At 53.3% G+C, this 56526-nt stretch carries 55 protein-coding genes, 2 tRNA genes and 2 pseudogenes (2 of these 59 only partly in view); 38 read left to right on the top strand and 21 right to left on the bottom strand.

From position 1 onward, the window contains the following. Positions 1-1225, bottom strand: partial view of a beta-Ala-His dipeptidase gene (pepD, locus tag ABIC79_RS06930; RefSeq protein WP_013574287.1) — the 5' portion only. 236 nt of this gene lie to the left of the window's left edge; only the first 1225 of its 1461 coding nucleotides appear in the window; the start codon lies at positions 1223-1225; its stop codon lies beyond the left edge, outside the window. Between the two features lie 293 nt (positions 1226-1518). Between pepD and gpt the strand changes: the two genes are divergently transcribed. The 5 genes from gpt to proA all read left to right on the top strand — a co-directional run bounded on the left by gpt (position 1519) and on the right by proA (position 6369). Further along, positions 1519-1977 (top strand): xanthine phosphoribosyltransferase, encoded by a 459-nt coding sequence (gene gpt, locus ABIC79_RS06925; RefSeq protein ID WP_013574288.1) that lies wholly within the window; start codon positions 1519-1521, stop codon positions 1975-1977. A gap of 186 nt (positions 1978-2163) precedes the next feature. Next, positions 2164-3414 (top strand): esterase FrsA, encoded by a 1251-nt coding sequence (gene frsA, locus ABIC79_RS06920; protein ID WP_013574289.1) that lies wholly within the window; start codon positions 2164-2166, stop codon positions 3412-3414. Positions 3415-3477: 63 nt separating this feature from the next. Continuing rightward, entirely contained in the window at positions 3478-3879 is a 402-nt protein-coding gene (gene crl, locus ABIC79_RS06915) for a sigma factor-binding protein Crl (protein ID WP_013574290.1), read from the top strand. A gap of 122 nt (positions 3880-4001) precedes the next feature. Further along, positions 4002-5105, top strand: coding sequence for a glutamate 5-kinase (gene proB, locus ABIC79_RS06910; RefSeq protein WP_013574291.1), 1104 nt, complete (start codon positions 4002-4004; stop codon positions 5103-5105). Between the two features lie 10 nt (positions 5106-5115). Further along, positions 5116-6369: a glutamate-5-semialdehyde dehydrogenase gene (proA, locus tag ABIC79_RS06905; protein WP_013574292.1), complete on the top strand. Its 1254-nt coding sequence runs from the start codon at positions 5116-5118 to the stop codon at positions 6367-6369. A gap of 65 nt (positions 6370-6434) precedes the next feature. Here the strand turns inward: proA and ABIC79_RS06900 are convergent, their stop codons facing one another. Beyond that, positions 6435-7328 (bottom strand): LysR family transcriptional regulator, encoded by an 894-nt coding sequence (locus ABIC79_RS06900; RefSeq protein ID WP_354566649.1) that lies wholly within the window; start codon positions 7326-7328, stop codon positions 6435-6437. Between the two features lie 130 nt (positions 7329-7458). Here ABIC79_RS06900 and ABIC79_RS06895 point away from each other — a divergent pair, with 130 nt between their 5' ends. The 6 genes from ABIC79_RS06895 to ABIC79_RS06870 all read left to right on the top strand — a co-directional run bounded on the left by ABIC79_RS06895 (position 7459) and on the right by ABIC79_RS06870 (position 10584). Further along, positions 7459-8337: an MBL fold metallo-hydrolase gene (locus ABIC79_RS06895; protein WP_013574294.1), complete on the top strand. Its 879-nt coding sequence runs from the start codon at positions 7459-7461 to the stop codon at positions 8335-8337. Between the two features lie 13 nt (positions 8338-8350). Beyond that, positions 8351-9328, top strand: coding sequence for an alpha/beta hydrolase (locus ABIC79_RS06890; protein WP_166859932.1), 978 nt, complete (start codon positions 8351-8353; stop codon positions 9326-9328). A gap of 123 nt (positions 9329-9451) precedes the next feature. Beyond that, a tRNA-Thr gene (locus ABIC79_RS06885) sits at positions 9452-9527 on the top strand. Between the two features lie 226 nt (positions 9528-9753). Continuing rightward, positions 9754-9829: transfer RNA gene (locus tag ABIC79_RS06880), tRNA-Thr, on the top strand. A gap of 199 nt (positions 9830-10028) precedes the next feature. Continuing rightward, positions 10029-10292 (top strand): colicin immunity domain-containing protein, encoded by a 264-nt coding sequence (locus ABIC79_RS06875; RefSeq protein WP_013574296.1) that lies wholly within the window; start codon positions 10029-10031, stop codon positions 10290-10292. 37 nt (positions 10293-10329) lie between these two features. Continuing rightward, positions 10330-10584, top strand: a complete 255-nt coding sequence (locus tag ABIC79_RS06870) for a bacteriocin immunity protein (protein ID WP_013574297.1) — start codon at positions 10330-10332, stop codon at positions 10582-10584. 43 nt (positions 10585-10627) lie between these two features. On the opposite strand, the gene ABIC79_RS06865 is transcribed toward ABIC79_RS06870, so the two are convergent. Next, a complete protein-coding gene (locus tag ABIC79_RS06865; protein ID WP_240433028.1) occupies positions 10628-10912 on the bottom strand; it encodes a hypothetical protein in 285 nt (94 codons plus the stop codon). 332 nt (positions 10913-11244) lie between these two features. On the opposite strand from ABIC79_RS06865, the gene ABIC79_RS06860 reads away from it, so the two are divergent. From ABIC79_RS06860 to ABIC79_RS06840, 5 genes and pseudogenes are all read left to right on the top strand, one after another. Next, positions 11245-11730, top strand: a complete 486-nt coding sequence (locus ABIC79_RS06860; protein ID WP_013574299.1) for a hypothetical protein — start codon at positions 11245-11247, stop codon at positions 11728-11730. Positions 11731-11733: 3 nt separating this feature from the next. Further along, positions 11734-13263, top strand: coding sequence for a colicin E3/pyocin S6 family cytotoxin (locus ABIC79_RS06855; RefSeq protein WP_112151314.1), 1530 nt, complete (start codon positions 11734-11736; stop codon positions 13261-13263). Next, positions 13263-13520, top strand: coding sequence for a DUF7683 domain-containing protein (locus ABIC79_RS06850; RefSeq protein ID WP_013574301.1), 258 nt, complete (start codon positions 13263-13265; stop codon positions 13518-13520). Before ABIC79_RS06855 ends, ABIC79_RS06850 begins: the two co-directional genes overlap by 1 nt. Further along, entirely contained in the window at positions 13513-13707 is a 195-nt protein-coding gene (locus ABIC79_RS06845; RefSeq protein ID WP_013574302.1) for a CPCC family cysteine-rich protein, read from the top strand. Before ABIC79_RS06850 ends, ABIC79_RS06845 begins: the two co-directional genes overlap by 8 nt. 46 nt (positions 13708-13753) lie before the next feature. Further along, positions 13754-13984: pseudogene (locus tag ABIC79_RS06840) on the top strand (S-type pyocin domain-containing protein); the annotation flags it as partial. A gap of 76 nt (positions 13985-14060) precedes the next feature. Here the strand turns inward: ABIC79_RS06840 and ABIC79_RS06835 are convergent. Further along, positions 14061-14387: an NIPSNAP family protein gene (locus ABIC79_RS06835; protein WP_013574303.1), complete on the bottom strand. Its 327-nt coding sequence runs from the start codon at positions 14385-14387 to the stop codon at positions 14061-14063. Between the two features lie 320 nt (positions 14388-14707). On the opposite strand from ABIC79_RS06835, the gene ABIC79_RS06830 reads away from it, so the two are divergent. Continuing rightward, entirely contained in the window at positions 14708-15601 is an 894-nt protein-coding gene (locus ABIC79_RS06830) for a LysR family transcriptional regulator (protein ID WP_223509691.1), read from the top strand. 34 nt (positions 15602-15635) lie between these two features. Here ABIC79_RS06830 and ABIC79_RS06825 read toward each other — a convergent pair whose 3' ends face one another. The 3 genes from ABIC79_RS06825 to ABIC79_RS06815 all read right to left on the bottom strand — a co-directional run bounded on the left by ABIC79_RS06825 (position 15636) and on the right by ABIC79_RS06815 (position 17349). Continuing rightward, on the bottom strand, positions 15636-15995 hold the full coding sequence (locus tag ABIC79_RS06825) for an aldo/keto reductase (protein ID WP_255563051.1): 360 nt from the start codon (positions 15993-15995) through the stop codon (positions 15636-15638). A gap of 26 nt (positions 15996-16021) precedes the next feature. Further along, positions 16022-16873 (bottom strand): aldo/keto reductase, encoded by an 852-nt coding sequence (locus ABIC79_RS06820; RefSeq protein WP_354566648.1) that lies wholly within the window; start codon positions 16871-16873, stop codon positions 16022-16024. Between the two features lie 206 nt (positions 16874-17079). Further along, a complete protein-coding gene (locus ABIC79_RS06815; protein WP_013574307.1) occupies positions 17080-17349 on the bottom strand; it encodes a hypothetical protein in 270 nt (89 codons plus the stop codon). Between the two features lie 553 nt (positions 17350-17902). Between ABIC79_RS06815 and bhsA the strand changes: the two genes are divergently transcribed. Beyond that, positions 17903-18160, top strand: a complete 258-nt coding sequence (gene bhsA, locus ABIC79_RS06810) for a multiple stress resistance protein BhsA (RefSeq protein WP_112151311.1) — start codon at positions 17903-17905, stop codon at positions 18158-18160. A gap of 62 nt (positions 18161-18222) precedes the next feature. Here the strand turns inward: bhsA and ABIC79_RS06805 are convergent, their stop codons facing one another. Continuing rightward, positions 18223-18450, bottom strand: a complete 228-nt coding sequence (locus tag ABIC79_RS06805; protein WP_013574309.1) for a hypothetical protein — start codon at positions 18448-18450, stop codon at positions 18223-18225. Between the two features lie 265 nt (positions 18451-18715). On the opposite strand from ABIC79_RS06805, the gene ABIC79_RS06800 reads away from it, so the two are divergent. After that, on the top strand, positions 18716-18949 hold the full coding sequence (locus tag ABIC79_RS06800; protein WP_013574310.1) for a putative hemolysin: 234 nt from the start codon (positions 18716-18718) through the stop codon (positions 18947-18949). A 65-nt stretch (positions 18950-19014) separates the two neighbouring features. Here the strand turns inward: ABIC79_RS06800 and ABIC79_RS06795 are convergent, their stop codons facing one another. Further along, complete coding sequence (locus ABIC79_RS06795; protein WP_119261323.1) at positions 19015-20589, bottom strand: methyl-accepting chemotaxis protein; 1575 nt, start codon at positions 20587-20589, stop codon at positions 19015-19017. Positions 20590-21082: 493 nt separating this feature from the next. On the opposite strand from ABIC79_RS06795, the gene ABIC79_RS06790 reads away from it, so the two are divergent. Continuing rightward, complete coding sequence (locus ABIC79_RS06790) at positions 21083-22240, top strand: M20 aminoacylase family protein (protein ID WP_013574311.1); 1158 nt, start codon at positions 21083-21085, stop codon at positions 22238-22240. Positions 22241-22304: 64 nt separating this feature from the next. On the opposite strand, the gene ABIC79_RS06785 is transcribed toward ABIC79_RS06790, so the two are convergent. Then, the gene (locus tag ABIC79_RS06785; RefSeq protein ID WP_041673024.1) at positions 22305-23087 is read right to left on the bottom strand and encodes a CatB-related O-acetyltransferase; all 783 of its coding nucleotides are present in this window, start codon (positions 23085-23087) and stop codon (positions 22305-22307) included. Positions 23088-23268: 181 nt separating this feature from the next. Continuing rightward, positions 23269-25056, bottom strand: coding sequence for a methyl-accepting chemotaxis protein (locus ABIC79_RS06780; RefSeq protein ID WP_015689458.1), 1788 nt, complete (start codon positions 25054-25056; stop codon positions 23269-23271). Positions 25057-25384: 328 nt separating this feature from the next. Here ABIC79_RS06780 and ABIC79_RS06775 point away from each other — a divergent pair, with 328 nt between their 5' ends. From ABIC79_RS06775 to ABIC79_RS06750, 6 genes are all read left to right on the top strand, one after another. Then, entirely contained in the window at positions 25385-26365 is a 981-nt protein-coding gene (locus tag ABIC79_RS06775) for a TIM barrel protein (RefSeq protein WP_013574314.1), read from the top strand. Between the two features lie 61 nt (positions 26366-26426). After that, complete coding sequence (locus ABIC79_RS06770) at positions 26427-27470, top strand: sugar ABC transporter substrate-binding protein (RefSeq protein ID WP_013574315.1); 1044 nt, start codon at positions 26427-26429, stop codon at positions 27468-27470. A gap of 32 nt (positions 27471-27502) precedes the next feature. After that, positions 27503-28996 (top strand): sugar ABC transporter ATP-binding protein, encoded by a 1494-nt coding sequence (locus tag ABIC79_RS06765; protein WP_121019593.1) that lies wholly within the window; start codon positions 27503-27505, stop codon positions 28994-28996. 51 nt (positions 28997-29047) lie between these two features. Next, entirely contained in the window at positions 29048-30019 is a 972-nt protein-coding gene (locus tag ABIC79_RS06760; protein ID WP_013574317.1) for an ABC transporter permease, read from the top strand. Then, positions 30019-30876 carry a MurR/RpiR family transcriptional regulator gene (locus tag ABIC79_RS06755; RefSeq protein ID WP_013574318.1) on the top strand — a complete coding sequence of 286 codons (858 nt, stop codon included), beginning with the start codon at positions 30019-30021 and terminating at the stop codon, positions 30874-30876. Before ABIC79_RS06760 ends, ABIC79_RS06755 begins: the two co-directional genes overlap by 1 nt. 1 nt (position 30877) lies before the next feature. Continuing rightward, positions 30878-31738: a ribokinase gene (locus ABIC79_RS06750; RefSeq protein ID WP_013574319.1), complete on the top strand. Its 861-nt coding sequence runs from the start codon at positions 30878-30880 to the stop codon at positions 31736-31738. Positions 31739-31812: 74 nt separating this feature from the next. On the opposite strand, the gene ABIC79_RS06745 is transcribed toward ABIC79_RS06750, so the two are convergent. Both ABIC79_RS06745 and ABIC79_RS06740 read right to left on the bottom strand, forming a co-directional pair. Further along, positions 31813-32118: an Rdx family protein gene (locus ABIC79_RS06745; protein WP_126124658.1), complete on the bottom strand. Its 306-nt coding sequence runs from the start codon at positions 32116-32118 to the stop codon at positions 31813-31815. Positions 32119-32166: 48 nt separating this feature from the next. Further along, positions 32167-33069: a LysR family transcriptional regulator gene (locus tag ABIC79_RS06740; RefSeq protein WP_354566647.1), complete on the bottom strand. Its 903-nt coding sequence runs from the start codon at positions 33067-33069 to the stop codon at positions 32167-32169. Between the two features lie 122 nt (positions 33070-33191). On the opposite strand from ABIC79_RS06740, the gene ABIC79_RS06735 reads away from it, so the two are divergent. The 5 genes from ABIC79_RS06735 (at position 33192) to recD (ending at position 44320) form a co-directional block, all read left to right on the top strand. After that, positions 33192-34289 (top strand): NADH:flavin oxidoreductase/NADH oxidase, encoded by a 1098-nt coding sequence (locus ABIC79_RS06735; RefSeq protein ID WP_126124660.1) that lies wholly within the window; start codon positions 33192-33194, stop codon positions 34287-34289. Positions 34290-34490: 201 nt separating this feature from the next. Further along, on the top strand, positions 34491-35003 hold the full coding sequence (locus ABIC79_RS06730) for an SRPBCC family protein (protein WP_126124661.1): 513 nt from the start codon (positions 34491-34493) through the stop codon (positions 35001-35003). Between the two features lie 127 nt (positions 35004-35130). Then, positions 35131-38589 carry an exodeoxyribonuclease V subunit gamma gene (gene recC, locus ABIC79_RS06725; RefSeq protein WP_126124662.1) on the top strand — a complete coding sequence of 1153 codons (3459 nt, stop codon included), beginning with the start codon at positions 35131-35133 and terminating at the stop codon, positions 38587-38589. Continuing rightward, positions 38586-42269: an exodeoxyribonuclease V subunit beta gene (recB, locus tag ABIC79_RS06720; RefSeq protein ID WP_354566646.1), complete on the top strand. Its 3684-nt coding sequence runs from the start codon at positions 38586-38588 to the stop codon at positions 42267-42269. The genes recC and recB overlap by 4 nt, the downstream gene beginning before the upstream one ends. Next, entirely contained in the window at positions 42266-44320 is a 2055-nt protein-coding gene (recD, locus tag ABIC79_RS06715) for an exodeoxyribonuclease V subunit alpha (RefSeq protein WP_354566645.1), read from the top strand. The genes recB and recD overlap by 4 nt, the downstream gene beginning before the upstream one ends. 20 nt (positions 44321-44340) lie before the next feature. Here recD and ABIC79_RS06710 read toward each other — a convergent pair whose 3' ends face one another. The 5 genes and pseudogenes from ABIC79_RS06710 to ABIC79_RS06690 form a co-directional block, all read right to left on the bottom strand. Then, entirely contained in the window at positions 44341-44532 is a 192-nt protein-coding gene (locus ABIC79_RS06710; protein ID WP_013574325.1) for a hypothetical protein, read from the bottom strand. 174 nt (positions 44533-44706) lie between these two features. Next, positions 44707-44814 (bottom strand): small membrane protein YniD, encoded by a 108-nt coding sequence (yniD, locus tag ABIC79_RS06705; RefSeq protein WP_013574326.1) that lies wholly within the window; start codon positions 44812-44814, stop codon positions 44707-44709. Beyond that, on the bottom strand, positions 44808-44987 hold the full coding sequence (locus tag ABIC79_RS06700; RefSeq protein ID WP_223509705.1) for a hypothetical protein: 180 nt from the start codon (positions 44985-44987) through the stop codon (positions 44808-44810). Before ABIC79_RS06700 ends, yniD begins: the two co-directional genes overlap by 7 nt. Before the next feature lie 96 nt (positions 44988-45083). Beyond that, the gene (locus tag ABIC79_RS06695) at positions 45084-46328 is read right to left on the bottom strand and encodes an MFS transporter (protein ID WP_112151303.1); all 1245 of its coding nucleotides are present in this window, start codon (positions 46326-46328) and stop codon (positions 45084-45086) included. Further along, positions 46325-47480: pseudogene (locus ABIC79_RS06690) on the bottom strand (serine hydrolase domain-containing protein). The gene ABIC79_RS06695 and the pseudogene ABIC79_RS06690 overlap by 4 nt, the downstream one beginning before the upstream one ends. A gap of 114 nt (positions 47481-47594) precedes the next feature. Here ABIC79_RS06690 and ABIC79_RS06685 point away from each other — a divergent pair. The 4 genes from ABIC79_RS06685 (at position 47595) to ABIC79_RS06670 (ending at position 51312) form a co-directional block, all read left to right on the top strand. Beyond that, positions 47595-48503 (top strand): LysR family transcriptional regulator, encoded by a 909-nt coding sequence (locus tag ABIC79_RS06685; RefSeq protein WP_013574330.1) that lies wholly within the window; start codon positions 47595-47597, stop codon positions 48501-48503. A 27-nt stretch (positions 48504-48530) separates the two neighbouring features. Next, positions 48531-49022 carry a GNAT family N-acetyltransferase gene (locus ABIC79_RS06680; RefSeq protein WP_013574331.1) on the top strand — a complete coding sequence of 164 codons (492 nt, stop codon included), beginning with the start codon at positions 48531-48533 and terminating at the stop codon, positions 49020-49022. Positions 49023-49136: 114 nt separating this feature from the next. Further along, the gene (locus ABIC79_RS06675; RefSeq protein WP_112151302.1) at positions 49137-49616 is read left to right on the top strand and encodes a 2TM domain-containing protein; all 480 of its coding nucleotides are present in this window, start codon (positions 49137-49139) and stop codon (positions 49614-49616) included. A gap of 178 nt (positions 49617-49794) precedes the next feature. Continuing rightward, positions 49795-51312, top strand: a complete 1518-nt coding sequence (locus tag ABIC79_RS06670; RefSeq protein WP_238321186.1) for a sensor domain-containing diguanylate cyclase — start codon at positions 49795-49797, stop codon at positions 51310-51312. A 68-nt stretch (positions 51313-51380) separates the two neighbouring features. Here the strand turns inward: ABIC79_RS06670 and ABIC79_RS06665 are convergent, their stop codons facing one another. After that, positions 51381-51653 (bottom strand): hypothetical protein, encoded by a 273-nt coding sequence (locus ABIC79_RS06665; protein ID WP_015689466.1) that lies wholly within the window; start codon positions 51651-51653, stop codon positions 51381-51383. Between the two features lie 90 nt (positions 51654-51743). After that, positions 51744-52472, bottom strand: coding sequence for a DUF3053 domain-containing protein (locus ABIC79_RS06660; RefSeq protein WP_013574334.1), 729 nt, complete (start codon positions 52470-52472; stop codon positions 51744-51746). Positions 52473-52648: 176 nt separating this feature from the next. Between ABIC79_RS06660 and ABIC79_RS06655 the strand changes: the two genes are divergently transcribed. Together ABIC79_RS06655 and cspE are read left to right on the top strand one after the other, a co-directional pair. Continuing rightward, entirely contained in the window at positions 52649-53707 is a 1059-nt protein-coding gene (locus ABIC79_RS06655) for a DUF1615 domain-containing protein (RefSeq protein WP_052300781.1), read from the top strand. A 352-nt stretch (positions 53708-54059) separates the two neighbouring features. Then, on the top strand, positions 54060-54272 hold the full coding sequence (cspE, locus tag ABIC79_RS06650; protein ID WP_013574336.1) for a transcription antiterminator/RNA stability regulator CspE: 213 nt from the start codon (positions 54060-54062) through the stop codon (positions 54270-54272). Positions 54273-54907: 635 nt separating this feature from the next. Here cspE and ABIC79_RS06645 read toward each other — a convergent pair. Then, positions 54908-55045, bottom strand: a complete 138-nt coding sequence (locus tag ABIC79_RS06645; RefSeq protein ID WP_013574337.1) for a hypothetical protein — start codon at positions 55043-55045, stop codon at positions 54908-54910. Positions 55046-55722: 677 nt separating this feature from the next. Here ABIC79_RS06645 and ABIC79_RS06640 point away from each other — a divergent pair. Beyond that, a protein-coding gene (locus ABIC79_RS06640; protein WP_013574339.1) for an MFS transporter crosses the window boundary here: on the top strand, positions 55723-56526 show its 5' portion. 534 nt of this gene lie beyond the right edge of the window; the window shows 804 of its 1338 coding nt (coding positions 1-804); the start codon lies at positions 55723-55725; its stop codon lies beyond the right edge, outside the window.

Here is a 56526-nt window from a genome sequence, read left to right as displayed (position 1 = left end):
TCATCACTGGTGAATTCGGCTCAGGTTTCCAGCCAGGATAGCTGCCTTTTGCCAGGCTTTTCGCGCCAGCCAGTTCACTCAGTGAATTGAGCATGCTGACCACATATTCTTTACCGCTGTCGATAAGCGAGCGGATCAGGCTGTTGATCGCCACTTCGTCATCTTTCATGGTGACAACACCGACGTTCAGCGAGGTTTCTACCACGCCTTTCACGTCATCACTCATGCGGATCACGCCGTTTGGCGTCGCGTTCAGCAGGGCAAGGAATTTACCCTGAGTTTCTGCGGTCAGCGCTTTAGCGTTGCTTTCAGCCGCTTCCACCACGAAGGCAATTTTCTTCTCTACCGCTGACAGTTCGAACTGAATCGTTGCCAGGAATTCTTGTGCTGCCGCTTTCAGCGCGTCTGCTTTATCAGCAGCAACAGCAAGGGTCACAATCGCTTCACGCGGGATAGCGTTACGCAGTGTGCCGCCGGTGAAGTCGAGCAGGCGCAGACCAAGAGTATCAGCGTTGTCTGCCAGGAAACGTGCCAGCAGTTTGCTGGCGTTGCCCAGACCTAAGTGGATTTCCGCGCCGGAGTGGCCACCTTTCAGGCCTTTCAGGGTCAGTTTCAGCGTGCTGAAACCGGCCGGAACCGCTTCACGGCTCAGCGGCAGTGTGGCGGTAAAATCAATCCCGCCAGCGCAACCCATGTAGATTTCGCCTTCGGTTTCAGAATCGGTGTTGATCAGAATTTCAGACTGTAACCAGTTCGGTTGCAGGCCGAATGCGCCTGCCATGCCGGTTTCTTCGGTCATGGTCAGCAACACTTCCAGCGGGCCGTGTTCTACGCTGTCATCAGCCAGAACCGCCAGCGCGGACGCCATACCGATACCGTTATCAGAACCCAGCGTGGTGCCGCGGGCTTTTACCCAACCGTCTTCGATGAAGGGCTGGATCGGATCTTTAGTGAAATCATGAACAGTATCGTTGTTTTTCTGCGGCACCATATCGAGGTGAGCCTGCAGTGCAACGGCTTTGCGGTTTTCCATGCCTTTGGTGGCGGGTTTGCGCAGCAAAATGTTGCCAACTTCATCACGCTCAGCGTGGATACCTTTTTCCTGTGCCCATTCAACGATGTGTTTTGCCAGCGCTTCTTCATGATAGGAAGGGTGCGGAATTGAACAAATTTTGGCAAAAATATCCCACAACGGTTGTGGCGAAAGCTGAGACAGTTCAGACACTATAAGTCTCCTGTGACAGTCAGCTCATTCAGGCTCCGTTTGCAGGGGAACTGACTGAGATGCTGTAGGTTTAAGGTTAAGTAATCCCCGCCAGACTGTGTGGCGAGTGGCCTGACAGAATATCACTTAATCTTAACCTGTGCGCGGGGACGGGGAGAAATTCCGGGATTTTTGGGCGGCTGAAGCCAGATAATCGCTGGTTTTTGTGAACCGGACTCACTATAATCTCGCGCAACCTTTTTTCCCCCCATTATTTTTTTAGAAGCCGTTAATTCACTGGCTGGGACACCTTTATGAGCGAAAAATACGTTGTAACCTGGGACATGCTGCAAATCCACGCGCGCACTATGGCTAAACGCCTGCTGCCGGCAGAACAATGGAAAGGCATTATTGCAGTCAGCCGTGGTGGCCTGGTTCCGGCAGCGTTGCTGGCTCGCGAGCTGTGCATCCGTCATGTGGATACCGTATGTATCTCCAGCTACGACCATGATAATCAGCGCGAAATGCAGGTGCTGAAACGCGCAGAAGGCGACGGTGAAGGCTTCATCGTGATCGACGATCTGGTGGATACCGGCGGCACCGCGAAAGCCATCCGCGAAATGTACCCGAAAGCGCATTTCATCACGATCTTCGCGAAACCGGCTGGCGCACCGCTGGTTGATGACTATGTGATCGACATCCCGCAGAACACCTGGATCGAACAGCCGTGGGATATGGGCGTGGTATTCGTGCCACCTCTGGTAGGAAAATAATCCTCCACTGTTAATATTCCTCTAATTTAACGCCTGGCTTATTGCCGGGCGTTTTGCTTTTGTTGCCTTGAAATCCTTTCCGCTTGACCTCACCCCTCACTTGTCGCAACGTGGGCGGGTTATAATCCCGTCCAGAAATGATCGCCTGCGGGCGACCTGCTGCTTGCTAACGGAGGATCTTGCATCATGGCTCCAGCCAATCTTACGGAAAAACTGTTTAAACCTTCCTTCAAATACCCGGAAACATCAACGCTGGTTCATCGCGTTCATCACCATAATACGCACCCGCCGATGCATTCTGCGCTGGAAGGCGACACGGTTCATTGCTGGTACCGCACGATTAACCGTCTGATGTGGATGTGGCGCGGGGTTGATCCGCTGGAAGTGGAAGAAGTGCTGTCGCGCATTGCTGTCTCCCAGGCGGAGCACAGCGATCCGTTGCTGCTCGATACCGTGATTGGTTACCGCAATGGCAACTGGATCTACGAATGGTCAAATCAGGCGATGTACTGGCAGCAAAAAGCCGCCGAAGAGAAAGATGCGGATGTGGCGAGCGAATACTGGCTGAAAGCCGCCAACCTTTACAGCATCGCCGGTTATCCGCATCTGAAAGGCGATACGCTGGCGGAACAGGCGCAAGCGCTGGCCAATAAAGCCTTTGAAAAATCCTCGGAACATTCGCCTTACGAACTGAAAGAGCTGGAATTTAAGATCCCCGGCGGTGCCCCTATCACCGGTTTCCTGCACCTGCCAGCCGAAGGGAAAGCACCGTTCCCGACGGTGCTGGTGTGTGGCGGTCTCGACACCTTACAGAGTGACCATCAGCGCCTGTTCCGTTCATATCTCGCGCCGATGGGCATCGCGATGCTGACCATCGACATGCCGTCGATCGGTTTTTCATCGAAGTGGAAACTGACGCAGGACACCAGCTTCCTGCATCAGCAGGTGCTGATGCAGCTTTCGGATGTGCCCTGGGTCGATGCCAGCCGCGTCAGTTTGCTCGGTTACCGTTTTGGTGCGAACGTCGCGGTGCGTCTGGCGTATCTCGAACCGCGCCGCGTGCGGGCAGTGGCCACGCTGGGTGCGCTGGTGCATACGCTGCTGAGCGACCCGAAATGTCAGGAGCAGGTGCCGGACATGTATATAGATGTGCTGGCGAGCCGCATCGGCATGTCGAGCGCGTCCGACTCGGCGCTGAAAACCGAACTTAATCGTTATTCTCTGAAAACGCAGGGATTGCTCGGACGCAGAACGCCGACGCCCATCCTGGCCGCATACTGGGAGAACGATATATTCAGTCCGAAGAGCGAAGCTAAGCTGATTGCGGATTCTTCCGCTGACGGCAAGCTTTTGACCATCCGCAGCGAGCCGCTTTATGCGCATTTTGACAGCGCTTTACATGAGATTTGTGGGTGGTTGCAAAAGCATATGCGTTAACTTAATAGTTGCTAATTCCTAACGTTTTGCTAAAAAGGATCGTCTTTCAATGGAGGTTGTACTATGACGTTACCAAGCGGTCATCCTAAAAGCAGGCTAATGAAACGTTTCGGTACACTGGGACCGTACATCAGAGAAGGGAAATGCGAGAACGACCGCTTTTTCTTTGACTGTTTAGCTGTCTGTGTGAACGTGAAGCCTGCGCCGGAAAAGCGTGAATTCTGGGGCTGGTGGATTGAATTGCAGGCTGAAGCCGAACGTTTTACCTATGTTTATCATTTCGGATTGTTTGATAAAGACGGCATCTGGAAAGTGCAAAACATTAAAGATGCTGAAGTGCGAGAGAAGCTTGAGACGACATTGAAAGGGTTCCACAAAAACCTGAATGCCATGATCGAAGAGATGTCCCTCAAACTGGAACCTGCTGATGATTTCAGCGAAGAACCTGTGAAGCTCTCCGCCTGACTTTCTGTACTACCCATTCCCATCATGAATGCTGCTATTATAGCGTTATGCCGTTTGGCATAACGCTTCTCTGCTGTTACAAAGACAAAGAAGCCCTTCTTTTTCACACTAATGGAACGATTATGAGTGGTAGTCAGACACTGGTTGTAAAACTGGGCACCAGCGTGCTCACTGGCGGCTCGCGCCGCCTCAACCGTGCTCACATTGTTGAGCTTGTCCGCCAGTGCGCGCAGCAACATGCGGCAGGGCACCGGATTGTGATTGTCACGTCGGGCGCGATTGCTGCCGGGCGTGAACATCTTGGCTACCCCGAACTCCCCGCCACCATTGCTTCCAAACAACTGCTGGCTGCCGTCGGGCAAAGTCGTTTGATCCAGCTGTGGGAGCAATTGTTCTCGATTTATGGCATCCACATTGGTCAGATGCTGCTGACGCGTGCCGACATGGAAGACCGCGAGCGGTTCCTGAATGCCCGCGACACCATGCACGCGCTGCTCGATAACCATATCGTGCCGGTCATTAATGAAAACGATGCGGTCGCCACCGCTGAAATTAAAGTCGGCGATAACGACAATCTTTCCGCACTGGCCGCTATTCTGGCGGGTGCCGATAAATTGCTGTTGCTGACCGATCAGCGTGGTCTGTTTACCGCAGATCCGCGGACCAATCCTGAAGCTGAATTGATCCGCGAAGTCATGACCATTGATGATGAACTGCGCGGTGTGGCGGGCGACAGCGTCTCCGGTCTCGGTACCGGCGGCATGGCCACCAAACTGCAGGCGGCAGATGTCGCGTGCCGGGCGGGCGTCGATACCATTATTGCTGCGGGCAACCTGCCGGGCGTGATTGGCGATGTGATTAACGGCGTTTCCGTCGGCACACGTTTTCACGCGATGGAGACGCCGCTGGAAAACCGTAAGCGCTGGATCTTTGGTGCACCGCCAGCCGGTGAAATCACCATCGACGACGGCGCGGTTTCCGCCATGATGGAGCGCGGCAGTTCGCTGCTGCCAAAAGGGATCCGCGAAGTGAAAGGCGATTTCTCGCGTGGCGAAGTGATCCGCATCCGCAACCTGAACGGACGCGACCTCGCGCACGGTGTCAGCCGCTATAACAGCGATGCGATGCGCATGATTGCCGGTCATCACTCTCAGCAGATCAGTGAAATTCTCGGTTACGAATACGGCCCGGTTGCCGTTCACCGTGACGACATGATTGTCAGTTAAGGAGCCACAGATGCTTAACGAGATGGGCAAGGCCGCGAAAGCCGCGTCCTGGCAGCTTTCCACCCTCAGCACCGCGCAGAAAAATCGTGCGCTGATGCTGATGGCCGACATGCTTGAGGCCAACAGCCAGAGCATTATTCTTGCTAACGAACTCGACATGGCTGCTGCCCGCGAAAGCGGCATGAGCGAGGCATTACTGGACCGCCTGCTGCTGACCCCCGCGCGTCTTTCGGCGATTGCCAGCGACGTGCGTGATGTCTGCCGTCTGAGCGATCCGGTCGGGCAGGTGATTGATGGTTCACAGCAGGACAGCGGTTTGCGTCTCGAACGCCGCCGTGTACCGCTCGGCGTGATCGGCGTGATTTATGAAGCGCGCCCGAACGTCACTATCGATGTCGCCAGCCTGTGCCTGAAAACCGGCAATGCCGTTATCCTGCGCGGCGGTAAAGAAACGCACCACACCAATCAGGCGACGGTTAACGTCATTCAGATGGCGCTGGAGGAATGCGGACTGCCTAAAGCCGCCGTTCAGGCCATCGACAGCCCCGATCGTGCACTGGTGGCGGAACTGCTGCGTCTGGATAAATACGTCGATATGCTGATCCCACGCGGTGGCGCGGCGCTGCATAAACTTTGCCGCGAACAATCCACCATCCCGGTGATCACCGGCGGTATCGGCGTTTGCCATACGTTTGTGGATGAAAGCGTCGATTTCGACAAAGCGCTGACCGTGCTGGAAAGCGCGAAAGTACAGCGCCCGAGCGCCTGTAACAGCCTGGAAACCGTGCTGGTGCATCAGGCGATTGCCGCCCGCTTCCTGCCGGAACTGAGCGACAAAATGCACCGCGCAGGCGTTACGTTACACGCCAGCGAATCTGCGATGCCGTATCTGCAAAACGGCCCGGCGAAAGTGCTGGCGGTGACCGAAGAAGATTATTCGGATGAATGGCTGTCGCTGGATCTGAACGTGACGGTAGTGGCCGATCTGGACGCCGCCGTGGCGCATATCCGCACCTACGGCACCGAGCATTCCGATGCGATCCTTACCCGTTCCATCAGCAGCGCGGACAGGTTCGTGCGTGAAGTAGATTCCTCTGCGGTTTACGTCAACGCCAGCACCCGTTTTACCGACGGCGGACAATTCGGTTTAGGCGCAGAAGTGGCAGTCAGCACACAAAAACTGCACGCCCGCGGCCCGATGGGATTAGAAGCCCTGACGACCTACAAATGGATTGGTTACGGCGACGATTTAGTCCGTCCGTAACTGACTGGCACCGGTGGATTCAGCATGATGAAACCGGTGCGATCGCTTATCCCTGCTGAACACCATCATTCCTGAAACAACGCCCTGACCCATTCGATAAAATACCGCACCTTTGACGGCAAATGCCTGTTCTTCGGCCAGGCAATATGCACCGGCACCTGTTCATCCGCCCATTCAGGAAACAGCGGCACCAGCGCGCCGTTATCCAGCGCTTCCTGTGCCAGAAAGCGATACGTCGTCAGCACGCCAAGCCCCGCAATGGCACCGGTCAGCGCTGCGGTGGAATCATTAACTGAGAACTGCCAGCGCCCGCGAACGGTGACACACTGCTGATCCTTAAACACCTGATGTTCAAATACCCGTCCGGTTTGTGGCGAGGCGATCTGCACCAGCGTATGGTCGAGGATAAGATCCTGCGGATGTTCAGGCACGCCGTGTTTTTGCAGATACGCCGGTGCGGCACAGGTGATCATCGGTAAAACCCCAAGCGACCGGGCGATCAGCGCATCGTTATGCAGCTCACCGATACGGATCACACAATCGATGTTTTGCGCAATCAGATCGGCGGTGCGGTTACCGACGCTCACCTCAACCTGAACGTCGGGATAATGCATCAGGAAGCCGGGCAGGGCGGGGATCACCCGCCGATAAGCAATCGCATTCGGCATCTCGACGCGGATTTTGCCGCGCGGAGCCTGCGTTGCCGCCTGCACATTGCTGTCGAGAATCTCCATCTGATCAAGCAGCCGTATTGCTCCGTGATAATAGGCTTCGCCCTGTTCCGTCATGCTTAAACGGCGCGACGTCCTGTGCAGCAGCTTCACGCCCAGTTCGCTTTCCAGCGCCTGCACCTGCCGCGTTACCGTGGATTTCGGTAAATCCATCAGTTCCGCCGCACGGCTGAATGACCCTGAATCCACCACCTGCACGAACGTGCGCATATTTTCCAGCTTATCCATTCCGGCCCTTTCATTTTTTTATCGTTGCAATATCAGCAATCCTGCTTTCGGCATTGCCATCTTGTTCGCCCGTGCTGAAACAGGGAGGATGACCCCACACCACAAGGTTGTCACCAGATAAGGTCATAAAATGAGTGTGCCAGAAACTTACCCGATCGGCAGCGCCAGAATCACTAAGATCCCCGAGATGACATTGCAAGATCCCGGATCGTCGCTTTTTCCGCAATGGAATGCTGATGCTATTCAGGATGCCGCGAAAACATTACCGGCAGATTTTTTTGGCGCAGATGCCTCAGAACTGATGCTCAGCACCCACAGCTGGCTGGTGCAGACCGGCACGCAGACGGTGCTGATTGATACCGCATCCGGCAACGATAAATTGCGTCCACTGAACCTGTTGTTCAATCAGCTGAAGACGGGCTGGCTGGATAACCTGCGGGCGACGGGCGTCGAACCGGAAGATGTTGATGTGGTACTGCTGTCACATCTGCACGTTGATCATGTCGGCTGGAATACGCGGCTGGAGAATGGCCGCTGGGTGCCGACTTTCCCGAACGCGCGTTATCTGTTTTCTGAAGCCGAATACCAGTTTTACGCCGATCCGAACAACGTCCGGGATCCTAGCGACGGCATCTTTGCCGACAGCGTTGAGCCGGTCGTGGCGGCCGGTCTCGATCAGCGGATACATGCTGATGACGCCACGGCCATTCCGGGGTTCGCCATCATCCGCACGCCAGGCCACAGCCATGATCATTTCTCTTTCGCCTTTACCTCTGAAGGTGAAACGGCCTTTTTCTGGGGCGATGTGATGCACCATCCGCTTCAGCTCGCGCGCCCTGACTGGGATTCGGTGTTCTGCGAAGAACCGGCACAGGCGACAGCCTCACGCCATAAGGCAATTGAGTTTGCCCTGAGCCATCAGGCCACCGTTTTCACCACCCATTTCGCCGGTTCCTCTGCGGGCAAAATCCGTCAGGATGCCCGTGGCCTGAGCTGGCAGCCACTCTGAGAAGGAAAACCCGATGAGCAATTCCGATATTTTCAGCGAAAGCTTTTTGATCCCGTCTGATACCGACGGCATCCGGTTGCATCTTTTGCACAAGCACCGCAAAGGGGAGCAAAAATTCAGCGAAGCCAGCACCATCGTCATGATGCACGGCGCGACTTATTCCTCCGGCAGCCTGTTTGACACGCCGCTGGAAGGCGCCTCTTTTGCCGATGCACTCGCCCGCGCCGGTTTTGATGTGTACGCCGTCGATGTACGCGGTTATGGCGGCTCGACCCGTCCGGTGGAAATGCTTCAGGCCGCCACCCTCAACGCACCTGCGGTGAGAACAGATGTCGCCGTGCGCGATTTCAGCAGCGCCGTCAATTTTGTGCTCAGAACGAACGGGCTTTCACAGGTTAACGTGATCGGGATGTCGTGGGGCGGCAGCGTCACCGGTACGTACACCACGCAGAACGGCCATAAAGTCAGGCGTTTAGGGCTGATTGCCCCGCAATGGGTAAGCGATAAACCGCTGCCGCTCGACCCCGGTGGCGAACTGAACGCGTGGCGCATCGTCAATGCCGGTGCGGCGCGTGAACGCTGGATTAGCGGAGCGCCACAGTGCAAGCGGGGAGGGCTGATCCCGGAAGGGGGATTTGAGGCATGGCTGGAAAAAACCGTCAGCGACGAGCCGGATGACGCACTTCGGGCACAGCAATCAATCCGCGCCAGCAACGGTCCGATTCAGGATATCCGCGATTACTGGGCGGCGGGAAAACCGTTTTACGATCCGGCCGATATCGGCGTGCCGCTGATGTTAATCCACGGCGAATGGGATATTGATGTGCCCGTCGAACTGGCACAGGCATGGTTCCTGTGCGCCACCGGCTCACCGGATAAACGCTGGCTGGAAATCGGTGAAGCCACGCACATGATGGTGCTGGAGAAAAACCGCTATCAGATTTACAACGCCCTGATCAGTTTCTTCCGCGAACCGCTGGCGAAAGCTTAAGCAGTCAGTTCATCAAAGTGCGTGTGCTGATGAGAAAAGCAGCATACGCACCGCCGGGGGCTTGACGGACGTCGGAGATTTGAATAGTTTATGCCCCGTAGTTCCCCGGTAACACTTCAAAATGCCGACTTAGCTCAGTAGGTAGAGCAACTGACTTGTAATCAGTAGGTCACCAGTTCGATTCCGGTAGTCGGCACCATTTATCTTCTCGCACTCCCTGATTTTCAATCTTTTAACTTCTCCCTTTAGTTCCGTTTCTGCGCCTGCTCCCCGTTCGCCCAAACGTTTTTGCTGCATCAGAACCGGCGTTATATCCATATTGTGCGCAGGGTGATTAAGAACTCACCAAACATCCCGATCGGCGCTTGACGGACGTCAGCGGTTTGCATAATTTGTTACCCCTAGCCCCGGCACCTTTCAAAAAAGCCGATATAGCTCAGTTGGTAGAGCAGCGCATTCGTAATGCGAAGGTCGTAGGTTCGACTCCTATTATCGGCACCATTTGGCGTTTCAACTTATCCATTTAAAAGACTCAGGGAAGCACGCTTGTGTGCAGCGCTTTCTCAATACGTGTCAGGCATTCTTGCTGGGTTGGATGTGCCGGTGGCATATTTTTATGCCGAAGAAGATGCGCTGACTATTGCATTCCATGAAAGTAGAAAGCAGTCAGTTTAGTGTTTTCAATCTTAGGGAGCCCAAAATGAGCCAGAAACTTTTAACCTTCGCCAGATCATTTATTAATGGCGAAATCTCAGCCGAAGATTTTGCTGACCCTTATCAGATGCTATGGAAAGCTGAGGGTGAAAATGGCGATTCGCTGAAAGATAACTATCAGGACAGTGAAAAATGCTCGACCATTTTCTGTCTCGCAGATCAATTCAATCCTGACAATGATCGTGATAAGTATGAGTTTGATGCTGATGAACTTAAAGCGCGGGTTCGGGCTGTTTTGGATAACGAATGACTCTCAGGAGCCACCTGAATACAAATAAAGGAAAAACATGCAGCTCAAAGATAAGTTTGAAGAGTACTCGGAAGCCGAATTTGTTGCGCTGGTGAAAGATATTTTCGACGTGCATGGCAGCGAGTCATATCAGGACAGTTTACTGGAAAATTTCAGTCGGGTTACCGGGCATCCTTCAGGGACTGATTTAATTTTTTATCCTGAAGGAGATAACCCAGTCACGCCAGAGAGTGTAGTTACCGAAATTAAACAGTGGCGGACTTCTGTCGGGAAAACGTTGTTTAGAAGCTGACGGGTATCTGCGTCATCCGCATCCAGCGTCGCATCAATATGCCTCATAATATATTTTCAAATCCTGAATCGCGATTTCTCAGAGATTGCAGCTTAGCGATTTCCTGCCATTTATCGGTAAGTCTCCGCGCCATCGCTACTGAATTTCCTTTTGCGATACTGCCATCGTCACATTGTGCGTAAGCGATGTGGTTTTTATGTAGGGCATCCCATGAATCGAGATTGTCCACTGCAATATCTGCTGCTTCTGCATCACGTTCGGTACAGTTTTTTTGCATCAGGAGTACCAGAAAAGAGGGCAAATGATAAAAAATGACGACAATTTTCATTCTATATCCATTAATTATTATGTGTTATTTTCTGCGATGGCTGAATTTTGACTTTGAATTTATCTTGTTTGAAATAATTTATGTGACTGTTTGTGCTATAAATATTTTATATGAATCATTTTTAAATAATAATTAATATGAGTATTCGTATTATCTGTTTGTATAAATAACTCGAATAACTCGAATAACTCGAATAACTCGAATAACTTAAATGACTTATATCTTATGATTTAGCTCAAGGTTTATGGTTTTATATTTATTGTTCGTTGTGGGTGTTTATTTTAGCTGATTATCATACCGGCGAAACTCACCTCAATGGACGGAAAATAAATATGGAAATGCAATTCACTAATGAACTGAATCAGGAATTACTGGATGTCATCAATACCCCACCTTTCACGGCTGAACAACTGGCTGAAATGGATGAAAGCGCGAGGGCAGTTGTTGAGGAACAGGCAGCGTTTGCCCGTCAGCATCCTGTTATTGCGATTTACCGGCTGGCAGTTCCAGGCAGCCTGACTGCCCGCGGTGGCAAAGTCACCAAAGCCAGCAGTACGGGTAAAGTCACCCTTGAGAATGGCACTGAAGCGGCGTTTGCCCTTGAGCAGGATGAAGTCACTTATGCCGATGGCAGCACGGCAAAGATTACCACCAGCGCAGGCCAGCAGTTTTGTGAGGGGAATCGTGGATTTGCCTTAGTCGGCAGCATGCTGGATAACGGCGATAAAATTATCAGTACGCCGCAGGGCAGTTGCTACCTGGTTGCCCGAAAAGATGTCCCGATGGCAGTAGATTTTCTTGCCGTTACCGGCGCGTAACGGATGGGGTATCGCTCAAATTGTTATGGTCGCGGGCAGGCGCTGCACGGCGACAAAACCACGACAGGCGCGGTGTGCCTGACCTCTCTGCCCAATGCGACGGAACACGGGCTTGGCGTGATCCGCATCGGTGATGCTACGACCGACTGCCCGAAATGCGGTCGTCGCGGAAAAATCACCAGCGGAGAACCGCATTCCACCTATGACGGCCTCGCTTCTGCCGTGGACGGTTCGGATGTTTTATGTGGTTGCCCGCCGGGGACGAACCGGGTTATCGCGCCAGCCGGACAGTGGATGGGGAGAGGTAAATCACCTGCCGAACTGGCGCGTGAAAAGTGGGAAGCAGAGCGTGCCGCGGTATTGCTGGTTCAGGCTGAGAAAGAAGCGGCAGAACAGGCCAGACGTTCGATGCCGGTGTTTGCAAAATCGGCTGAATGTGGCGCAGGGAATACCGAAGCACGAACCTGCGAGGAGCAGCATCATAACTTCGGGCGATTGTCTTACGGGGTGCCGACGCCGGTCGCAGGCATAAAGCCCGAAGTTGAGCAGCACGCGCAGGCGACGAAGCGCAAGAAGCCAGCCGGTGATAAAAAGCCCTGGTACAAAAAGATATTTGGCGCGAAGGCTGATGCACCCGCTCAGTCTGGTATGCCGCTGGCAATACCCGTAGCAACGGGCGGTGGCGCTAAGCTCATTGCGTCGGGCATGAGTGCTCTGCGCGGGGTGACGTCGATCCGCCTCGGCAGCCTGTTCGTGAATCCGGTCACCGTCGGTGTTATCGGGACGTTTTACTCGAACAAGCTGAACGCCGGTGAAGAGGATATTTTAAGCGACAGCCAGCTTGCGGCGCTGGCCGGAAAGTCCGCCCCGACGCGGATCCGTTTTAAGTGGGTGAAGGATAAATATGGTCGGTTAATTCCCGTGGCTTATCACACCGGCGCTGACAGCGGTCTGGATCAGGTTCGTGTACGCGCCATGCGGCGGAACATATTCACGGGTAACTATGAGTTCTGGGCGGATGGCGCGGAAAAGCCCGCCATCATCTGGACGCCCGACGAGCTTGAGTTTAAAGCGCCAGGCAATACCGGTAATCGTGATGAGCCGTATTTACCTTCGACCATCACCGTATTACCGTTACCCGGCGCGGAAGAAATGGGCAGCACCTCAACCTCGCTACCGATCCCGGATGAACAATCATTTGATGATTACATCCTGGTCAATCTGCCGCACGGCATGCCGCCGATTTATATTTATCTGAGTAATGACCACAAATACCATGTGGCACCAAAAGGAAATCCTCCATTGCCAGCATTTCCTGATGCTAAGAAAGCAGTAAGTAAGACCCTAATCAAGGGCGGAGGAAAGTTCCGGTATCGTTGGAAAGACTCAAAAAAGACGATCTACGAATGGGATTCTCAACATGGAACTGTCGAAGTTTATGATAAAAGCGGGCGTAATCATTTAGGTGAATTTGATCCCGTAACCGGCAAACAAACGAAACCTGCAGATCCAGCAAGAAAGGTAGAAAAATAATGATTATTTACACGATTGATTTGTTTGATAAGCAAACAGAAGACTTGATTTTAGAGGTAAACATCCCGAAAAAAAAACTGGACCCTATTTCAAAAATAATGGGTTGGGATGAAGAGGATAAAATGGATTTCATCAATGGTGTTGCGGTGTTTAACGTGAATAAGGTGCAAGCTGCATCCCTCGGTATACTATTTGAAACAATATTTGATACTGATAATTACGTTATTCAGATGTCTGCAGGTGAAGACAATGACTGATGACTATCCTTGCCCATGCTGTGGTGAAAAGGTATTCGAAGCTTTGGGTGAGCATGACATCTGTCCCACCTGTAATTGGGAAGATGACCCTTTTCAGTCTAAAAATCCTGACAGGCGTGGTGGAGCGAACAAAATGAGTTTGAATGAAGCTAAGGAGGCTTTTAAACAAGGTAAAATAATACAGTAGCCACAAAAAGCTAACGGTATAAAGCCCTACTCTTAGCACAGTATTACCGTTACCCGGCGCGGAAGAAATAGGCAGCACCTCAACCTCACTGCCGATCCCGGATGAACAATCATTCGATGATTACATCCTGGTTAATCTGCCGCACGGCATGCCGCCGATTTATATTTATCTGAGTAAACCGCTGGTGAGGTTTTTGGATGTTGAGTTATACAGTGACTTTAAGCGGCGTTCGAAAAAAGGAAAGTTTGAGGCGGATCATATGCCGTCTAAAAAATAATGAATATTCAGGCGGCAGATCATATCTCTGTCGCCTGTGATTTATCACTACTACGTTATATTCCGATAACCTGCACTTACCCTCGTAGCCCTTCCACGCTTTCCGGCGTCAGTTTCATCACTGTTTTAATGCTGGTTTCGATACTACGAATGATGTTTTCGCGTGGACCGTTGCGCCAGTCAGCGCTTGCATAAAAGGCATCAAGAGCCGTAGCCATGCTTTCAGGGCTGTCAAAGGCACGGATCAGATAGTAGCAATCCGGGTCATGCAGCGAGTTGCCGAACGAAACAACGTCGATCCCGTGGCATTGGTGCAGGGGAACACTGATTTCCTGCATGATGGCGTGAAACGTGGCCCCGGTGCCTTTGTGTAATGTGTATTGCAGTATTTCGACGGTTCTCAACGTGTTGTCTCCGTTTATTTGTCAGCGGCATAGAATTCATGGCGTTTTTGAGATCGCGACACATTATTACTGGATAAACTCAGTGAAGTGGCTCACATCTCGCCATTTCATTTCCATCGTCAGTTTTGTAGTTATTGTGGGATGCCACCTGGCCGTTAACGAGTCCTTTCCTGATAAACCTGCTGATAATTCAGACTTATTTCCGATGCCGATACAACATCAATTATCATTATTGTCAGTAACGGGGCTAAAATGATTGTGTTTATGAATACCCTTCATGAGTGAACTATGGGGGGAATGCTTCAATAAGGAAACCGCTAATGCTTAAAGAAAACTTCAACGAACTCCAAATCTTTCTGATGGTAGCAAGAGAGCGAAGTTTTACCAAAGCCGCGGGCAAACTCGGTGTTTCTCAGTCAGCACTCAGCCACGCGATGAAAGCGCTGGAAGAAAGGCTGAACATCCGTCTTCTGACGCGAACTACCCGAAGTGTTGCCCCCACAGAAGCGGGTGAGAGAATTATTGCCTGCCTTGAGCCCCGTATTGCTGATCTCGAGCAGGAGCTGGAATCGCTTGTTCAACTGAACGGCACCGCCTCCGGTAATATCCGTTTATCTGCCGGGGAGCATGCCGCGCGAAATCTGGTGTGGCCGAAGCTAAAACCCTTCCTCAGGGAATACCCGGAAATTAATCTCGAGCTGGTGGTAGATAACGGCTTTGTCAATATTGTTGAGGGGCGTTTTGACGCCGGGATCCGTCTGGGCGAAAGCGTGGATAAGGACATGATCGCGGTGAAAATTGGGCCGGATATGCGAATGGCAGTCGTTGGCGCACCGTCATATTTTGCTGCTAACCCCGCGCCTGAAACGCCTCACGAGCTACAAAATCATCGGTGCATCAATATGCGTCTGCCCACTGCCGGTGGACTTTACCACTGGGAGTTTGAGAGGGAAGGGAAACCGTTACGGGTCAGGGTTGAGGGGCAGGTAACGTTTAATCTGCAGGCGGAAAGGATTGATGCGGCTTTATCTGGCTTTGGCATCGCCTGTATACCTGAGGATAGGGTGCTGGATTATATAAAGTCAGGAGAGCTGATCCAGATTCTGCAGGACTGGTGTCCGTCTTTCCCCGGATATTATCTTTACTACCCCAGCCGTAAGCAGCATCCGCCCGCTTTTGCGCTGATGATCGATGCACTTCGCTACTCGGAATAACGGGTCCGCAATTCGCTGCGGACCCGCCCGGGTATTAACGGCCTGTGCGAGCCTGATGCTCAGGAGAGTAACGTTCGCCGACGATTTTAATCGTTTCAAGCGCCTGGGTTATCTGCTGCTTGTTGTCGTCGCCAAAAGTAAAACCAAATTTGGTGGCGATAACGACGCGATCGCGAAAAGGTTTTAAGGCTTCGCCGACAACCTCTTCATTCAGAAATGGGCCATACACTTCGGCGGTATCGAAGAACGTGACGCCACGTTCAACCGCAGCACGAATGAGTTCGATAGCCTGACGGGTATCTGTCGCCGGGCCGTAGCCGTGACTGAGCCCCATGCAACCGAGTCCAAGAGCGGAGACTTCGAGTCCGGATTTACCCAGATAACGTTTTTGCATTGAATGAATACCTCTTTTATCGCGGTTTAAACGTCAAGTTTGCGACCAGTCAGCCATTCCACCCTCGCCGGGTCGCGGTGAGAGAAGAAGGCGCTGGTTGCGGTATCAAGGGCGGCAATCTGCAACATATCCTCAGGACTAAGTTCAAAATCGAGGATGTTGATATTCTCTTCCATACGTTCTTTTCGCACCGATTTGGCCAGAGAAACGATGCCACGCTGGAAGATCCACCGCAGGACAACCTGGCCCACGCTTTTGCCGTACTTCTGACCAATTGCAGTTAACACGGGATGCTGGAACAGGCCATTTTTACCCTCAGCAAACGGTGCCCAGGCTTCTGGCTGAATGCCACGGCTTTGATTCCATGGAACGGCATGCAGCTGCTGGTTGAAGGGGTTAACTTCAATCTGGTTTACCGCAGGGGCAACCTTGTTGAAGGCGATAAGGTCGGCCAGTCGGTCTGGATGGAAGTTGCTGACGCCAATGGCGCGAATTTTGCCTGCCTCATGCAATTCTTCCATGGCTCGCCATGCCCCATGGACATCACCGTAAGGCTGGTGAATCAGGTACAGGTCAACGTAATCAAGTTGCAGCCGATTCAGAGAGCGTTCGAACTGTGCTTTAGCACCTTCGTAATGGTTATCCTGCAGCCACAGTTTGGTCGTTACAAAGAGGTCGCGACGTGCGATACCGGTCTGTTTCAGAGCGTTCCCGACCTGGGTTTCATTCTGGTAAGAAGCAGCGGTATCGATCAGGCGGTATCCCGTATCAATGGCATCAATAACGGCTCTTTCGCATTCAGCGGCATCAGTCATCTGAAACACACCAAAGCCCAGCAGGGGCATTTCAATACCGTTGTTCAGATTTACAGTTTGCATGACGTAATCCTTCAGCTGTTGTGTAGAAAAAGGATAACGCAAAGTGATTTATTCAATTATAGGGGGTAATTAGCTAGGGTTTATTAGATTTATTCATTAATTTGAGGGGATCTGATGCTCGGCTTTGTGCCAGCAGCGGACATAATCACCCGCCATATTGCGGGTGTGTTTTTTCGACGGTTCACTCTCAGCCGTCCGTAGCTGAGCTACTTTTTGCTAACAAGATAGGTAGCAATGGCCGTTAATCCATCTATAAGGGGCATAGACCCGGCGCCTGCCATGAAGTCATCGTGATCTATCTGGTTATTTCGGCGAATGTCAGCAAAGCGTGCAAGCGCATTTTTTTCATTTGTGGCACTGATCTCTTCAAACTGTTTTTCGTAGCCATGTTCAATCAGCTGAGAAGCTTTGCCCACGTCCGAGCTTTCCAGTACAACAATTTGCTTACCCTTTTGAAAAAAAAAGTAATTCAGCATTTCGTGCTCCACATAGAAAAGGTGATATTTAAAAGAATATATCCAGTCTGAGAGGATCCTGAAAACAATTTCAAGTTTATTTTTTAATCCGGTAAGAACTTCCTTTTTTTACTGGCGATCCTTTGGCCTCGTGAGCGTTATTCACTCATAACCGCCCCTGCTCGTAGCCTCGGCAGCTTTTTTGCCGGGAGCGGATATTGCTGACACATGGGTGGACTAATTAACGGAGGCGATTAACTTAACGGATTAATTTCCCAATAATTAATCCTTTTACCTGTCTCTTTAGGGATCGAACGGCCCTGTATTCGGGGTCATCTGGCGGAAATAACGATCCTCGCCTATGGCAAATAACCCCATACCGATGAACAGCGGCAGACGTCGCCCGAAGCGATCGCACAATTAGTTAATGATCGTTAAATAAATTGCTTGCACAACCTCCCGGCGACGCTTAGTATTTACTTATCGAACGTTAATTAATAAGTAACGTTGACCTTAAACCGGGGCACCTGCAAAAGGTTTCCCAATCAAAATTCGAAGAACAGGAATTAACCTCATGAAAACTATCGCAATGACTATCGCCGCTCTGACACTGGCAACAGCTTCTTTCTCAACCCTGGCAGCGACTGAAGTGCAGTCAGCGCCGGCAGGTCAGCAATCCATTGGTGTAGTCGGTGCATCAACCACCGGTTCACTGTCAGGCCTGCAATCAGAATTGAATGCAAAAGCCACCCAGGCGGGTGCAAGTTCATACCGTATTATCGGTGCATCCGGTAATAACCAGCTTTACGGTACAGCAGAAATGTACAAATAAGCTGAGCAGTAACAAGCAGTAAGCAGAAGAGGCGGCGGTTGCCGCCTTTTTCGTGTCTGCGATTAGCGGTATTTATGGAAGTGATTATTGCGGATCTTTCGGTTGATATAACCATGCAATCCGCTGCCAGCTTTCGCCATGGCGATCATATGGTCAACGTCTGTCACCCCTGGCCGGATGGAATTATAGATGTAATGCCAGCCATCTTTGAACTTCACGGTAATTGAATCTTCCGTAGTCGTGAAAGCGACGATACCCGAATTGCCCCCCCGGTTTTGGTACTTTTCCATATTCCCCTTCCTGATTGATGAAGCCATTCACGACCTGAATAATAGTAGCCATAAATTTTTGCCGGTTGTGTGAGTAGAAAAGCTTTTTTTAAGCTGTTCTGGCAAAACGTCCCGGCGGAGCTGATGCCGTGGCCCTTTCCTGAAAGTTTAACGCCTGATAAACGAAGTAAAAAGAAGAAGCTTTTTAAGAATATGGGAGTAGGTCACGGAAAGCGACGGGGAATAGAATTCCCCGTCGTTTTTACTCTCATCACGAAGGTGCAGAATGAAAAAGTTCTTCCTCATTATCATGGTCTCAGCGCTGGCAGGTTGCGCGGGTTATCACCATAAACCAGAAAGACACCAGAGCGGGATGGCAAATCCGGCTGCGGTATATTGCCATGAAAGAGGCGGGAGATCGGTGAGTGTGCAAACACCACACGGCGTTCGTGCAGACTGCGTATTCCCTGATGGACGCGGTATCGACGAATGGGAGTTATACCGTCGGGATCATAACTAAATCCGCTTCACGCAGGCTGAAAATCAGGCTTTCCCCGTCAGAGGAAAGCCTTTTTTAATCACACTTTATCCATGAGCCGTTGTGCGGGTTTCCCTTTTCGTCATCTGCCCGCCGTACACATCAATCGCGTTTCTCAGGCGGGTAGCCTGATAATTGAGCCTCTCTGAGGATTCCGACGACTGGGCAACCATCCCGGCGTTGTTTTGTGTCATGGTTTCAATCTGCGCCAGCGAGGTGTTGATCAGCGTCAGCGCCGACGTTTGTTCATGAGTGGCATGGCTGATCTCTTTAATCAGTCCGGACATCTGCACGACTTCAGCAATAATTTCACTGATCTGCTTCCCGGCATTTTCAACCATATGCCCGCCGGTTTCGACGCTGTGCATATTCGTTTCGATCAGGGTTTTGATCTCTTTAGCGGCGGTGGCGGAACGCTGTGCCAGCACGCGAACCTCGGCGGCAACCACGGCAAATCCGCGGCCTTCAGTACCGGCTCTTGCCGCTTCCACGGCCGCATTCAGCGCCAGAATATTGGTCTGGAAGGCAATGCTGTCGATAACCGAAATGATGTCCACAACTTTGCTGCTGGCGTGGGAAATCGACTGCATCATACCGATGGTTTCCTGCATGATTTCTCCGCCTTTCTGCGCCACGGCCGTCGCGCTGTCAGCCAGTTTGCTGGCCTGCACTACCGTGTCTGAACTTTGCTCCACGGCGCCGGTAATTTCTTCAATCGCGGCGGCGGTCTGCTGAAGGTGAGTTGCCGTTTCTTCCGTACGGGCGCTCAGGGCAGTGCTGTTTTTTGCCATGAGCTCACTGATATGGGCGATCCCGCCAACCTGCGTGCCCACATCTTCGACCAGAGAATGCAGATTCAGGCCAAACTGGTTAACAGAACGCATCAGCAAACCAATTTCATCAACACGGTTAAAATGAACGTAAGCGGCTTTTTTACCGGAAACCACCTGTTGCGCCTGCGCCAGAATGGTTTTTATCGGATTGCGGATTTGCGATTGCAGGAAAAGATCGGCAGCCAGCAAAAGAATAACGGTAACGATCGCGCTTTCGGTCAGGTTTATTCCTGCCAGAGAAAATAAGAGCGGGAAAAAGGCAGAAATAAATAGCGGCAAACGTAATCGCCAGCTAACGGGAAGTTTTTGCAACAGGGATAAAAATGAAAATAACCCCGTGTGTATCACCAGGCCTTTATAAAATTTACGACGACCTGCGCTTTTCTCTTTTACCTGTTTGTATAATTCTTCAGCGGCTTTCACTTCCTGTTCAGCGGGGGTATTTCGTACGGAGATATAGCCGGTGAGTTTATCCAGGTGATAGACCGGCGTGACGTTCGCGCGTACCCAATAGTGATCGCCATTTTTACGCCGGTTCTTCACCAGCCCTGTCCAGCTGTCGCCTTGCTGCAAGGTAAACCACATGTCGGCAAAGGCTTCGACCGGCATATCAGGATGGCGTACCAGATTGTGTGGCCTGAAGGTCAGCTCATCCTCAGAGAATCCGCTGACGTTTATAAACGCTGAGTTGGCATAAATAATATGGCTGTTGACATCAGTTGTGGACATTAACGTGGTGCCGGGATCTAACTTATATTCCCGCTGTGATATAGGCATGTTTACGCGCATGTAAATCCTCTGGAAACACTCTGAGTAGCAATAATAACTATGCAGATGATTTAATATTCTTTCCAGAGAAATTTATTTCCTGGTTATTATTCCCGTGCGAAGATAAATAACAAAGGTTAATTTTATTGTTGAATTACTATCAATGTAATATTTATGTAGAAAGAAGGTTTTTTAATTGCGATATAGAATAGTCCGGCCTAAGTTAAATTTTGATGCGTAAGCGGGGAAAATCGGACTTAGTGTTTTCCAAAGGATGTAATGGCGGGAAAAACACCGATCCGGCGCGGGTTTTTCATTCAGGCAATAGTGAAGGGTTCAGCCAATATTGGGTAAATTCCGAAAGTGTGCTCACCGCCGAAATCTCACTCACGATAAAGGGCAAAGGAAGCCGATTTCCCGTTTATCGGTTCACTGCGGGATGTGATACTTTGGAGCAGTAACGTGCCGGTGAGAGCATTTCACCGTGTTGAATTCAGAACAGCACAGAGGGTTTATGGCGGTCATTTCCGGACAGATTATCGAGCAGGCGAAGCAGTGGCGTCGCGACTTTCACAGGCGACCTGAACTGGGTCTGAATGAGCATGGCACCGCAAAAATAATCAGTGAACTGCTACTGTCTTTTGGTCTTGAAGTGTATACGGGCATTGCCGAAACCGGCGTTATTGCCACACTGCGAAACGGCGAAGGCCCTTCAATCGGACTGCGTGCAGATATCGACGCATTACCCATTCAAGAACTGAATGAATTCGAGCACCAGTCACAAAACCCGGGCCTGATGCATGCCTGCGGGCACGATGGCCATACATCCATTTTGCTGGGCGCGGCAAAACATCTGAGTGAGAACCGTCATTTTCGCGGCACTGTCCATTTCATCTTTCAGCCTGCTGAAGAAAACTTAGGCGGTGGCGAAATGATGGTGAAAGAAGGGCTGTTTGACCGTTTTCCGATGCAGGCGGTTTACGCGCTGCATAACTGGCCGGGACTGCCGGTTGGCGAAGTAGCGGTCAGCGAGGGGCCGATGATGGCGTCGCAGGATAATTTCTATATCACCCTGACCGGCAAAGGTTGTCACGCGGCGATGCCGGAACGGGGTGCGGATCCCGTGGTGGCTGGCGCGCAGCTGATTTTGTCATTGCAAAGCCTGATTTCGCGCCGCCTGTCGCCGCTGGAACAAACGGTGATCAGCCTGACGCAACTTCATGCGGGCGAAGCCATTAACGTCATTCCTGAAACGCTGCATATGTCGGGCACGCTGCGTTGCCTGAGCAACAAAACCCGTCAGACCTGCTGGCGGCTGATTGAAGAATACGTCCATGCGGTGCCGTTACCGTACGGTGTGAAAGGGGAAGTGCGCTGGGAATTGGGTTATCCGGTCACGCAGAACCATGCAGCGCAGGCAGAGATTGTGCGCGACGCGGCGAAAAACACGCCGGGTATTCAGAAAGTGCATTTCAATAATGCGCCGTCGATGGCTGCAGAAGATTTTGCTTATCTGCTGCAAGCGTGTCCGGGAGCCTATTTCTGGCTGGGTGCCGATGGCGCCACACCTTCTGACTCACTGCATAGCCCGCGCTACGACTTTAATGACGACATTATTCCGCTCGGCATCGGTGTGCTGACCACGCTGGTGGAGCGCGAGCTGAAAGCCTGATCGCATTTTTCATGGCATTCCGGACCGGACAACAGAGGCGTTACGCATTGTCCGGTCTGGTTTTTTATATTTCTGCCAGCTCTTGCGCAATATTCACCACTTTATAGTGATGTTCGCTGATGACCTTCCGGCGTATTTTATCTTCCATCTCATCGGCGAATTTTACAATATCATCAGCCGCTGCGAAGTCGGGTAAATCAGTAATTTTATAATTCCACCATTGAATAGATTGTAAACGATTAATAATACTTTTCTCAAACCGGTATTTAATCACTCTGGCCGGAATACCCGCGACAATCGCGTACGGAGGAACATCAGACGTGACGACGGCATTGGCGGCAATAATTGCGCCATTGCCGATAGTGATGCCGCCTTTTAATACGGCGTGTTCGCCCACCCAAACATCATGACCTAATACCGTCGCCTCCGGCATATAGTCGAACCCGGCAATATTCAGCGTTTCTCCGAATTGTTCCTGCGCCACTTTGGGGAAGAAATCATGATACGTCAGCGGACTGGTCGTAAACCGGTGTATGGGATGTTGCGGCCCCATAACCCGCACTCCTGCTGCCAGGCTGCAAAATCTGCCAGTTTTGAGGTTATTGGGTAATTTACTGCACGCGTAAGAATACGCGCCCATTGAACAGAAACTTTTTCGTGGCATTGAGGCGTACTCTTCAACCCAAACATCCTCGGTAAATTTTATTCTCTCCCCTTTTTTAAAAAGGAATATATTTCTCTTTTTATATATTCCTTTCACTATTTCCGGGAATTTAAGATGGATCTTATGGCGTAAACAATAATCCTCATGTTTTTGAGCCCATCGAAAGTTAACGGGATACTTCATTCATTGCTCCTCAAAGGTGACATGCTGTTTTTATATATTCTTGTCTAAATCCTAGCATAAAACAGACATTACAAAATCTGAGGTCGGCGGAAAATACGTGAGGAGGCGATGAAGTAAAGCAAAAAACGCCCGGAGGATAAAGTCCGGGCGCTGTGATGAACATCTTACTCAGGCGGCGCGATCAGACCCGGAAATGCCCGACGGCAACCGCCAGACCGGTGGCTTGTTCCTGCAACGCCGACGCCGCCCCCGTGGATTCCTGAACCATCGCTGCGTTCTGCTGCACCATGCCGTCGAGCTGGGTAATGGCACGGTTGATTTCGTTAATACTCAGCATCTGCTCTTCAGATGCATGGGTGATTTCCAGCATGACACTGCTGACGTTCGACACGTTGCTGACGATTTCGCTCATGCTGTCGCTGGCGAGGCGCACCTGCGCTGAGCCGGACGCCACGCTGCTCACCGTTGATTCGATAAGCACTTTGATCTCTTTCGCCGCCTGCGCACTGCGTTGTGCGAGGCTGCGCACTTCGCTGGCGACGACCGCAAAACCGCGCCCCTGTTCACCTGCGCGCGCGGCTTCGACTGCGGCGTTCAGCGCCAGGATATTGGTCTGGAAGGCAATACCGTCGATCACACTGGTAATGTCTCCGATTTTCGATGACGCGGTTTCGATGCTTTCCATCGTTTTAATGACTTTAGTCACCACTTCGTCACCGCGTATGGCCGCCGCAGAAGCGGATTTAGCGGTTTCGGATGCTTGTTTCGCCGAACTGGCCGACTGGGAAACCGTCGCCGTGATCTGCTCAAGGGATGCGGCGGTTTGTTGCAGGCTGGCTGCGGCAGAGTCTGTACGACCGGACAAATCGTTATTCCCTGCGGCGATTTCATCGGCCGCGATTTTAACGGATTCACTGGTGGTGCGGATTTCAGACATCACTTTGCTGAGCTTATCAACGAAGGTGTTGAAGGCGTGCGCGATTTGCGTCACTTCATCATGTCCGTCAGCCGGCAGGCGCTGCGTCAGATCATCCTCACCGGAACTGATCGCATTGAGCGTATCGCGCACCACCGACAGGCGGTGGAACGATTTGCTGATAATCAGCCCGATGACGACGGCTGAAATCAGCACGATCACAATCAGCGTAATCACCGACGAGGTCAGCAGGGATCGCATACCCGCAGTGGACTCTTTCTTATCCTGCGCCACCAGCGTGAACCATTCCGTGCCTGCTACCGGCATCGCACGGACGCGCTTGACCGCACCGTTCAGACGGATATCCACCGGTGCATTGGCGGCAAACACATCCTGCAAATTCACCCCTTCCGCCAGTGCGGTAATCGGCTTCAGTGCCAGGCTGGTATCCGGATGCGCGATGATCACACCGGATTTATCCACCAGCATGCCGAAACTGCCTGGCGTCGGATGAATGGTATTAACGTTGCTCACGACGCTGTCCATCGAGACATCGCCCGCCACAACCGCTTTCAGCGTGCCTGCTTCCATCACCGGTACGGCGAAAGTGACCACCAGTTTCCCGCTACCGGCATCAATATAAGGCGGTGTGGCCACCGGATGTCCGGCGGCTTCAGCCTGCTTGTACCACGGGCGGCCGGTCGGATCGTAATCCGCAGGCACACCGGTCGGATCGGAGAACTTCGCGGTGCGGTTTGCATAACCGACATACACGTTGGTAAATCCACCTGCACTGGCGATCTGCTTGAGAACCGGGATCGGATCTTCTGACATCGCGATCTGTTGCAGTGAAACGATCATCCCTGTTTTCGAGCTTACCCAATCGCTGATCCCTCGCGTGTGGCTGGCCGTCAGCGCGTTAAGTGTGCTGTCTGTCGCCTGACTGTTGTACTTGTTGGCAACGGTATAACTCAGGAAGGTATTGATAATCAGCGAACAGGCCACGATGACGATACAGGCCGTGATAATGCGCGAACGGATGGTTTTAAGCATGAGCGTTTCCCTGGAAGGAATCTTAAGTTTTAGTTATCGGCAGGGAAGGGAAAAACTTGAGACCCGTCACAAAAAACAGAGGCTTGTCGGGGCGAAAGGACGTCCCTGTTTATTTCAGCGCGAAATTAAAGGCCTTCCTAAACCAACCCGCTGCTCATTGTAACGTCCGCCGCGCTTTCTCTAAATTTCGTGAAACGCCTCCCAAATCTGATCACAATTCCACCAGGGGATCTTGCGGCTTTTATCCGTGGGTGATAGTAATGCACTACTTCACAAAATAAAGTGAAGAAGGAAAGTACATCACGAATCAGTTTACAAAGGACATCCCATGTCAGAACTTAAATTTGCCACACGTCTGAACTCGTTTGCGTCGGGGGCACATCTTTACTGGCCTGAACAGAAAGGCAAACCTTCAGTGCTGCAAATGATCGAACGTGCAGCTACGGTTAAAGGATTGACGCATCTGGACCTGAATTATCCGCAGCACATGACCGGCGATATCACTTTGATGCGCCAGAAAATCGAAGAAGTCGGGCTGGCGGTGAACGGGATGCAAATGCGCTGGGATGCTCCGGAATTTAAAATCGGCGCATTTACTCACCCGGATCCAAAAATTCGTCGTCAGGCGATTGAATTGACCAAACGCGGGATCGACGCCGGTCGTGAGTTTGGTGCCAGCATTATGACGTTGTGGATGGGACAGGATGGCTTTGATTACTGTTTCCAGGCTGACTACAAAAAAATCTGGGAAGACGCAGTCAGCGCTGTGCGTGAAGTGGCGGAATACGCCCCGGATATCGACGTCAGCATTGAATACAAACCCAACGAACCACGCGCTTACAGCATTTTCCCAAATGCCACTACCTGTCTGCTGGCGGTTGAAGAAGCCGGTTGCAAGAACTTAGGTATCACACTGGATTTCGCGCATGTGTTGTTTGCCAACGAAGTACCGGCGTTTGCGGCGGCGATGGTAGCCCGTCGTTCGCGTTTGCTGGGGCTCGATCTCAATGACGGCTGGGGCAAACGCGACGACGGCCTGATGGTCGGCTCCGTCAACCCGCGTGCCACGCTGGAATTCCTGTTGCAGATGAAACGCGACGGCTATAAAGGCGCGTATTACTTCGATACCTTCCCGGACGCCAGCGGATTGGATCCGGTGCGTGAAGCAGAAACCAATATCGCGACCGTGATCCGTTTACTCAAACTTTGCGAAAAACTCGAGAATAACCCGGCGCTGAATGAAGCCATCAGCAGGCAGGACGCCGTAGCCACACAGCAAATCGTCAACGACGTGATGTTGGCGCAGTAAAGCGACCCGCCACAGCGCGTGTCGCTGTGACACCATAAAAATAACAATCGAAGGCCAGATGATGAAAAAACTCTTACTGTCTGTACTCACCTCTACACTGCTTTGCACCAGCGTTTATGCCGCCGATCTGCCACCGTTGCAATCCGATACCGAACCGGATCGCACTGACTGGACGCAACTCACGGCCAAATATGGCCCGCTGCCGGCAATCGACAAATCCCTCAAAATCGGCGGTGTGTCTAAAACGCTGACCAATGAATACTGGCGCTCACTCGGCCAGGGATATAAGGAATTCGGTGATAAGCACGGCATCACCGTCGAATATCAGGCTGCGGCTAACGAAGACGACCAGCTCGGTCAGCTTTCTATCGCCGAAACCCTCATTTCACAGGGCTTCAACGGTTTGCTGGTGTCGCCGCAAACTGACGCCAACCTGCAACCGGCGTACGAATCGGCTAAAAGCAAAGGCATTGCTGTCGTTAACGTGAATGATGCGGTGATGCCGAATGCGGCGCATTACGTCGGTAACGTACAGAAAGACAACGGCGTACGCGTCGCCAACTGGTTTATCAAAAAACATCCTGAAGGCGGCAAAGTGGCCGTCATCGAAGGCCAGCCGGGGGTGTATGCCGCGGCGCAGCGTACCAGAGGCTTCAAAGAAACGATTCAGACCAGCGGGAAATTCACCGTAGTCGCCAGCGTTCCGGCCAACTGGAGCCGTGAAAATGCCTATAACGCAGCGGCGACAATTTTACAGCAACATCCTGATCTGATTGGGTTCTACGCCAACAACGATGGCATGGCACTCGGTGTGGTTGAAGCCGTGGCGGCTGCCGGAAAATCCAAACAGGTGGCGGTATTTGGCACTGACGGTATCTCCGATGCTTATGCCTCTATCAAGCGTGGCGAGCTGACCGGCACGGTGGACAGCTTCCCGGTGCTCACAGGGGAAGTGGCGATGGAAGTGGTCGTACGCCTGATTAACGGACAGAAAATCTCCCGCGTGGTCTCCACTCCGCAGGCGCTGATTACCCAGGACAATGCTGATGCGTTCTCCACCAAAGATAACGCGAAACTTCGCCAGCTGCTGGCTCAGCAACAATAAGTCAGACGTGTGAAAACGGGTCAGGAGAGTGTATGGAACAGTACAGTTTGACGATGCGCGGCATCAGCAAAAGCTACAGCGGCGTGGCAGCAGTTAAGGGCGTTGATTTCTCTGTGAGGCCGGGCGAAGTCCATGCGCTGATTGGAGAAAATGGCGCGGGAAAATCGACACTGCTGAATATTTTGTCCGGTGTGCGGGCGGCAGATTCCGGTGAAATTCTGGTGGAAGGGCAGGTTATTCAGATGAAGAATCCGCTGTCTGCCCGTCATGCCGGTATCGCGATGATCCACCAGGAATTGCAGCACGTTCCTGAACTCTCCGTGGCACAGAATATGTTTCTTGGCCGCCCGTTAACGAAACTCAAAGGGTTGTTTGTCGACAGAAAGGCTCAGTACAAAAGGGCAGTGGCGATCCTGCGTCGTCTTGATCCCAGTATTGATCCCGATGAGCCGATCAAGAACCTGAAAGTATCTCAGCAACAGATCGTTGAAATCGCCCGCGCTTTGCTGGATGAAGCGAAGATCATTGCAATGGATGAACCGACCTCCAGCCTGACGCCGACGGAGTTTGAGCGCCTGGCAGAGCTGATTTCAGATCTCAAATCGATGAATGTGTCGCTGATTTATGTCTCACACAAAATGAACGAGATTTTCAAAGTTTGCGATCGGGCGACGATCTTACGTGATGGTAAACAGGTCGGCGTGGTCAATATCTGCGATGAAACCGAAGAAACTATTGTCACCAAAATGGTCGGACGCAAAATCGAAAAAATGCACCATCACTCTTATGCGACCGGCAGGGAAGTGCTGCGCGTCGAAGGATTGAGTCGTGATAATGCCGTGCGGTCGGCGACTTTTTCCGTCGGAGCAGGTGAAGTGCTGGGAATTGCCGGACTGGTCGGTTCCGGGCGTACAGAGTTGCTGAAACTCATCGCCGGCATTGATGCCAAAACCGGCGGCAGCATTGAGGTGGAAGGCGTCGCGGTGAAAAATCACAATGTCAGTTCTGCTATCCGCGCCGGGATCGGACTGGTGCCGGAAGATCGTAAAAAAGAGGGCATCATTAAAGAGCGCGCAGTCAAAATGAATATGGCGTTGCCGTCAATGGGGCGATTTACCCGATACGGTTTACTGAAAAGAAATCAGCTGGATAAAACGGCGCTGGACGTGATGACCGATCTGCGGTTGCGTCCGCTTAACATAGAAAAACCCATTGGAACACTCAGCGGCGGAAACCAGCAAAAAGTCATTATTGGTCGCTGGGTCGCAGCGGACAATAAAGTCTTTCTTTTTGACGAGCCAACCCGGGGAATTGATATCGGAGCAAAGTCTGAGATTTATAATCTGATAGAAAAACTGGCGCAGCAGGGAAAAGCCATTGTGGTGGTTTCTTCCGAGATGCCGGAAATAATTCGTATCTCAGACAGAGTCCTGGTGATGCGTGAAGGGAAAATCACAAAAGAACTTAACGGTGATGAGATTACTGAAGAAAACATTGCCCGTTATGCGATTAACGATGTGAATTAAGCGGTCTGAAAACTATTTCTCCGACACCTACAAAGATTAAAGGCCATTATTATGACGACTCAAGGTAATGTTCAGCCCAAGGTTATGCCTTCGGCATTATTTAAATTCAACGTACGCGATGCCGGTACGCTGATTGGCTTAGTGATTATTGTGATCACCTTCTCTTTTTTGTCGCCGGTATTTTTTACCGTCCCTAATTTACTCAATATATTACAGCAGTCCTCCATCAACGGAATTATTGCGCTGGGTATGACGCTGGTCATTATTTCCGGCGGTATCGATCTCTCCGTCGGGCCGACGGCGGCACTTTCGGCGGTGCTGGGTGCCACGCTGATGGTGTCCGGCGTCCCGGTTCCACTGGCAATAATGGCGACGCTGGGTGTCGGCGCACTGTGCGGCGTGTTCAGCGGCATGCTGGTGGCGTATGCCGGTTTACAGCCGTTTATCGTCACCCTCGGCGGACTCTCGCTGTTCCGCGCGCTGGCGCTGATTTTTACCAACGGCAACCCGATTTTTGGTATCCCGATGGAGTTTCGCACCGTCATTAACAGCACGATTTTCGGGGTTCCGGCACCAATCGTGATTGTTATTGCTATCGCGGCGATACTCTGGACGGTGATGAACAAAACGCCGCTGGGGGAATATATTCTGGCCGTGGGCGGTAACGAAGAAGCCGCACGAGTCGCGGGGGTTCCGGTCAAAAGAACCAAGGTCACGGTCTTTGTGATCTCCGGTGTGCTGGCCTCTTTAGCCTCACTGATTTTGATTGGTCGCCTGGGTGCCGCTGAACCGACCATGGGGAATTTATGGGAGCTGGATGCTATTGCTGCGGCGGCAATTGGCGGGGCTTCGCTGATGGGCGGGAAAGGCAGTGTGATCGGCACACTGATTGGCGCGGTTATTTTAGGTTCATTGCGTAATGGTCTGACACTTCTCAATATTCAGGCGTTTTATCAATTGCTTGCTACTGGCCTTATTATTATCATAGCGATGTTGATTGACAGAGCGACACGAGGCAAGTAATGAATCAGGATCCGCGAGCCATTGGTGCTCAAATTCGTATGAAATTGCCACATCTGACGCCGCTGGAAAGAAAAGTCGTCGAAGCGATTACGTCTAAAAATGATTTTTCTGAGCAAACTTCATTAAAAGAAATTGCGCTGGAAAATAATGTTTCTGAGGCGATGATTGTTAAACTGACCAAAAAATTAAACTTTTCAGGATTCAGAGATTTCAGAAGCAGTTTGATTTATTACAACTATTCTGAAGTGGCAAATTTACATGCGGAAATTGAGCCGGGAGACTCGTCGGAACAATTACTTGAAAAAGTATTCCGTACCTCTATTCAGGCAATAGAAGAAACATTATCTATTGTCGATGTTTCGGAATTTAACCGGGCTGCTGACATTTTATTTAAAGCCAGGCACATCGATTTATATGCTGTCGGCGGCTCTGCTGCCGTCGCCAGAGATTTGTCGCATAAATTGCTGAAAATTGGCATTAAAACGACGGTCTACGATGATGCGCATATCATGCTGATGTCGGCAGCGGTCTTATCGGACGATGATGCGGTGGTGGCGATCAGCCATTCCGGTGCCACCCGCGCGGTGAATGATCCGATCAAACTGGCGGCGCGCAATGGCGCCAAAGTGATCGCCATCACCAATTACGCCGAGTCGCCCATTGCGCGCAATGCGCATGTGGTTCTCAATTCAACCTCTCAGGGATCGCACTTGCTCGGGGAAAATGCTGCGTCGCGGATCGCTCAGCTGAATATTCTGGACGCCTTATTTGTGGCGATTGCCCAGAAGGATCTGAAGACAGCAGAAAAGAACCTGATGAAAACCCAGCAGGCGGTTCAGGACCTTCGGGAATACTAAAATGGGTAAAATTTTAGTCACGGGCAGCCTTCATTATGACATCGTGATCCACGCGCATCATCGTCCGGAAAAAGGCGAAACGGTGATCGGCAGCGGATGTTCATATAAATTCGGCGGCAAGGGCGGGAATCAGGCCGTTGCCGCTGCCAGAGCGGGCGCCGGTGTTCGTTTTGCCGGTGCCGTGGGCGCCGATACGCAGGGGGAATTCCTGCGTGGTGTGCTAAATGAAAACGCGGTCGACAGCAGCTTTATCGCCGTTAATGAAAGCGTACCTTCCGGCATGAGCGTGGCGCTGATGGATGCAGAAGGGGATTACGGCGCAGTGGTCGTTTCCAATGCAAACAACCACATTGATGCCGCGCAGTTTGATGATGATGCCTTGTGGCAGCAGGTTGACATGCTGTTGTTACAAAATGAGGTGCCGGAGGCGGTGAATCTGGCGGCAGCGAAACAGGCGAAACAGCGCGGGATCCGCGTTTGTCTGAATGCCGCACCGGCGCGGACACTTTGTGCTGAGATGCAGTCTGCTGTCGATTTGCTGGTGGTGAATGGCGTCGAAGCCCGTGATCTGAGCGGTATTCCGGTCAATGATTTGTCCGATGCCTGCGTGGCAGCCGAATTACTGAGCCAGCATTCTCCGGCTGTTATCGTGACGGCGGGTGAACACGGTGTGGCCTGGTGTGCAGCCGGCGGACGCAGCCAGTCGATGCCCGCCGAAAAAATAGAGCTGGTCAGTACCCACGGTGCCGGTGACTGCTTTATGGGCACGTTGTGCACATCACTCTTGCAAGGGAAAACGCTGGCAGATTCCGTCGCAAAAGCCAACCGTGCAGCCGCCGAACACGTCTCCCGCAAAGCCTGACTTTTAATGCCAGTCTTTGCTAAAACGCCAAAAGGCAGGATGAATGTCCTGCCTTTTTTGCGTTTAGCGCACCCTCAGGCCTCACCGTTCTCATCAATCTTCTTCTTATCCACATGCCCCAGTGAACGTTCCGGGAAACAAATATCGCGCACACGCTGTTTAAGCAGTGCGGCGTCCGGGAAACCGCCGTCGCGTTTGCGTTCCCAGATAACCTCGTCATCGACTTTAATTTCGTAAATGCCACCGGTGCCGGGGACAAGCGTCACGGACGCCAGATCGGTACTGAACGAATTCAGCAATTCCTGCGCCATCCAGGTGGCGCGCAGCATCCAGTTGCATTGAGAACAATAAGTGATGGTGATGGCAGGTAATTTTTCCATGGTATGACCCTTTTAAGAGGATTTTATCGACGTTTCAGAAATCGGATATTACTGCCCGCTACAGACCTGCGCCAGTTGTTGTCTCAGCCACTGACGGGCGGCGGAAAGATGCGAGCGTTCGTGCCACGCGGCGACTTTGGTAAAGCCGGGGATTTCCAGTGGCGGAGGCATCACTTCCAGCCCCGCGACACCATGCACCAGCCGTTCCGGCACGACGGCGATCAGATCCGTAGTCTGTAAGACCGGCGGCAGCACCAGGAAACTGTTAACCGACAGCACCACGTTGCGTTTTTTGCCCAGCGCGTGAAGGGCGGTATCCGTCACCCCGGCAAAGCTTTCTCCGCTCAGCGACACCAGCGCATGATCGTACTGACAAAATGTCTCAAGCGATATTGTGCCTTTATTCAGCGCCGGATGGCCCTTGCGCAACGTACAGACATAACGTTCTTCGTATAAATGGCGGATGTGCAGATCGGGTGGTGTGGTCTCCGGCGTCAGCAGCGCGAGGTCGATTTCACCGCGCTCCAGCCGCCCCTGAATGGTCGAATCTTCAGCTCGCTGAACCGACAGATGAATGCCAGGCGCCAGCTTCTGTAAGAGAGAAAAGAATGGCACGATAATCACACTCAGCGCGTAATCGGTAGCGGCGAGGGTAAACGTCATCTCGCAGTCAGCGGGCACAAATACTTCCGGCTGCAATAGCGCATCGATTTCCGCCATTACCCGCTTCACCGGTTTTGCCAGCGCCAGCGCACGTTCGGTCGGCACGATGCCGTAGCGGGCACGGACAAACAGCGGATCATCAAAACTTTCCCGCAGACGTGTGAGCATGCTGCTCACGGCGGGTTGCGTCAGGGAAAGACGCTCAGCGGCGCGGGTCACACTGCGCTCGTCGAGCAGCGCATCGAAAGTCTTTAACAGATTGAGGTCGAGACTTTTCAGGTTGCGCATGGGCGGGGCACCGATTGAGTTATAACGAAAGTTGATACGCACTATAATATTTCTACACTTCTGCTTATAGCTCTTTGGCAGCACTCTGTGTGCTTAATGTGCCAATCCACCGAGGAAATTTTATGTCTGCACTATTTACGCCGTTTACGTTGAAAGACGTCACCTTAAAAAACCGCATTGCCGTTCCGCCTATGTGCCAGTATTCCGCCACTGATGGCGTGCCGAATGACTGGCATCAGGTGCATTACGCCACGCTGGCACGCGGCGGCGCGAGCCTGGTGATTGTCGAAGCGACGGCGGTTTCGCCGGAAGGGCGTATCACCCCGGGATGTCTCGGGATCTGGAACGATGAACAGGCTGCTGAACTGGCGAAGATTGCCAAAGCCATCAAAGCCGCAGGCGCAGTACCGGGGATCCAGATCGGTCACGCAGGCCGTAAAGCCAGCGCCAATCTGCCTTGGGAAGGGGACGATCATATTGCTGAAGGCGATCCGCGTGGCTGGGCAACCATTGCGCCATCCGCAGTCGCATTCGGCAAACACCTGCCGAAAGTGCCGAAAGAAATGACCAAAGCCGATATCCAGCGCGTGATGGCCGATTTTGTCGCTGCCGCGAAACGCGCGCGCGATGCCGGTTTTGAATGGCTGGAGCTGCACTTTGCCCACGGCTATCTGGCGCAAAGCTTCTTCTCCGTGCATTCCAACACCCGCACCGACGAATACGGCGGTGATTTTGCCGGTCGCAGCCGTTTCCTGATTGAAACTTTCGACGCCGTTAACGCCGTCTGGCCAAAAAACCTGCCGATTACCGCGCGTTTTGGCGTGATCGAATACGATGGCCGCGATGAAGAAACGCTGGCGGAATCTATCGAACTGACCCGTATTCTGCGTGAGAAAGGGCTGGATATGCTCAACGTCAGCGTCGGTTTCTCGACCTGGGAAGCACAGATCCCATGGGGAGCCGGTTTCCTGGCACCAGTGTCGCGCCGCGTGCGTGCTGAAGCCGGCTTGCCGGTGGCGAGTTCATGGGGCGTTGCGTCGGCAGACGTGGCCGAACGTTGTATCAGCGAACAAGATATGGATCTGGTGATGATTGGCCGCGCCATGCTCGCCAACCCGCATTATCCGTATGCGCTGGCGAAAGAACTGGGCGAGGACAATCCTTCATGGGTTCTGCCTGCGCCTTACGCGCACTGGCTTGAGCGCTACAGCATCAACTGATAATCAATTTAAATCAGTGTATTAACCGGCAGGCAGGAGCCTTCTTCTGCCTGTTTTTTTATCTCTTACTCAGATATAAAAATAATAGATGGTTGTTATCATGATGTGTGATTTCCGTAATATCTTAGCCCTGAGTATTCTGTGTGAATACCAGCCTGATGGCTGTTCCCTTGGCACACAGCAATAACGAAGGAATCACACATGAATGCGATCAACTGGCCGCAAGGCTATATTCCCGGCGAAACCGACAACTTTGCCTCTAACGAAATGATCATCACCGGCCTGACCGTTGAGGAACTCTGGGCACAACTCGATAACACCGCCGCCTGGCCGGTTTACTACAGCAATGCGTCTGATATTTCCTTCCACGACGGCAGCGGACCGGGCCTGAGCGACGGCGCACGTTTTCGTTTCAGCACCTTCGGTTTCCCGGTGGAAGCGCTGGTGACCGAATACATCCCGCCAGTCAAAGGCCAGCCTGCGCGCATGGCGTGGCACGGCTGGGCAGAAGGTGATGCCGAAACCCGTCTCGACGTGCATCACGCGTGGCTTATCGAAGAACTCTCTGGCGGGCGCGTGCGCATCCTGACGCAGGAAACGCAAAATGGTAAGCCGGCGCGTGAACTGGCTGTCGCGCGACCTGACCCGATGATCAACGGCCATCAGGAATGGCTGGACGGGATGATCGGGGCGGCTCGTAAAACGCGCGGGTAATTTTCAGCGCGTTACATTTTGCTACGAGGCAGGCCGCAAGCCCTGCCTCTTTTCTTTTCTGTCCTTTCAATCCTTTCCAAATCAACGCAAAATCTCAACCCTGACAGGCGAAAAAAGGGATGCGGGCGTGAATTCAGGTTTGATGGTATTACACGGAAATCACTCAGAAACGCTGAGGGACGTGCTGGTCTCGTGGATGGCAGCGCATCCGCTGTCGCCGCTGGAAAATGAAGTGATTCTGGTGCAGAGCAACGGCATCAACCAGTGGCTGAAACTGGCGCTGGCGCGTGATGTGGCCGACGGTGGCTGCGGAATTGCGGCGGCGCTGGATATCAAACTTCCGGCACGTTTTTTCTGGCAGGTGTACCGCGCGGTGCTCGGCAAAGAACAGGTGCCGGAATCGTCGCCTTTTGACCGTCCGCTGCTGACCTGGCGCCTGATCCGCCTGTTACCCGAACTGCTTGCCGAACCCGTTTTTGCGCCGCTGGCCCGTTTCTTAAAAGATGACGGCGATATGCGTAAATTGCATCAGCTGGCGCAGCGTCTGGCGGATTTATTCGATCAGTATCAGGTTTACCGTGCTGACTGGCTGGAAGACTGGGGCAACGGTCTGGACGTTCTGCGCACCAGCCGTAAAGGCAGCGAGCCCTTGCCGGAAAACCTGCTGTGGCAGCCGCAACTGTGGCGCGCGCTGCTGGCGGATGTACCTGAAAACGAGCGCAACACCAGCCGTGCGGCGCTGCATCAGCGTTTCCTGCACTATGCGCAAACTATTCCTGAAGACCAGCGCCCGGCCGGTTTACCGGCGCGGCTGGTGGTTTTTGGCATCTCCTCGTTACCGCAACAATCCCTTGAAGTGCTGGCCGTGCTGGGACGCTGGACACACATCTTTATGTGTGTGCATAACCCGTGCGAGCACGACTGGAGCGATATCATTGCTGATAAAGATTTGCTGCGCGCAGAGCGGATACGTCAGTTGCGTAAGCCGGGCATGCCGCAGGTCATTGCCGAAGATGAGCTCCATCAGCATGCGCATCCGTTGCTGGCGGCATGGGGCAAGCAGGGGCGTGACTATATCGGTTTGCTGAATGAATACGACAACCACGAATCCTATGCGGCGCAACTGGCGCCGGTGATCCCGCGCATCGACCTCTTTACCTCAAACGGCACCGATACCCTGTTGCATCAGTTGCAGGAAGACATTTTGCAGCTGCGCCCGCTGGCTGAAACCATCGATGAATGGCCTGCCGCTGACGTTCAGCATGACGATTCCCTGCGTTTCTTTATTACCCACAGCGCCCAGCGCGAAGTGGAAGTGCTGCATGACCGCCTGCTGGCGGCGCTGGCCGCAGATCCGACGCTGAAAGCGCGTGACATTATCGTGATGGTGCCGGATATCAACGGTTATGCGCCGCACATTCAGGCGGTGTTTGGCCTGATGGAGCGCAGTGATCCGCGTTATATCCCGTTCACCGTTGCCGATCAGGGACCGCGCCAGAATAATCCGTTACTCGGTGCGCTGGAAAGTTTGCTGGAACTGCCACAGTCGCGTTTTGCGGTCAGTGATTTGCTGGATTTACTCGATGTGCCGTCGGTGCGTCAGCGTTTCGGGATTGAAGAAGAACAACTGCCGCTGCTGCACCGCTGGATCAGAGCCGCCAACGTGCGCTGGGGGCTGCATGCCGAGCAGCGCCAGAGCCTCGAACTGCCGTTATCACCGGAACAAAACAGCTGGTTCTTTGGTCTGCAACGCATGTTGCTGGGCTATGCGGTGGGCAGCGGCGAAGCCTGGAAAAACATCGAGCCGCTGGATGAAATCGGCGGGCTGGATGCGGCACTGATTGGCCCGCTGTCACATCTGCTGAACTGCCTGGATGACACCTGGCGTCAGCTACGTGAACCTGCGCCTCCGCAGGAGTGGGGCAGGCGTCTGCGTCATATCCTTTCTCAATACTTTAGCGAGGATGACGGTGAAGATGGCTTTATTTTAGTGCGTCTGCACGGTGAGCTGGAAATCTGGCTCGAAGCCTGTGAAAGCGTAGATTTACAGGCCGAACTGCCGCTGTCGGTGGTTCGCGATCACTGGCTGGCGCAGTTCGACCAGTCGGGTCTGACCCAGCCGTTTTTCGGCGGCGCGGTGACGTTCGCCACGTTGATGCCGATGCGTGCCATTCCTTTCCGCCACGTGCATCTGCTGGGGATGAACGACGGTGATTATCCGCGTAACCGTGTACCGATGGATTTCGACCTCATGGGGCGCGATTACCGCCCGGGCGACCGTTCACGCCGTGAAGATGACCGTTATCTGTTCCTCGAAGCCCTGCTTTCTGCGCGTGAACGCTTACACATTAGCTGGGTGGGGCGCAGCATTCATGACAACACCGAGCGCCCGCCTTCGGTGCTGGTGGCGCAGTTGCGCGACCATCTGGCGGCAGGCTGGAAAGCACAAAGTGGCGAAGATTTACTGCACGCCCTGACCACCGAACATCGTCTGCAACCGTTCAACCGCGACTATTTCAGTCAGGGCAGCCCGCTGTTTAGTTATGCCCACGAATGGCGCGCCGGGCTGGAAGCGGAAGCCGCTGCCGTGGCAGCGCAACCGCTGCAACCGGTGGAACAGGAAGGCGCACTGACGCTGCGTCAGTTGTCGGATTTCCTGTCGGATCCGGTGCGCAGTTTCTTCCGCCAGCGGCTGAATATCTACTTTGAGCTGGAAGATCCGGGCAGCGAAGATCAGGAGCCGTTCGACATCAATGCGCTGGAAAACTGGCGGTTGCAGGATGAGCTGATCCGCGCGCAAAAATGGGCGCTGGAAGCGGGCGTTTCGCGTCAGGACGTTTTACGTCAGCAACTCGAACGTATTGAACGACGCGGCGAGCTGGCACCGGGCGAATTTGCTGCGGTGCTGAGTGACGATCTGGCCGAACCGATGGATACCTTGTTTGCCAGCTATCAGCAGGTTCTCGATGCATGGCCTCAGCCGCTGGCGAATGAGGCGCTGGAAGATAAAACCGGTGGTGTGATGTTCTCCGACTGGCTGAGCGAACTGCGGGCAAATGCTGCGGGCGGCCGTGCCCGCGTGGTGCTGGAAAGTACCGGCATCATAAAAGATCGCGCTTACCGCTTTGACCGGCTGCTGCCTTACTGGGTTGCGCATCTTGCGGGGCATCTTGACGGACAGCCAATGCACACCTTTATCGTCAGCAAAAACGGCACCGCCGAATTACCGCCGCTGGAGATCGCTTATGCGCGCGAACTGTGGGACACGCTGATTGAAACGTGGAAAATCGGGCAGTTGCGGCCGTTGCCGCTGGCGGTAAAAACCGCCTTTGTCTGGCTGAAAAAAGAGGGCACGGCGCACAGCGCAACGGACAGCGATGCCTGGCTTGCCGCCCGCGACAGCTACGAAAATCACGATCCGGCCAACATGAAATTTGGTGAGCGTGACAGCAATGCGTACCTGGCCCGCGCGTGGCCGGACTTTGCCGCACTCTGGTCTGACGGTGAATTTGCCCGGCTGGCCGATGTGCTACTGGCACCGCTGATCAATTATCTTTCCCGCAGTAAGAAAGGAGACAAGGAATGACGGAACAACGTCTGCCATCAGCATTGAATGTGCTGAACTTTCCGCTGACGGGAAGCCGCCTGATTGAAGCCAGCGCGGGTACCGGCAAAACTTTCACCATCGCCGCGCTGTATGTGCGGCTGGTGCTCGGGCACGGCGGCGATAACGCCTTCAGCCGCCCGCTGACGCCGCCGGAAATTCTGGTGGTGACCTTTACCGATGCCGCAACCAAAGAACTGCGCGATCGCATACGTGCGCGTTTATCGCAAGCGGCGGGGTATTTTTTAGGAAATCCTGACGCGGAAAATGACAGCGACGAATTTTTGCAAAATTTGCGTGCGGAATATACGCCGGAGCAATGGCCGGGCTGTGCCCGCAAGCTGCAACTGGCGGCGGAATGGATGGATGAATCCGCCGTTTCCACTATTCACGGCTGGTGTAACCGCATGCTTGGCGAGCACGCATTCGACAGCGACAGCCTGTTTACCCAGACGCTGGAAACCGACCAGACCGAACTGCTGATGAACGTGGTGCGCGATTACTGGCGCAGTTTCTATTTCCCTCTCGGTGAGCAGGAAATCCGTATGTTGCGCGGCTGGTGGCGCTCACCGGAAGACTTACACCGCAGCGTGATGCCGCTGCTGGAATATGCCGGAGAGTTAGGCTCAGATCAGACGCCTGCCGAAGTATGTGAAACGGTGAATAACCTGAAAGCGGCGGAACTGGCGGCGCTGAAACAAGACTGGCCGCAATGGACGCAGGAACTGCGCACAATGCTCGAAGGCGCGGTAGCAGCGAAAGCGGTGAATGGGAAAATTCAGGCGCGATATTTCAATCCGTGGCTGGATAAACTCCACGCCTGGGCGACCAGCGACGAAATAATCCCGGATCTCAAAACCGGCTGGACCCGCCTGACACCGGCAGGCCTAGACGAAGGCTGGAAGCAGGGCGTTGCGCCCGTCCATCCGGCCATTTCGGCAATGGAAACCCTGAAAACCCGGCTGGAAAGTTTGCCGGATGCCCGCAGCGGTTTACTGCAACATGCCTGCCGCTGGATAAAAAATCGTTTTGACCTCGAGCAGCAAAAGCGCGCGCAAATGGGTTTCAACGATTTGCTGACCCGTCTGGACGCTGCGCTCAGCAGTGACAACGGCGCGCGGCTGGCGGAGATCATCCGTACGCAATTCCCGGTGGCGATGATCGACGAATTTCAGGATACCGATCCGCTGCAATACCGTATTTTCGACGCCGTTTACCGTGTGGCGGAAAATGCGCCGGAGCAGGGTCTGATCCTGATCGGCGACCCGAAACAGGCGATTTACGCCTTCCGTGGTGCCGATATTTATACTTATCTGCGCGCCCGTCGTGATACCGGCGGCCGCCACTACACGCTGGCGACCAACTTCCGTTCTACCCGCGCGATGGTGGCGTCAGTGAATCAGGTGTTTGAACTGGCCGAAAATCGCAAGTCCGGCGAGGGCGCGTTCCTGTTCCGGCGCGGCGCTGAAAATCAGGTGCCGTTCCTGCCGGTAGAAGCCAAAGGACGCGCCGATACACTGGTAATTGATGATGCCGAAGCCGCTGCGCTGACGCTGTGGTATCCGGAGAATCAGGCGGAAGTATTGCCGAAAAGCCAGTATGTCCAGATGATGGCCGACGGCTGCGCCACGGAAATTGTTCGCCTGCTGCGCCTCGGCCAGCAAGGTTCTGCCGGTTTTGGCCTGCCCGGCGAAACGCTGAAGCCAGTAATGCCCGGCGATATCGCGGTGCTGGTGAACACCGGGCGGGAAGCGACCGCAGTGCGCGTTGCGCTGTCGAAACGCGGCGTGCGCAGTGTGTATCTTTCCGATAAAGAATCGATTTTTGAAAGTGCGCAGGCGGGCGAATTGCAATACTGGCTGGCGGCTTGTGCTGCGCCGGAAAACGACCGGTTACTGCGCGCGGCCCTCGCGACACCTTCGCTGAACCTGAGCTGGGAAGCGCTGGACCGGCTCAATCAGGATGAAAACGAGTGGGAGCGCTACGTTCAGCAGTTTCAGGCGCTGCGTACCTGCTGGCGCAAACAGGGCATTCTGCCGATGCTGCGCCGCCTGATGTGGGAATTCGACGTGCCGCGCCGTCTGCTCGGCCGTGGTGACGAACGTGCGCTGACCGACCTGCTGCATCTTTCTGAACTGCTGCAACAGGCCAGCGTTCAGCTCGACGGCGAGCATGCGCTGATCCGCTATCTGGCGGAACAGTGTCAGGATGAACATCAGGGGGGTGATGCGCGCAAACTGCGTCTCGAAAGCGATGCTGAACTGGTGAAAGTGGTCACGGTGCATAAGTCCAAAGGGCTGGAATATCCGCTGGTATTCCTGCCTTTCGCCTGTGCTTTCCGCGCGGTGAAAAAACAGGACTCACCGCTGAAATGGCACACGGCAGAAGGTGAACTGGAAGTGGCGCTGAGCGCGACGGATGAACAACTGGTGCAGGCCGATCGCGAGCGTCTGGGGGAAGACCTGCGTAAGTTCTACGTCGCGATGACCCGCTCGCGTTACGCGCTGTGGCTGGGCATGGCACCGCTGAAAGAGTTCGAAAAGAGCGCCTCCGGCTATCTGTTCCACGGCGGCGACGCGATCGATGCGGATGCGCTGCCCGCCAGTTTGCAGGCACTGGAGACAGACACTATTCGCGCCTGGCCGCTGCCTGTTACGGATGGCGCAATCTATCGCAGTGAGCAGTTGTTACCGGAACTCGGGCCGCGTCCTCCGCTGCGAACGCATAAAGGGCCGCGCTGGTGGGTGTCGAGTTTCTCCGGTCTGCAAATCGCACCGGCAGGCACCTACATGGTGCCGGAGACCCTGAACCGGGAACCTCGGGGTGAGATCGAAAGCGCAGCTCAGGACAGCTATTTAGAAGATCAGAAAGTATTTGTGGAAGACAAAGAGCCGGTGCCCGGGCTTTTGCAACCGATGACCGGTGAGAATTTGTATGCGTTTCCGCGCGGTCCTGCGCCGGGTAATTTCCTGCACGGTTTGCTGGAATGGGCGGGCGACGAAGGGTTTGCGGCACTGGCGAAGGATCCGGCGAAAATCGCCGATCAGGTTGCGCGGCGTTGTAATACGCGCGGCTGGGAAAAGTGGATCGTACCGCTTTCCGGCTGGCTGACCGCGTTACTGACGCAGCCGTTAGCCCTGCCGGACGGTGAAACCTTCACGCTGGCGGAACTGCCGCCTTATCAGGTTGAAATGGAGTTCTGGTTCTCGCTGACAAAGGTCTCAACTGTTCGCCTCGACAAGCTGGTTCAGCAATACACGCTTGAGGGCGCGGAGCGTGCGCCGCTGCTGGCGGAAGATCTCAACGGCATGCTGAAAGGCTTCATCGATCTGGTGTTTGAACATGACGGGCGTTATTACGTGCTGGATTATAAATCCAACTGGCTCGGAGACGATGCCAGCGGTTATGACCAGGAAAATATGACGCAGTCAATGCGCGAGCACCGCTACGATTTGCAGTTCTCGCTGTATCTGTTTGCGCTGCATCGTCTGCTGAAATCCCGCATACCGGATTATGACTACGACCGGCATATCGGCGGCGCGGTGTATTTATTCCTGCGCGGCAGCCACGCGCCGGGTAACGGCGTCTGCGTTCAGCGGCCGGACAAAGCATTAATGGAACAACTCGACGCTCTGTTCAGCGGCACGGAGGAACACGCATGAAAATCAACAGCCGTGAAGATATCGCACAACTGCTGGCGAGCTGGGTGGAATGTGGCTGGCTGCGCGAACTCGATCGCGCACTGGTGACGTTTCTGGCAAAAGAAGCGCCGGACGCGCATCCGTTATTGTTGCTGGCGACCGCACTGACCAGCTATCAGTTAGGGCGCGGTCATGTGTGTCTGGATTTGCAGGCCACGCTTGATGACAGTGCATTCTCACTCTCGCTGCCACCGGAAGGCGATCACGCTGACGGCGCGGTGATCCGTCCGGCGGCCGTGCTCGACGACCTGAGTTTGCAGGAATGGCTGGCGGCGCTGGTGCACCCGACGCTGGTCGGACACCACGAAGGTAATTCGCCGCTGGTGCTGACCGGCCAGCGGCTGTATCTGCGCCGTTACTGGCAGTACGAACAGAATGTGCGGGCGGCAATTGAACAACGTCTGGCGCGCAGTGCGCTGCACACTTTGCCGGTGGAATCTTTGCGTGCGCCGCTGACGGCGTTATTCCCGGCGGATGCGAAATCTGATATCGCCAACTGGCAGAAAGTGGCCTGCGCGCTGGCGGCGGGCAGTGCGTTCAGCATTATTACCGGCGGGCCGGGCACCGGTAAAACCACCACGGTGGTGCGTCTGCTGGCGTTGTTACAGACGCTGGCGCTGGAGGAAAATGGTCAGCCACTGCGCATCAGACTGGCCGCGCCGACCGGCAAGGCGGCAGCAAGACTCAATGAATCAATTGCCGGTGCGGTATCGAAGCTGGATCTCAGTGCGCTCGGCAACGGTAATGCGGTGCGAGAAAGTATCAACACCGATGTGGTGACACTGCACCGTCTGCTCGGCAGCCGCCCCGATACGCGGCATTTTCGCCATCATCCGGGCAACCCGCTGATGCTGGATGTGCTGGTGGTTGATGAAGCGTCAATGGTCGATCTGGAAATGATGGCCGCGTTGCTGGCGGCACTCCCGGAACAGGCGCGTCTGATCCTGCTCGGCGATAAAGATCAACTGGCGTCGGTGGAGGCGGGGGCATTACTGAGCGAGTTATGTCAGCGCGCCAACGGCGGCCATTATCTGCCGCATACCCGCGACTGGTTGCAAAGCGTGACCGGCGAACAGGTCCCGGATTCGCTGGTTGATCCCCAGGGTACGGCGATGGATCAGGCTGTAGTGATGCTGCGCCACAGTTACCGTTTTGATGCACAAAGCGGCATTGGTCAGTTAGCGGAAGCAGTAAATGACGGGGATGTGAAAGCGCTGAAACAGGTCTGGAAACATGGATACGCTGACCTGGCGCAACTGACATTGAGCACTGACGATGATGCTGAACTGCGCGACTGGGTGGTGAAGGGCGGCACGAAGCAGTTCCCGGCGGCGGCCAGACGCGAAGGCGTAGAACCTCCGGTCGGCTATCAACATTATCTCAACGTGATGATCCAGGCGCGACCGGCAGGCAATGAACCGCCGGAAGCCTTCAACCGCTGGGCGGCCAGAGTGCTTCTGGCCTACAGCCAGTTCCAGCTGCTGTGCGCCTTACGTGGCGGGCGCTGGGGTGTGGAAGAACTGAATCAGCGCATCGCCGACATCTTGCGAAAGGAAGGGTTGCTTAAGGCGTCGATCGGCTGGTATCCGGGGCGTCCGGTGCTGGTGACCCGCAATGATTACAGCCAGCGTCTGATGAACGGCGATATCGGCATCACGCTGGAGATCCCGCATCGTCTTGCCGATGGTACTGTGGTGCCGACCCTGCGAGTGGCGTTTCTGGCCGGAGACGGTACGCAGGATATCCGCTGGGTGATGCCGGGGCGTTTGCAGGCGGTGGAAACCGTATTTGCCATGACGGTGCACAAATCACAGGGATCCGAATTTACCCATACCGCGCTGCTGCTGCCGGAGAATCTCAGTCCGATCCTCACGCGCGAGCTGATTTACACCGGCATTACCCGTGCGCGTCACTGGTTCAGTCTGGGATGTGTCGGGGGAATGAATGCCGTTTTACCGGATGCGGTGAAGCGTCGGGTGTTACGTGCCAGCGGATTAATCGAAAGCGCGTAACGCATACCTGAAGACGAAAATCAGCATTCGTGCTCATGAATTCTGACGAGTTTATGTAGCGTGCGGGCCTTGTTGCCCGCCACTTTGGTGGCTTTGTCCGGATCGCCAGCCACAAATTCCAGCGTCGGTGAGTAATAAAAAGGCAGCCAGCCACCGTAGCCATTCTCCCACTCCCAGCGAACCGGGCAGGGCCACAGAATGTCTTCATGCATGATGTAATAAGTCCATCGCCCATGCGGACGACGAGGTTTTAGTATTTTCATAAACGGGAGAACGGGCTCTTAAAAATCACTCAGGATATTCTGGCTCGCGTAGCGGAAGGTTTCAACCCTCTGACCGGAATGATGCTTATTTAAGCAGTTTTAAGCGGGATAATTTGCAATACTTTACCCCCAGATCATCGCCGCCCAGCGTAACAGCATCAGTGCGCCACAGATACACAGCAGTACTACGACCATTTTCCAGTGCTTGGTCATCATCCGTTTGGTTACCATTTCTCCTCCTGCAATCCGGACATTGAGTGCGCCATGTGCTGATCAACATAGTGGACAACATGTTCTTTCAGTTCAGGAACGGTCTGATCGGTGAGCCATTCAAACGCCATCAACAGTAAGGCTGCGATGGCAATAACTGACAAAAGTATAACGGCTTTATTGCGTACTTCCATGATTCCCATTGATTCTGAATTACCTGATTTTTACTTTGCGAGAATAAGCCGCATCGGGAGCGGCTTCAGCATTCTGGTTCCGGAAAGGTTTAGAGATTATACCTTTTCGCCTGATTCGAAACTTTGATCCCGTTTCTGCTCCTCCGGCATTAGTGCTATTTCTTCATGACGGGCTCCCGGGCGGAAACCGTTCTTGCGGGCGCAAACGGCAATAATCAGCCCGGCGACGATAAGCAACTGCATGGCCCACGGAAAGACTGCAATGCCCGCGGTTTCCAGCAGGATCCCACCGGTTACCCCGCCACTGGCAATCGCCAGATTCCACGCCACGACCACCATCGATTGCGCCATATCGGCATGTTCACCGGTAGCGTCAGCAATCGCCGTTTGCAGCAAGGTTGCTGCACCACCAAACGTCAACCCCCACAGCGCGACACACAATGTCACGGTCAGCGGCGAAAAGCGGCTCAGCGCCAGCACGAGTGATAGCAGGGCAAAGGCTATCAGGCTGACCAGCAGGGTGCGCCGCAAATGTTTATCCACCAGCATGCCGGTGATACCAATGCCTGCCAGCGCGCCGAGGCCGAAAACCAGCAATATCTGATCGGCCCGTGCATCAAGCCCGGACAGGCGCAGGAACGGCACGATGTAGGTATAAAGCAGGTTGTGCGCCAGCATCCACAGCAGGATCACCATCAGAATACTGCGCACGCCGGGCATCATCATTACCTGTCTTAAAGGCTGGCGTTCCCCTGCGGCCTGCCCCGGATAGTCCGGTACTTTTTTCACCACCCAGACAATCAGCAGCAACGTGATGGCGGACATCACGCCGAATGCCATGCGCCATCCGAGCGCGGAACCCATCCAGGTGCCCAGCGGAACGCCGACAGATAGCGCCAGAGGTGTGCCGACCATCGCCACCGACAACGCACGCCCTTGCTGATGCACCGGGACCATCCGCCGTGCATAACCGGCCAGTAACCCCCACGCCAGCCCTGCCGCCGCGCCGGCCACCCAGCGGGCGAAGAGCGTCAGGACATAATTCGTCGAGAAGGTGGTGAGGGTATTAAAAATCAGAAAGCCAAAGATTGCCGTCAGCAATGCAGTGCGGCGGTTCCAGCCCCGTGTCAGTGCCGCCAGCGGGATGACGGCCATCAGCGAACCGGCGGCATACAGCGTCACCAGTTGCCCGGCCATCGCCGGTGACACATTAAGATCCGCTGCAATTTGAGGTAGCAATCCGGCGGGCAAGGTTTCGGTCATGATGGCGATAAAGCCGGTCAGTGCCATCGCCAGTAAAGCTGAAAGTGGCAGGGGAGATTTCAAGGCAATGGAATTCATGACTGCGCTCCATACACCGCATCGCGCAGTTCAGTGACGAACGTGCCAGACATGCCTTCATACATACAGGGTATTGGTCAAGGCAACGACGCTCAGTCCGGCGGTACGGTCAACGAACCAGGAATGACCGTAAGCCCCGCCCCAGCGCCACGTGCCGGTTGATTCCGGTGAAGCGGCAGCCTGCGGGTCACGTAATACCGAAAAACCTAAACCAAAGCCCAGACCCGGGGATTCCGGCAGTTCGGCTCCGCGAGTTTGATCTCGTCCCATTTCATCGACCAGCGCGGACGAGATCAACGGAGCGCCGCCGAGACGCAACATTTCCAGCATCTTCAGTACGTCAGCCGCGCTGCTGACCATACCCGCGCCGCCGGAAGGATAAGCCTGAGCATCGAGTGCGCGCGAAGGCGAGTATTCAATTCCCACGGTATTGTCGAAAGCGGCGACTTTTTCGCCTTCACGCAGACGATGGGGCTGTGGCACATCACTGACATACGGCGTAGCCAGCCGCGCCGGGTCATGTGCGAAGAAACCGGTGTCATGCATGCTCAGCGGGTCGGTCAGTTGCGTTTTTACCACTTCAGCGAGCGGTTGTTTGCAGACCTGTTCCAGCACTGCGCCCAGCACGTCCACGGCCAGCGAATACCCCCACGACGTGCCCGGTGTATACAGCAAAGGCACGTCCGATAAACGTCGCAGATTTTCCGCCAGCGAAATGCTGCTGCTGTCCATTCCGTCAGAAACCCCTGCGCGGGCATAAGGGCCGTTTTCGTCCGGCTCAAAAAAGCGGTAACTCAGCCCGGCGGTATGACTTAATAACTGCCGTACCGTGATGCGTGCCGGTTGTCCGTCTGGCAGGGTAGGGCGAAACTGCGGCAACCCTGTCTGAATATCGTTATCCAGCGCCAGCTTCCCCTGGGTGATCAGCGCCATTGCCACGGTGGACACAATCGGCTTGCTGACCGATGCCAGACGGAAAAGCGTATTTTCAGTCATCGGTTGGTGGCTTTCCCGGTCGGCAAAACCGGCAGCCTGGTGGTAAACCACCTCGCCGTGAAGGGCGACCATGACAACGGCACCGACCAGTCTTTGTGACTGAATCGCCTGAGCGATAACGCAATCAAGTCGGGATTTCAACGCAGTGGAATTCATGGGATATCTCAGCTTCAGAAAGTGTTAAATCACGATAGAGATCTCCTCAGTGAGGAAAAAGTAGGGTAGGTTTCCATAATATACGGACGATGATGTCCGTAATCGGGGGCAGTAATGGAAAATCTCAGTAGCCTGAATACCTTTGTACAGGTGGCAGAAACCCGCAGTTTTGTGGCAGCCGGGCGAATTTTAGGCGTATCGGCGTCGGCGGTGGGTAAAAGCATTGCGCGCATGGAGACCAGGCTGAATGTGCGGCTGTTTCACCGCAGCACCCGCAGCGTGACGCTGACCGTCGAAGGGACGCTGTTCCTCGAACGCTGCCGGCGCATCGTGGCGGAACTCGAGGCGGCAGAAAGCGAGCTGTCGCAACTGGCGGAAAGTCCGCGCGGCAGGTTGCGGCTGAGTTTGCCTCAGGTCAGCACGCTACTCTTGCCGGTGCTGGGCGAGTTTATGCGTCGTTATCCTGATATCGGGCTGGATCTGGATTTCACCGATCGCATCGTTGATGTGGTGGAAGAGGGGTTTGATGCCGTGGTGCGCACCGGCCAACTGGCTGATTCGCGATTGTCGATGCGCAAGCTGGGTACTTTTCATCATTTACTGGTCGGCGCGCCGGATTATTTTGAACAGTATGGTACACCTGCGAAGCCGCAGGAACTGGTTGAACACCGTTGTCTGCATTTTCGCTTTCCTAATAGCGGAAAGCTCGAACCATGGCCGCTGCCGGAATATCAGGATTTATCGCTGCCGGTATCGATGGTTTGCAATAATATTGAAACGCGCCAATGTTTTGCCCTGCAGGGGCTGGGCATCGCCTGTCTGCCTGATTTCAGTATCCGCAAGGAGCTGGCGGGCGGGCAACTGGTGACCGTGCTGGATGATTATGTGAAGCGCAGCGGTGACTTTTACATTTTATGGCCCTCCGGCGGTTATATGACGCCGAAGTTGCGGGTGTTTATTGATTTTCTCAGTGAACGGGTTTTCCCTGAAAATCCCGAGCTGGCGCTGCTATGTCCTCATTAAATCTGTTGTTAACTAAGGGAGTGTGTGATGAGTCATTCTGTCTTAATTGAACGCTTTTCTGCCGCCGATCAGCGCGGTGTGGTGGATGTGATTTTACCGATCCAGAATCAGGAATTTGGCATTGTCATCACCGAAGAACAGCAGCCTGATCTGCATGACATTCCGCAATTTTATCAGCGCGGCGCCGGGGATTTCTGGGTTGCCCGCTATGAAGGGAAAGTCGTGGGCACGCTGGGACTGAAAGATATCGGCAATGCGCAGACAGCACTGCGCAAAATGTTTGTCAGCGCGCCTTTTCGTGGCAGGGAGTACGGCGTGGCCACATTGTTACTCAACACGTTGCTGCATCATGCCCGGGAGAAAAATGTGAAAGATATTTTTCTCGGCACGACAGACAAGTTTCTGGCGGCGCATCGCTTTTATGAAAAGAACGGTTTTAAGGAAGTCACGGTGCCGGATCTGCCGCCAGCCTTCCCGCTGATGGCGGTAGACAGTAAATTTTACCGGCTAACCTTCTGATTTTTAATACTGTCAGTTTGCTGTCGTGTCCGTGTCAGGTTGCTGTCGTGTTGATTTCCGATCCTGCGTTGCATGCTGATTGGGTGTTCAACATTCACTCTACAGGTAAAAATTATGAATCAGAGCAAAATCAGGCAACTTCGCATTTCCCGTGCATGGTCTCAGGAACAACTGGCAGAACTTTCCTCACTGAGCGTGCGCACGGTGCAGCGTATCGAAAATGGTGAGCAGGCCAGCCTAGAAACCCTCGGCGCTATCGCAGCAGCCTTTGATATCAAGGTTTCTGAACTGACAGAAAACGATGCGAAAACGGGCAGTGCTTCAGGGCAGGCGCTTGACGACCAGATAGAAAAAGCCAGATATCAGGTAGCGGAAGAAAGCAGTTTTTATCGTTCCGTTCTGTTGTGGGCGGTGATCAACGCCGGTCTGTTCGCGATAAACCATTACACCTCGCCGGATTCAGTCTGGTTCGTCTGGCCCCTGTGTATCTGGGGCGGCATTGTGTTGTTGCGGGGGTTACGCATTTTTGTTTTTCGCGGATCGGTGGAGCGCTGGCAGAAGGCGCGTTTACAGAAGTTAATACGCAAGCTCTGATCCGGAAAAAATGCTACTAAAGCGCCCGTATTAATCGTAAGCAAAACTGCCCTGACTGAGACATATCAAAACCCTTGCCGGACATACTGCTATCCTCTGTAATATTCAGGGTCATTAGCTCAACGGACAGAGAATGGATCAGCAGCGGCGGTTTGCATTTAATCTTAAGAGACTGATATTGCTTCTTGCACTGGTGAGTACGCTTGTCACCTTGCTCAGCAGTTATCTGGCAATTTTTCAGGTAGAGAAGAAGCTCCTTACCGAATCCTCCCTCAGGGCGAGTCAGTCGTTCGCCACGCGACTGTCGCTGACGGCTGATTTGTTTTTCAATGCCGCAAACAAGCAGGTGGCCTATAGCGCCGATTTACTCGGCGAGCGGTTTAACAATGTTGATGCACTGACTGAAGAAGCCGATCGTTTGCAGTTGCAAAGTAAGCGCTTCAGCTCGGTGCTGGTGGTGGATACCACCGGCGTCGTGCGTGCGGCTTCACGAAACTCTGCGGCGATGGTCGGTTTAAAACTGGTGTCTGATGCCAATACCGCTGCGTTGAAAACGCAAAATCCGGTGCTCAGTTCCCCCTTTCTCACTCCACAGAATAATCACATCATTGTGCTTTCCTCACCCATCCGTAATGCGCGTGGCGGCTATCTCGGGTATCTGGCCACCGAAATTGACCTGAGCAAAGGCAGCATTGTGGATACGCTGATTAATGCCCGCAATTACCGTAAAGACGCCTATATCTATGTCATCGACCGTGAAGGCGACGTGTTGTATCGCGACGCGTCAGGCTGGAGTGAAAGCGCGCCACAGGGGCATGTGAACAAGGCACTTTTGGGCGGACGGGAGCAGGGTTTTTTGCGTATGGAAAACCTGCAAGGCGAAGAGTCTCTGGCGGGTTTCTCCACGGTCGAGGTGGCGGGCTGGACGGTGCTGGTGCTGCATCCGGCGAAAGCCGATGTGATGCTGCTGTATCACGTAATGATGCAGGTTTTGATCTACACGTTGCCGATCGTCATTCTGGTGTTCATCTGCATCTGGCTGCTGACGCGCTATATTTCGCGGCCGCTGCGACAGCTTGCCTCAAAGGCTGACACCATGGACTCACATGATGTCTCCGAGGAAATTCAGCAGATCAATGCCTGGTATTACGAAGCATCGAAGCTGAAAACGGTGATGTTGCAGGGGATCCGGTTGTTGCATCAGCGTATCGAACAACTGAGTACCGAAGCCCATACCGACCCGATGACCGGGCTGCTGAACCGGCGCGGTTTTTATGAGGCGGTGGATAAACAGCTAAAGGAATCGTCGCGCGTTGCAGTCATCACCCTCGATATCGATCACTTCAAAAAAGTAAACGACACTTTCGGACATGACGTGGGCGATAGGGTGATCACCCAACTGGCGCGCCACATTCTGAGTAATTCGCGGGAAGGCGATCTGCTGTGCCGTATGGGTGGCGAGGAATTTTTACTGCTGCTGCCCGGCGCGTCACTGACGCAGGCCACCGGGCTGGCCGAGCGTTTGCGCAAGCAGGTTGAAATGCAGCAGTTTGAGGGGGCCGGTCAGGTCACGATTTCACTCGGCGTTACCCTGTTCTATCCCGGAAAAGCCAATATTGACGGGGCATTGAAAACCGCGGATAAAGCGCTGTATCAGGCCAAAAATAAAGGGCGTAACTGCGTGGTGAATTTGTAGATTGGATGAGGCTAAACGGTCAGCCAGAAGGATGAGAAAAGGCTCAGGCATCGCGCCTGAGCTTTGACTTAGCGTGAACCCGGCAGCAGGGATTCAGTGCATTTGAAGACGTCTTCGCGGAATTTGCGTGAGGCATCATCCAGATCGGCCTGATTGGCGACATCTGCACGGTTGGCTTCCAGCGCCTGATTGACCGCGAGGGTGAACGCATTTTCCTGGCTGGCATTCAGCACATTCCCCACGCTGCCGAACAGCAGACGCATGGCGGAAATCTGCACCAGCAGCTCACGGTTTACGCGCTCAAGCTGGTCAACACGTTTGTTCAGGGTCTCGTCATTCATAGGTGTCTCCTTATTTAATTGCCGCACACCATAACAAAAGCACCGCAATGAAAAAACCGTCTTACGGCGGGCGGGTCTTTGTCTGGTGGATTAACGCACCATTTGCTGCATCTGACGGCTGAGTTGCATCAGTTGCGCATTCAGCGGAACCAGTTGTTGCTGGATGGCGTTGTATTTATCCAGTTGTTTCTGGTTGGCGAATTGCAGACGGTTGCCGGTAATGGTGACGTTTTTGCCCTGACTTTTGATGAAGTCGGCCTTCGCTACAATCAGGTTCAGCACCTGCGGCAATAAATCAAACACCTGCTCAGTGACGGCTGACGGTTTAACGATGGTTTTCTCATACACCTGATCGTAAACCTTCTTCAGGTCTTCCGGCTGTTTCAGCGCTGCATGCTGCGTATCGGCCTGGGTTTTCAGCAGCACGATTTTCTCTTTCCATCGTTCACTGCTGTCAGCCATTTTCTTCAGATCATCGCGCTGCTCAAGCAGGTTACTGACACTGTTTACGCCGTTCATACCGGCAAAAACCGGCACCAGCGAAGAATCCAGTTCGATATTCATCTGATGATGAAAACCGGTGATAATCGCGTAATCTTTAGTGTAATCGCCAAACTCTTTTTTCTGCGCTTCGGTCAGTTGCGGGACGGCCAGCACGGGTTTATCGAGGATCCGCGACTGAAGAAAGTCTATAAAGGCTTTGCGTTGTGCGGGTTCTTTATCACCGCAGCCGCTGAGGACAACAATCATCAGCAACATCATAAAAGGGAGCAAAAATACGCGGTGTGAGGTCTGTAAGCGGGGCGCTGAGTGCATCATTTCCTTGTTCCTTTATCTCCATCATCAGAGCCTTAACCTTAACGCATAAAGATAATTTTTTGCTAGATCAGCATAGCTATCTTCGCTAACGTCACTCTCAGAGTCATTTATTCAGGGAATGTATCACTTTGAAGCATAAGTTATTTTCGATAAAAAAGTTTGCGCCGGTGCTGGCCATGATGATCCTCGCGGGGTGTACCTCGACGAAAAAAAGCGCAACGCCGGTGCAAAATCCGCATGACGTGAAAGTGGATATCGTGCGGCTGATGCCGACATCAGCCCCCGACAGAAAAGGTTGGGCGACCGATATTACCGCCGCTTTCACCACGCAGAACATTCCGGCAACCACCGAAAATATCTGTTCTGTGCTGGCGGTGGCGCAGCAGGAATCCAATTTCAACGCCGACGCACCGGTGCCGGGATTAAGCAAAATTGCGTGGAAAGAGATTGACCGGCGCGCCGATGCGGTTCATGTGCCCAATTTCCTGGTGCACACCGCGTTGTTGCTGAAATCCCCGAACGGCAAATCCTACAGCGAGCGGCTGGATAACGTAAAAACCGAGAAACAGCTGAGTGCGATTTTTGATGATTTCATTGATATGGTGCCGATGGGGCAGAAGCTGTTCGGCAATCTGAATCCGGTGCATACCGGCGGGCCGATGCAGGTCAGCATCGCGTTTGCCGAGCAAAACGCCAAAGGCTATCCGTATAAAGTTGAGGATTCAATCCGCAATGAAGTGTTTAGCCGCCGCGGCGGCGTGTATTTTGGCGTCAAACATCTGCTGGGGTATCCGGCGAATTACACTCAGCCGTTATACCGCTTTGCCGACTTTAATGCTGGCTGGTATGCCAGCCGCAACGCCGCATTCCAGAGTGCGGTAAGTAAAGTGTCAGGCATTCCGCTGGCACTGGACGGTGACCTGATTAACTACGGCACTGATAAACCGGGCGGCACAGAGCTGGCGGTACGCACACTGAGCAAACGTCTGGACATCAGCAATTCGGCCATCCGTAAGGCACTGGAGAAGGGCGAACAACTGGAGTTTGAAGAGACCCGGCTCTACAAGCAGGTATTCGCGCTGGCGGATAAAACCACCGGAAAAAGACAACCACGGGAAATGCTACCGGGCATCACGCTGGAAAGTCCGAAGATTACCCGCAAGCTGACTACCGCGTGGTTTGCTAAGCGGGTAGACGGTCGTCGTGCGGATTGCATGAAAAGAGCGGGAGGATGATTCTTAAAGCCTGCCGGAACCGGGCAGGCTTTCTTATTATTTAATCGGGCTACAGCCGTTGCCGCGGGCGGCCTGAGCGATATTTCCGGTTGGAATAAATCCGCCGGTAATATAATCCTGTTGAAATAAAAGCTTGCTTAATAAATCCGCCTGTGTGTAAATAGCGTCAACGGTTTGTGGTTAAGACCTATTTATGTAAGACATTTTAGTAAAGCAGTTCCTGGTTCAAGTGATGTAGCAAATCCTTTCTCCGACGAATTTCCTTCTCTGATGCATCCATAAGTATTTCAAATAAAAACAGACCTATATTGCCCTATGGCATCATAAAATAAAAACGAAGAAGGTATTTTCTATGTCTAATAAAATGACTGGTTTAGTAAAATGGTTTGACGCTGGTAAAGGTTTCGGTTTCATCTCCCCTGCAGACGGCAGCAAAGACGTGTTCGTTCACTTCTCTGCAATCCAGAGCAATGATTTCAAAACCCTGGACGAAGGTCAGAACGTTGAGTTCACCATCGAAAATGGTCAGAAAGGCCCATCAGCGGGTAACGTTGTCGTTCTGTAATGTCGCCTGATATTGAAGGCAAACACTCTGCAATAGCGAAGATGGGTTAAACCCGGAGCAGCCAGAATAATTGTTTCAATATCGACATTATCAATGACAAAAATAAACCCTGGCCAACGCCGGGGTTTATTATATATAAGCTTCTGAATTTATTTCCGGGAGCCATAACAGAAAAGCCAGTTGGATTATTTCACCCGTTGTTTTTTCTGTTATGAAATGGCCGTGCTCAGGCCGCGCAATGTCGGAGTGTTCGATGGACGCTTGCGCCATAATATGACGGCCGGGAAAGCACCGGCAAATTCCCTTTATCCTTTGGACTGGCTCTGCGTTGGCCGCCATCACTCACCCCAGTCACATACTGATGTATGCTCCCGGGGACGCGTTCTGTTGCCGCCTTCCTGCAACTCGAATTATTCGTGAATAAGCTTTGTGTTCAATCCCGATCCCAATCCAACCTCAATTGCTGCCTTTGCCGAAAAACAGGCAAAAAAAAGCCCGCACGCGGCGGGCAAAATAACAGGGTTCTACAGGGGTATTACACAGGGACATCACACAACATTTGATGGATTTAAGATATCAAACCTTGTGTATGGTTTTGTCATCGCCCGGTAAGGTTAATCCAGCAGATGTAAGCCTTATTTGTCCGCATAATGCGTAATCACCTGATCAATTTTGCTGTCCGCCAGCGCAATGCCCTTCTGTATCAGAGACTCAGAACCGATGCTTGCCAGCACGATAACCACGGCAACAATCATTAATCCTTTGTATGTCATGATGAATCCTTCCGCATAGCTTAATGAATGGCAGCATTATGCGACGATACGGCAAGTATCGCCACAGGAAGAGAAAGCAGAGGGAAAGGCGTTATGCGCCTAAATGGCCGACAGTGAAATACGTGACCAAACCAACGATCACCAGCAGCGCAATCGCAGAGGCAGTATAAAGAATGATGCGTTTAGGGCTGTAAAATGCCATGAAATGTCCTTATTTATCCGTCGTCGCTAACGCTGTTTACTCACAGAAGTTCCATCATCAGGGCCATCACATAACCGATCCCGACAGAGCCTCCTGCCATCATTAACCAAAAAGCAGTGGCCTTCATTTCACACTCCTTGTGCGGGACGAATTGTCCCAATCATTTGTTTCATGATGCAATTATAACAAACATATAATCCATATGGATAAATATGTGCTTTTATTTTAAGCAATGTGTCTGAGAAATCCCTTTCTGAACTGTGAAGCATCTCGCTAATCTGCCCAAAAGCAATGACGAAGCAGGGGAGATGATTGTGCTTATGCACATCGTTTAATGCATTGATAATATGCAGTAATAAGGCCAGTGAGTCCTTGCGGGTGATCAAAGCTTGGGCGACTGCACAATGGTAAATCCCGGTGTACACATCTTACTTAGTGTTGCAGTTGTTCATAATTTCAACGCTAAGGGAACACCATGAACGGTCATGAAAACAAAGCGGTACGCAGTGCAAACCGCAAATTCTTTGCCCGCACCATTCCGATGCTCATCCTGATGTTGATCATTAACCAAATCGACCGCACCAATGTCGGATTCATCAAGCATAGCCTGGAAACCGACGTAGGCATCAGCACGGCAGCGTTCGGTTTCGGTGCCGGGCTGTTCTTCGTCGGTTACGCGCTGTTTGAAATTCCCAGCAACATGCTGATGGACAAGTATGGCGCGCGTGTCTGGCTGACGCGCATCATGATCACCTGGGGTGCGGTGGTCTTTGCCATGGGCTTCGTCACCACACCGATGCAATTCTACGTGCTGCGGTTTCTGCTCGGTGTCGCTGAAGCCGGTTTCTTCCCTGGGATCCTGTTCTATTTCCGCAAATGGGTGCCGAATGTTTACCGCGGCCGTGCCACGGCTTTGATCCTCACCGGTTCAGCAGCCGCGTACTTGCTCTCCGGCCCGGTTACCGGTGGCCTGCTGGAACTGCATGACTTTATGGGATTGCCGGGCTGGCAGTGGGTGCTGTTTATCGAAGGTGCGCTGTCGGTGCTGGTAGGGATCGTGGCGGCATTCTTCCTGGTGTCGAAACCTGAAGAGGCAAAATGGCTGACTGCTGAAGAGAAACTTGCGCTGAGTAATGCGCTGAGCACGGAATCCAGTTCGCGTGATTTACATACGCAGGGTCAGTCGCGCTGGAAGCTGATCACTGACGGCAAAATGGCGTACCTGTGTTTCCTGTTCTTTGTGATGTGCATGACCGGTTACACGCTGGTGTTCTGGCAA

This window comes from Rahnella sp. 2050 (genome assembly GCF_040544515.1).
Taxonomy (GTDB): Bacteria; Pseudomonadota; Gammaproteobacteria; order Enterobacterales; family Enterobacteriaceae; genus Rahnella; species Rahnella aceris.
This window is presented reverse-complemented; position numbering and strand designations above follow the sequence as displayed.

Excerpts from the sequence above, each read along its gene's own strand:
- ABIC79_RS06740 (WP_354566647.1), bottom strand. The coding sequence starts at position 33,069 with ATGCGCAACCTGAAAAGTCTCGACCTCAATCTGTTAAAGACTTTCGAT.
- ABIC79_RS06760 (WP_013574317.1), top strand. The coding sequence starts at position 29,048 with ATGACGACTCAAGGTAATGTTCAGCCCAAGGTTATGCCTTCGGCATTA.
- ABIC79_RS06845 (WP_013574302.1), top strand. The coding sequence starts at position 13,513 with ATGACTGATGACTATCCTTGCCCATGCTGTGGTGAAAAGGTATTCGAA.
- ABIC79_RS06655 (WP_052300781.1), top strand. The coding sequence starts at position 52,649 with ATGATGATCCTCGCGGGGTGTACCTCGACGAAAAAAAGCGCAACGCCG.
- recB (WP_354566646.1), top strand. The coding sequence starts at position 38,586 with ATGACGGAACAACGTCTGCCATCAGCATTGAATGTGCTGAACTTTCCG.
- recD (WP_354566645.1), top strand. The coding sequence starts at position 42,266 with ATGAAAATCAACAGCCGTGAAGATATCGCACAACTGCTGGCGAGCTGG.
- ABIC79_RS06870 (WP_013574297.1), top strand. The coding sequence starts at position 10,330 with ATGCAGCTCAAAGATAAGTTTGAAGAGTACTCGGAAGCCGAATTTGTT.
- ABIC79_RS06800 (WP_013574310.1), top strand. The coding sequence starts at position 18,716 with ATGAAAAAGTTCTTCCTCATTATCATGGTCTCAGCGCTGGCAGGTTGC.
- ABIC79_RS06680 (WP_013574331.1), top strand. The coding sequence starts at position 48,531 with ATGAGTCATTCTGTCTTAATTGAACGCTTTTCTGCCGCCGATCAGCGC.
- ABIC79_RS06865 (WP_240433028.1), bottom strand. The coding sequence starts at position 10,912 with ATGAAAATTGTCGTCATTTTTTATCATTTGCCCTCTTTTCTGGTACTC.
- cspE (WP_013574336.1), top strand. The coding sequence starts at position 54,060 with ATGTCTAATAAAATGACTGGTTTAGTAAAATGGTTTGACGCTGGTAAA.
- ABIC79_RS06750 (WP_013574319.1), top strand. The coding sequence starts at position 30,878 with ATGGGTAAAATTTTAGTCACGGGCAGCCTTCATTATGACATCGTGATC.
- ABIC79_RS06900 (WP_354566649.1), bottom strand. The coding sequence starts at position 7,328 with ATGGATAAGCTGGAAAATATGCGCACGTTCGTGCAGGTGGTGGATTCA.
- ABIC79_RS06875 (WP_013574296.1), top strand. The coding sequence starts at position 10,029 with ATGAGCCAGAAACTTTTAACCTTCGCCAGATCATTTATTAATGGCGAA.
- ABIC79_RS06645 (WP_013574337.1), bottom strand. The coding sequence starts at position 55,045 with ATGACATACAAAGGATTAATGATTGTTGCCGTGGTTATCGTGCTGGCA.
- ABIC79_RS06730 (WP_126124661.1), top strand. The coding sequence starts at position 34,491 with ATGAATGCGATCAACTGGCCGCAAGGCTATATTCCCGGCGAAACCGAC.
- proB (WP_013574291.1), top strand. The coding sequence starts at position 4,002 with ATGAGTGGTAGTCAGACACTGGTTGTAAAACTGGGCACCAGCGTGCTC.
- ABIC79_RS06830 (WP_223509691.1), top strand. The coding sequence starts at position 14,708 with ATGCTTAAAGAAAACTTCAACGAACTCCAAATCTTTCTGATGGTAGCA.
- ABIC79_RS06785 (WP_041673024.1), bottom strand. The coding sequence starts at position 23,087 with ATGAAGTATCCCGTTAACTTTCGATGGGCTCAAAAACATGAGGATTAT.
- ABIC79_RS06795 (WP_119261323.1), bottom strand. The coding sequence starts at position 20,589 with ATGCGCGTAAACATGCCTATATCACAGCGGGAATATAAGTTAGATCCC.
- ABIC79_RS06780 (WP_015689458.1), bottom strand. The coding sequence starts at position 25,056 with ATGCTTAAAACCATCCGTTCGCGCATTATCACGGCCTGTATCGTCATC.
- ABIC79_RS06675 (WP_112151302.1), top strand. The coding sequence starts at position 49,137 with ATGAATCAGAGCAAAATCAGGCAACTTCGCATTTCCCGTGCATGGTCT.
- ABIC79_RS06685 (WP_013574330.1), top strand. The coding sequence starts at position 47,595 with ATGGAAAATCTCAGTAGCCTGAATACCTTTGTACAGGTGGCAGAAACC.
- bhsA (WP_112151311.1), top strand. The coding sequence starts at position 17,903 with ATGAAAACTATCGCAATGACTATCGCCGCTCTGACACTGGCAACAGCT.
- ABIC79_RS06855 (WP_112151314.1), top strand. The coding sequence starts at position 11,734 with ATGGGGTATCGCTCAAATTGTTATGGTCGCGGGCAGGCGCTGCACGGC.
- ABIC79_RS06860 (WP_013574299.1), top strand. The coding sequence starts at position 11,245 with ATGGAAATGCAATTCACTAATGAACTGAATCAGGAATTACTGGATGTC.
- ABIC79_RS06695 (WP_112151303.1), bottom strand. The coding sequence starts at position 46,328 with ATGAATTCCATTGCCTTGAAATCTCCCCTGCCACTTTCAGCTTTACTG.
- ABIC79_RS06770 (WP_013574315.1), top strand. The coding sequence starts at position 26,427 with ATGAAAAAACTCTTACTGTCTGTACTCACCTCTACACTGCTTTGCACC.
- crl (WP_013574290.1), top strand. The coding sequence starts at position 3,478 with ATGACGTTACCAAGCGGTCATCCTAAAAGCAGGCTAATGAAACGTTTC.
- ABIC79_RS06710 (WP_013574325.1), bottom strand. The coding sequence starts at position 44,532 with ATGCATGAAGACATTCTGTGGCCCTGCCCGGTTCGCTGGGAGTGGGAG.
- ABIC79_RS06700 (WP_223509705.1), bottom strand. The coding sequence starts at position 44,987 with ATGGAAGTACGCAATAAAGCCGTTATACTTTTGTCAGTTATTGCCATC.
- ABIC79_RS06790 (WP_013574311.1), top strand. The coding sequence starts at position 21,083 with ATGGCGGTCATTTCCGGACAGATTATCGAGCAGGCGAAGCAGTGGCGT.
- ABIC79_RS06895 (WP_013574294.1), top strand. The coding sequence starts at position 7,459 with ATGAGTGTGCCAGAAACTTACCCGATCGGCAGCGCCAGAATCACTAAG.
- ABIC79_RS06820 (WP_354566648.1), bottom strand. The coding sequence starts at position 16,873 with ATGCAAACTGTAAATCTGAACAACGGTATTGAAATGCCCCTGCTGGGC.
- ABIC79_RS06765 (WP_121019593.1), top strand. The coding sequence starts at position 27,503 with ATGGAACAGTACAGTTTGACGATGCGCGGCATCAGCAAAAGCTACAGC.
- ABIC79_RS06735 (WP_126124660.1), top strand. The coding sequence starts at position 33,192 with ATGTCTGCACTATTTACGCCGTTTACGTTGAAAGACGTCACCTTAAAA.
- ABIC79_RS06755 (WP_013574318.1), top strand. The coding sequence starts at position 30,019 with ATGAATCAGGATCCGCGAGCCATTGGTGCTCAAATTCGTATGAAATTG.
- proA (WP_013574292.1), top strand. The coding sequence starts at position 5,116 with ATGCTTAACGAGATGGGCAAGGCCGCGAAAGCCGCGTCCTGGCAGCTT.
- ABIC79_RS06745 (WP_126124658.1), bottom strand. The coding sequence starts at position 32,118 with ATGGAAAAATTACCTGCCATCACCATCACTTATTGTTCTCAATGCAAC.
- ABIC79_RS06815 (WP_013574307.1), bottom strand. The coding sequence starts at position 17,349 with ATGCTGAATTACTTTTTTTTTCAAAAGGGTAAGCAAATTGTTGTACTG.
- gpt (WP_013574288.1), top strand. The coding sequence starts at position 1,519 with ATGAGCGAAAAATACGTTGTAACCTGGGACATGCTGCAAATCCACGCG.
- ABIC79_RS06890 (WP_166859932.1), top strand. The coding sequence starts at position 8,351 with ATGAGCAATTCCGATATTTTCAGCGAAAGCTTTTTGATCCCGTCTGAT.
- ABIC79_RS06825 (WP_255563051.1), bottom strand. The coding sequence starts at position 15,995 with ATGCAAAAACGTTATCTGGGTAAATCCGGACTCGAAGTCTCCGCTCTT.
- yniD (WP_013574326.1), bottom strand. The coding sequence starts at position 44,814 with ATGGTAACCAAACGGATGATGACCAAGCACTGGAAAATGGTCGTAGTA.
- ABIC79_RS06660 (WP_013574334.1), bottom strand. The coding sequence starts at position 52,472 with ATGATGCACTCAGCGCCCCGCTTACAGACCTCACACCGCGTATTTTTG.
- ABIC79_RS06805 (WP_013574309.1), bottom strand. The coding sequence starts at position 18,450 with ATGGAAAAGTACCAAAACCGGGGGGGCAATTCGGGTATCGTCGCTTTC.
- ABIC79_RS06775 (WP_013574314.1), top strand. The coding sequence starts at position 25,385 with ATGTCAGAACTTAAATTTGCCACACGTCTGAACTCGTTTGCGTCGGGG.
- ABIC79_RS06665 (WP_015689466.1), bottom strand. The coding sequence starts at position 51,653 with ATGAATGACGAGACCCTGAACAAACGTGTTGACCAGCTTGAGCGCGTA.
- ABIC79_RS06850 (WP_013574301.1), top strand. The coding sequence starts at position 13,263 with ATGATTATTTACACGATTGATTTGTTTGATAAGCAAACAGAAGACTTG.
- frsA (WP_013574289.1), top strand. The coding sequence starts at position 2,164 with ATGGCTCCAGCCAATCTTACGGAAAAACTGTTTAAACCTTCCTTCAAA.